This is a genomic window from Blastococcus sp. VKM Ac-2987 (genome assembly GCF_026967805.1).
GTDB lineage: Bacteria > Actinomycetota > Actinomycetes > Mycobacteriales > Geodermatophilaceae > Blastococcus.
Genome location: NZ_JAPVBG010000002.1, coordinates 1284089 through 1332385, shown reverse-complemented (window position 1 = coordinate 1332385; position 48297 = coordinate 1284089). Strand labels below are relative to the sequence as shown.

The 48297-nt window shown below is 74.0% G+C and carries 48 protein-coding genes and 2 pseudogenes (1 of these 50 running past the window's edge); 9 read left to right on the top strand and 41 right to left on the bottom strand.

From position 1 onward, the window contains the following. Nucleotides 1-301: 301 nt before the first annotated feature. The 19 genes and pseudogenes from dapB to rimP all read right to left on the bottom strand — a co-directional run bounded on the left by dapB (nt 302) and on the right by rimP (nt 18227). On the bottom strand, nt 302-1099 hold the full coding sequence (gene dapB, locus O2W17_RS15370; protein WP_269193284.1) for a 4-hydroxy-tetrahydrodipicolinate reductase: 798 nt from the start codon (nt 1097-1099) through the stop codon (nt 302-304). Nucleotides 1100-1147: 48 nt separating this feature from the next. Next, nucleotides 1148-1495 (bottom strand): VanZ family protein, encoded by a 348-nt coding sequence (locus O2W17_RS15365; protein WP_269193283.1) that lies wholly within the window; start codon nt 1493-1495, stop codon nt 1148-1150. A 7-nt stretch (nt 1496-1502) separates the two neighbouring features. After that, complete coding sequence (locus O2W17_RS15360; protein WP_269193282.1) at nt 1503-2864, bottom strand: M16 family metallopeptidase; 1362 nt, start codon at nt 2862-2864, stop codon at nt 1503-1505. Next, nucleotides 2861-5125, bottom strand: coding sequence for a polyribonucleotide nucleotidyltransferase (locus O2W17_RS15355; RefSeq protein ID WP_269193281.1), 2265 nt, complete (start codon nt 5123-5125; stop codon nt 2861-2863). The genes O2W17_RS15360 and O2W17_RS15355 overlap by 4 nt, the downstream gene beginning before the upstream one ends. A gap of 264 nt (nt 5126-5389) precedes the next feature. After that, on the bottom strand, nt 5390-5659 hold the full coding sequence (gene rpsO, locus O2W17_RS15350) for a 30S ribosomal protein S15 (RefSeq protein ID WP_113812701.1): 270 nt from the start codon (nt 5657-5659) through the stop codon (nt 5390-5392). A 170-nt stretch (nt 5660-5829) separates the two neighbouring features. Then, nucleotides 5830-6795, bottom strand: a complete 966-nt coding sequence (locus tag O2W17_RS15345) for a bifunctional riboflavin kinase/FAD synthetase (RefSeq protein ID WP_269193280.1) — start codon at nt 6793-6795, stop codon at nt 5830-5832. Nucleotides 6796-6815: 20 nt separating this feature from the next. Then, the gene (locus O2W17_RS15340) at nt 6816-7955 is read right to left on the bottom strand and encodes a branched-chain amino acid aminotransferase (RefSeq protein ID WP_269193279.1); all 1140 of its coding nucleotides are present in this window, start codon (nt 7953-7955) and stop codon (nt 6816-6818) included. Between the two features lie 143 nt (nt 7956-8098). Continuing rightward, nucleotides 8099-8455 carry an antibiotic biosynthesis monooxygenase family protein gene (locus tag O2W17_RS15335; RefSeq protein ID WP_269193278.1) on the bottom strand — a complete coding sequence of 119 codons (357 nt, stop codon included), beginning with the start codon at nt 8453-8455 and terminating at the stop codon, nt 8099-8101. Nucleotides 8456-8519: 64 nt separating this feature from the next. Further along, nucleotides 8520-9437: a tRNA pseudouridine(55) synthase TruB gene (truB, locus tag O2W17_RS15330; RefSeq protein ID WP_269193277.1), complete on the bottom strand. Its 918-nt coding sequence runs from the start codon at nt 9435-9437 to the stop codon at nt 8520-8522. Next, entirely contained in the window at nt 9434-10753 is a 1320-nt protein-coding gene (locus O2W17_RS15325; protein WP_269193276.1) for an MATE family efflux transporter, read from the bottom strand. Before O2W17_RS15325 ends, truB begins: the two co-directional genes overlap by 4 nt. 11 nt (nt 10754-10764) lie before the next feature. After that, complete coding sequence (locus O2W17_RS15320) at nt 10765-11787, bottom strand: DHH family phosphoesterase (protein ID WP_269193275.1); 1023 nt, start codon at nt 11785-11787, stop codon at nt 10765-10767. Beyond that, a complete protein-coding gene (locus O2W17_RS15315) occupies nt 11784-12026 on the bottom strand; it encodes a hypothetical protein (RefSeq protein WP_269193274.1) in 243 nt (80 codons plus the stop codon). The genes O2W17_RS15320 and O2W17_RS15315 overlap by 4 nt, the downstream gene beginning before the upstream one ends. Then, nucleotides 12023-12553: a 30S ribosome-binding factor RbfA gene (rbfA, locus tag O2W17_RS15310; protein ID WP_269193273.1), complete on the bottom strand. Its 531-nt coding sequence runs from the start codon at nt 12551-12553 to the stop codon at nt 12023-12025. Before rbfA ends, O2W17_RS15315 begins: the two co-directional genes overlap by 4 nt. 87 nt (nt 12554-12640) lie before the next feature. Further along, nucleotides 12641-12934 carry a DUF503 domain-containing protein gene (locus O2W17_RS15305; RefSeq protein WP_269193272.1) on the bottom strand — a complete coding sequence of 98 codons (294 nt, stop codon included), beginning with the start codon at nt 12932-12934 and terminating at the stop codon, nt 12641-12643. Between the two features lie 94 nt (nt 12935-13028). Then, nucleotides 13029-14864: a translation initiation factor IF-2 gene (infB, locus tag O2W17_RS15300; RefSeq protein WP_269193308.1), complete on the bottom strand. Its 1836-nt coding sequence runs from the start codon at nt 14862-14864 to the stop codon at nt 13029-13031. Between the two features lie 972 nt (nt 14865-15836). After that, nucleotides 15837-15980: pseudogene (locus tag O2W17_RS15295) on the bottom strand (translation initiation factor IF-2 N-terminal domain-containing protein); the annotation flags it as partial. 179 nt (nt 15981-16159) lie between these two features. Further along, on the bottom strand, nt 16160-16426 hold the full coding sequence (locus tag O2W17_RS15290; protein ID WP_269193271.1) for a YlxR family protein: 267 nt from the start codon (nt 16424-16426) through the stop codon (nt 16160-16162). Between the two features lie 8 nt (nt 16427-16434). After that, entirely contained in the window at nt 16435-17586 is a 1152-nt protein-coding gene (gene nusA, locus O2W17_RS15285; protein ID WP_269193270.1) for a transcription termination factor NusA, read from the bottom strand. Next, nucleotides 17583-18227 (bottom strand): ribosome maturation factor RimP, encoded by a 645-nt coding sequence (rimP, locus tag O2W17_RS15280; protein WP_269193269.1) that lies wholly within the window; start codon nt 18225-18227, stop codon nt 17583-17585. The genes nusA and rimP overlap by 4 nt, the downstream gene beginning before the upstream one ends. A gap of 284 nt (nt 18228-18511) precedes the next feature. Here rimP and O2W17_RS15275 point away from each other — a divergent pair, with 284 nt between their 5' ends. Next, nucleotides 18512-19000 carry a hypothetical protein gene (locus O2W17_RS15275; RefSeq protein WP_269193268.1) on the top strand — a complete coding sequence of 163 codons (489 nt, stop codon included), beginning with the start codon at nt 18512-18514 and terminating at the stop codon, nt 18998-19000. Nucleotides 19001-19012: 12 nt separating this feature from the next. Further along, nucleotides 19013-19474 (top strand): ferritin-like domain-containing protein, encoded by a 462-nt coding sequence (locus O2W17_RS15270; protein ID WP_269193267.1) that lies wholly within the window; start codon nt 19013-19015, stop codon nt 19472-19474. Nucleotides 19475-19486: 12 nt separating this feature from the next. On the opposite strand, the gene O2W17_RS15265 is transcribed toward O2W17_RS15270, so the two are convergent. The 5 genes from O2W17_RS15265 to dxr all read right to left on the bottom strand — a co-directional run bounded on the left by O2W17_RS15265 (nt 19487) and on the right by dxr (nt 26091). Beyond that, entirely contained in the window at nt 19487-21382 is a 1896-nt protein-coding gene (locus O2W17_RS15265) for a penicillin-binding transpeptidase domain-containing protein (protein WP_269193266.1), read from the bottom strand. Between the two features lie 30 nt (nt 21383-21412). After that, complete coding sequence (locus O2W17_RS15260) at nt 21413-22264, bottom strand: GNAT family N-acetyltransferase (RefSeq protein WP_269193265.1); 852 nt, start codon at nt 22262-22264, stop codon at nt 21413-21415. 2 nt (nt 22265-22266) lie between these two features. Next, complete coding sequence (gene ispG / locus O2W17_RS15255; RefSeq protein ID WP_442864580.1) at nt 22267-23427, bottom strand: flavodoxin-dependent (E)-4-hydroxy-3-methylbut-2-enyl-diphosphate synthase; 1161 nt, start codon at nt 23425-23427, stop codon at nt 22267-22269. A gap of 95 nt (nt 23428-23522) precedes the next feature. Then, nucleotides 23523-24857, bottom strand: coding sequence for a M50 family metallopeptidase (locus O2W17_RS15250; protein WP_269193306.1), 1335 nt, complete (start codon nt 24855-24857; stop codon nt 23523-23525). A gap of 37 nt (nt 24858-24894) precedes the next feature. Further along, nucleotides 24895-26091 carry a 1-deoxy-D-xylulose-5-phosphate reductoisomerase gene (gene dxr, locus O2W17_RS15245; protein WP_269193264.1) on the bottom strand — a complete coding sequence of 399 codons (1197 nt, stop codon included), beginning with the start codon at nt 26089-26091 and terminating at the stop codon, nt 24895-24897. Nucleotides 26092-26384: 293 nt separating this feature from the next. Between dxr and O2W17_RS15240 the strand changes: the two genes are divergently transcribed. The 3 genes from O2W17_RS15240 to O2W17_RS15230 are packed head-to-tail and all read left to right on the top strand — an operon-like array spanning nt 26385 to nt 28624. After that, a complete protein-coding gene (locus O2W17_RS15240) occupies nt 26385-27296 on the top strand; it encodes a hypothetical protein (protein WP_269193263.1) in 912 nt (303 codons plus the stop codon). A gap of 2 nt (nt 27297-27298) precedes the next feature. Continuing rightward, nucleotides 27299-28282: an LCP family protein gene (locus O2W17_RS15235; protein WP_269193262.1), complete on the top strand. Its 984-nt coding sequence runs from the start codon at nt 27299-27301 to the stop codon at nt 28280-28282. 57 nt (nt 28283-28339) lie between these two features. Continuing rightward, nucleotides 28340-28624, top strand: a complete 285-nt coding sequence (locus O2W17_RS15230; RefSeq protein WP_269193261.1) for a DUF2631 domain-containing protein — start codon at nt 28340-28342, stop codon at nt 28622-28624. 72 nt (nt 28625-28696) lie between these two features. On the opposite strand, the gene O2W17_RS15225 is transcribed toward O2W17_RS15230, so the two are convergent. Beyond that, complete coding sequence (locus O2W17_RS15225; protein WP_269193260.1) at nt 28697-29416, bottom strand: VIT1/CCC1 transporter family protein; 720 nt, start codon at nt 29414-29416, stop codon at nt 28697-28699. Beyond that, complete coding sequence (rlmN, locus tag O2W17_RS15220; RefSeq protein ID WP_269193259.1) at nt 29413-30591, bottom strand: 23S rRNA (adenine(2503)-C(2))-methyltransferase RlmN; 1179 nt, start codon at nt 30589-30591, stop codon at nt 29413-29415. The genes O2W17_RS15225 and rlmN overlap by 4 nt, the downstream gene beginning before the upstream one ends. A 95-nt stretch (nt 30592-30686) precedes the next feature. Here rlmN and O2W17_RS15215 point away from each other — a divergent pair, with 95 nt between their 5' ends. Beyond that, complete coding sequence (locus O2W17_RS15215; protein ID WP_269193258.1) at nt 30687-31457, top strand: polyphosphate kinase 2 family protein; 771 nt, start codon at nt 30687-30689, stop codon at nt 31455-31457. On the opposite strand, the gene O2W17_RS15210 is transcribed toward O2W17_RS15215, so the two are convergent. After that, the gene (locus O2W17_RS15210) at nt 31454-32104 is read right to left on the bottom strand and encodes a TrmH family RNA methyltransferase (protein WP_269193257.1); all 651 of its coding nucleotides are present in this window, start codon (nt 32102-32104) and stop codon (nt 31454-31456) included. The two genes, O2W17_RS15215 and O2W17_RS15210, sit on opposite strands and share 4 nt — an antisense overlap. Then, complete coding sequence (locus tag O2W17_RS15205) at nt 32101-32607, bottom strand: DUF2332 family protein (protein ID WP_269193256.1); 507 nt, start codon at nt 32605-32607, stop codon at nt 32101-32103. The genes O2W17_RS15210 and O2W17_RS15205 overlap by 4 nt, the downstream gene beginning before the upstream one ends. An 18-nt stretch (nt 32608-32625) precedes the next feature. On the opposite strand from O2W17_RS15205, the gene O2W17_RS15200 reads away from it, so the two are divergent. Beyond that, nucleotides 32626-33729 (top strand): GNAT family N-acetyltransferase, encoded by a 1104-nt coding sequence (locus O2W17_RS15200; RefSeq protein ID WP_269193255.1) that lies wholly within the window; start codon nt 32626-32628, stop codon nt 33727-33729. A gap of 1 nt (nt 33730) precedes the next feature. Here the strand turns inward: O2W17_RS15200 and O2W17_RS15195 are convergent, their stop codons facing one another. The 5 genes from O2W17_RS15195 to rpsB form a co-directional block, all read right to left on the bottom strand. Further along, nucleotides 33731-34645 carry a phosphatidate cytidylyltransferase gene (locus O2W17_RS15195; RefSeq protein WP_269193254.1) on the bottom strand — a complete coding sequence of 305 codons (915 nt, stop codon included), beginning with the start codon at nt 34643-34645 and terminating at the stop codon, nt 33731-33733. Between the two features lie 195 nt (nt 34646-34840). Continuing rightward, on the bottom strand, nt 34841-35398 hold the full coding sequence (gene frr / locus O2W17_RS15190) for a ribosome recycling factor (protein ID WP_269193253.1): 558 nt from the start codon (nt 35396-35398) through the stop codon (nt 34841-34843). 83 nt (nt 35399-35481) lie between these two features. Continuing rightward, on the bottom strand, nt 35482-36252 hold the full coding sequence (gene pyrH / locus O2W17_RS15185) for a UMP kinase (RefSeq protein ID WP_269193252.1): 771 nt from the start codon (nt 36250-36252) through the stop codon (nt 35482-35484). A gap of 166 nt (nt 36253-36418) precedes the next feature. Then, a complete protein-coding gene (gene tsf / locus O2W17_RS15180) occupies nt 36419-37234 on the bottom strand; it encodes a translation elongation factor Ts (protein ID WP_269193251.1) in 816 nt (271 codons plus the stop codon). A gap of 93 nt (nt 37235-37327) precedes the next feature. Next, a complete protein-coding gene (rpsB, locus tag O2W17_RS15175; protein ID WP_269193250.1) occupies nt 37328-38284 on the bottom strand; it encodes a 30S ribosomal protein S2 in 957 nt (318 codons plus the stop codon). On the opposite strand from rpsB, the pseudogene O2W17_RS22215 reads away from it, so the two are divergent. After that, nucleotides 38172-39035, top strand: a pseudogene (locus O2W17_RS22215) (M23 family metallopeptidase); the annotation flags it as partial. The gene rpsB and the pseudogene O2W17_RS22215 overlap by 113 nt on opposite strands. Before the next feature lie 151 nt (nt 39036-39186). Here the strand turns inward: O2W17_RS22215 and O2W17_RS15165 are convergent. The 5 genes from O2W17_RS15165 to O2W17_RS15145 are packed head-to-tail and all read right to left on the bottom strand — an operon-like array spanning nt 39187 to nt 44432. Beyond that, nucleotides 39187-40341, bottom strand: coding sequence for a thiolase family protein (locus O2W17_RS15165; protein WP_269193249.1), 1155 nt, complete (start codon nt 40339-40341; stop codon nt 39187-39189). Next, nucleotides 40338-40748: a Zn-ribbon domain-containing OB-fold protein gene (locus O2W17_RS15160; protein WP_269193248.1), complete on the bottom strand. Its 411-nt coding sequence runs from the start codon at nt 40746-40748 to the stop codon at nt 40338-40340. Before O2W17_RS15160 ends, O2W17_RS15165 begins: the two co-directional genes overlap by 4 nt. Continuing rightward, nucleotides 40745-41959 (bottom strand): CaiB/BaiF CoA transferase family protein, encoded by a 1215-nt coding sequence (locus O2W17_RS15155; RefSeq protein ID WP_269193247.1) that lies wholly within the window; start codon nt 41957-41959, stop codon nt 40745-40747. Before O2W17_RS15155 ends, O2W17_RS15160 begins: the two co-directional genes overlap by 4 nt. Beyond that, nucleotides 41956-43314 (bottom strand): CaiB/BaiF CoA transferase family protein, encoded by a 1359-nt coding sequence (locus O2W17_RS15150; RefSeq protein WP_269193246.1) that lies wholly within the window; start codon nt 43312-43314, stop codon nt 41956-41958. Before O2W17_RS15150 ends, O2W17_RS15155 begins: the two co-directional genes overlap by 4 nt. 35 nt (nt 43315-43349) lie before the next feature. Then, nucleotides 43350-44432, bottom strand: a complete 1083-nt coding sequence (locus tag O2W17_RS15145) for a tripartite tricarboxylate transporter substrate binding protein (protein WP_269193245.1) — start codon at nt 44430-44432, stop codon at nt 43350-43352. Between the two features lie 247 nt (nt 44433-44679). Between O2W17_RS15145 and O2W17_RS15140 the strand changes: the two genes are divergently transcribed. Next, nucleotides 44680-45606 carry a LysR family transcriptional regulator gene (locus O2W17_RS15140; RefSeq protein ID WP_269193305.1) on the top strand — a complete coding sequence of 309 codons (927 nt, stop codon included), beginning with the start codon at nt 44680-44682 and terminating at the stop codon, nt 45604-45606. Nucleotides 45607-45626: 20 nt separating this feature from the next. Here the strand turns inward: O2W17_RS15140 and O2W17_RS15135 are convergent, their stop codons facing one another. The 3 genes in view from O2W17_RS15135 to O2W17_RS15125 are tightly spaced (each overlapping or abutting the next) and all read right to left on the bottom strand, a layout consistent with a single transcriptional unit that may run on beyond the window. After that, the gene (locus tag O2W17_RS15135; RefSeq protein WP_269193244.1) at nt 45627-47708 is read right to left on the bottom strand and encodes an acetate--CoA ligase family protein; all 2082 of its coding nucleotides are present in this window, start codon (nt 47706-47708) and stop codon (nt 45627-45629) included. Next, nucleotides 47705-48067 carry a Zn-ribbon domain-containing OB-fold protein gene (locus O2W17_RS15130; RefSeq protein ID WP_269193243.1) on the bottom strand — a complete coding sequence of 121 codons (363 nt, stop codon included), beginning with the start codon at nt 48065-48067 and terminating at the stop codon, nt 47705-47707. The genes O2W17_RS15135 and O2W17_RS15130 overlap by 4 nt, the downstream gene beginning before the upstream one ends. Then, a protein-coding gene (locus tag O2W17_RS15125) for a thiolase family protein (protein WP_269193242.1) crosses the window boundary here: on the bottom strand, nt 48064-48297 show its end. It continues 909 nt past the right edge of the window; only the last 234 of its 1143 coding nucleotides appear in the window; the start codon falls outside the window, past its right edge — the gene reads right to left on this strand; its stop codon occupies nt 48064-48066. The genes O2W17_RS15130 and O2W17_RS15125 overlap by 4 nt, the downstream gene beginning before the upstream one ends.

The window sequence follows — 48297 nt, the reverse complement described above, 5'->3', positions numbered from 1 at the left end:
GCCAGAACACGGGGTATTACTTGGCACTGACTTTCGGCACGCTGTTGAGTTCTCAAGGAGCGGACGCGCAGGAAACCGACCCTTCCGGGCTTCGTCCCTGGCTGGATGTCCAACTCTACGCCGGTTTCCAGCAGCCCGTCTAGCGGGGGCTGGTCCGGCGGCCCTTCCGGGCCGCGCGGCGCAAAGAGAAAGTTACACGCCCCCCTACGGCCGGTCAAACCCACCCCCCGTGACCCCCGCCACGCCCTGGCCACACCCCCGACACGGGCCGTTCACACGGGCCGGGAGCGGGCCCGCCGGGTCAGAGCCCCAGGAAGCTCTCGATGCCCACCGTCAGCCCCGGGCGCCGGCTGATCTCGCGGACCGCCAGGAGGACACCGGGCATGAACGACGCCCGGTCGTAGGAGTCGTGGCGCAGGGTCAGCGTCTCCCCCGCCGCCCCGAGCAGCACCTCCTCGTGCGCGACCAGGCCGGTGAGCCGCACGGCGTGCACGCGGACGCCCTCGATGTCGGCACCCCGGGCGCCGGGCAGCTCGTCGGTGGTGGCGTCGGGAACCGGTGGGAGGCCTGCCGCCCGCCGGGCCGCTGCCACGAGGCGGGCGGTGCGCAGCGCCGTCCCCGACGGGGCGTCCACCTTGTCCGGGTGGTGCAGCTCCACCACCTCGACCGAGGGGAAGAAGCGGGCCGCCTCCTGGGCGAAGCGCATCAGCAGGATGGCGCCGATGCCGAAGTTCGGGGCGATGACCACGCCCAGCTCGGGCTTGGGCTCCAGCCACTCCGCCACGGTCGCCAGCCGGGCCTCGTCGAACCCCGTGGTGCCCACGACGCAGTGGATGTTGTTGTCGATGCAGAACCGGATGTTGTCCATGACGACGTCCGGGCGGGTGAAGTCCACGACCACCTGGGCGCCGGCGTCGGCCACGTTGAACAGCCACTCGCCGTCGTCGACCATCGCCACGAGCTCCAGGTCCTCGGCCTGGTTCACCGCCTTGACCACCTCGGTGCCCATCCGGCCGCGGGCGCCGAGCACCCCCACCGGGATCAGCGAGGACGCGCTGTCGGGAGAGCCGGGCTGGAGGTCGGGCGCACTCGTGGTCACCGGGTCAGGTTTCCCGGCCGACGGCCACGACGCAAGACAGCCCCGCGATCAGCGGGACCGACGGGCGCCCCAGCGCCAGACCAGCAGGCCGACCGCGACGCCGGCCAGATCGGCCGCGCCGTCGGCCACCGATGCCGAACGCGCGAGCGGGGTCAGCCCCTGGACCAGCTCGCTGCCCACCGCGTAGAGCACGAGCCCCACCGCGAGCGGGGTGCGCGGGATGCCCGCCCACCTGCCGGTCACCGCCAGGCCGGCGAACACCAGCAGGTGGACGAGCTTGTCGACCCCGGGCGGGGCCGAGGGCACGTCCGACCCCGGGGCGAAGAGCACCACCAGCGACGCCAGGACGGCGAGGGCGAACACGGCGCGGGAGAGCGCACCCCCGACGGCGGGCACCCGGTCCTCAGAGCCGGTCGAGGTCGGACTCGCGGTACGGCCCCACGACGGCCAGGCAGGTCTCCCGGCCGAACAGCTCGGCGGCCACGGCCCGGACCTGGGCCTCGTCGACGGCCTCGATGCGCGCGAGCACGTCCCGCACGGGGACGTACTCCCCGTAGGAGAGCTCGCTCTTCCCGAGGCGGCTCATCCGGGAGCCGGTGTCCTCGAGCCCCAGGACCAGACCGCCCTTCAGCTGGCCACGGGCCCGGGCGACCTCCTCGGTCGTCAGCCCGTCGCCGGCCACCCGGTCGAGCTGCTCCCGGACCAGCCGCAGCACCTCGGGCACCCGCTTCTTCGAGCAGCCGGCGTAGACGGAGAACGCACCGGCGCCGGCGTAGTGGGTGAGCGCCGAGCCCACGCTGTAGACCAGCCCGCGCTTCTCGCGGATCTCCTGGAACAGCCGGGAGCTCATGCCGCCACCGACGGCGGCGTCCAGGACGGCGGCCACGTAGCGGCGCTCGTCCTGCCGCCCCATCGCGGGCGTGCCGAGCAGCAGGTGCGTCTGCTCGGTCCGCCGCGAGATGAGCCCGGTGGACCGCGCCGGGCGCACCAGGTCGACGTCCCCGGTGCGCAGCGGCGCCGGGCGCCCGGCGCCGGAGAGCCGGTCCCCGAAGGCGGCGGCCACCAGCTCGAGGACCTGCTGGTGGTCGACCCGCCCGGCCGCGGTGACCACGATCGAGGGCATCGCGTACCGGGAGCGGTACCAGCCGTCGACGTCGTCCCGCGTGAGCCCCTCGATGGACTCGACCGTGCCGAGCACCGAGCGGCCGAGCGAGGTGTCGCCGTACAGGGTCTCCGCGAACAGGTCGTGCACGGCATCGCCGGGCTCGTCGTCGCGCATGGCGATCTCCTCGAGCACCACCGTCCGCTCCGACTCCAGGTCCGCGGCGGTGTTGGTCGCGTCGGTGACCAGGTCGGCCAGCAGCGTCACCGCGAGCGGCAGGTCGCTGGCGAGCACGTTCGCGTAGTAGCAGGTGTGCTCCTTGGCGGTGAACGCGTTCATCTCACCGCCGACCGCGTCCATGGCCGTCGCGATCTCCAGCGCGCCGCGCGACGTCGTCCCCTTGAACAGCAGGTGCTCGAGGAAGTGCGACGAGCCCGCCACGTCCGGGGTCTCGTCCCGCGAGCCCACGCCCACCCAGATGCCGAGCGTCGCCGACAGCACGCCCGGCATCGTCTCGGTGAGCACCCGCAGGCCCCCGGGGAGCTCGGTGCGTTCGACCCGCCCCCCGACCTCGTCGAGGTCGAGCAGCGCCGTCGTCCCCACCGGGAACGGGGCGGGTGCATCAGCACCCGCCCCGGCCCGGATCAGATCAGTCGTGGTCACTCACCCGCAGGGGCGGCCTCGGCCGGAGCCTCGGCGGGCGTGTCGCCACCCTCGGCGGAGACCGGCGCGAGGCTGATCTTGCCGCGGGCGTCGATGTCGGTGATCTCGACCTGCATCTTGTCGCCGACGTTGGCCACGTCCTCGACCTTGCCGATGCGCTTGCCGCCACCGAGCTTGCTGATGTGCACCAGGCCGTCCTTGCCCGGGAGCAGGGAGACGAAGGCACCGAACGGCGTGGTCTTGACGACCGTGCCGAGGAACCGCTCGCCGACCTTCGGCATCTGCGGGTTGGCGATGGCGTTGATCCGGTCCACCGCGGCCTGGGCCGAGGGGCCGTCGGACGCGCCGACGTAGATGGTGCCGTCGTCCTCGATGGTGATGTCGGCGCCGGTCTCGTCCTGGATCGCGTTGATCATCTGGCCCTTGGGGCCGATCACCGCGCCGATCTTGTCGACCGGGATGCGCACCGTGGTCACCCGCGGGGCGAACGGGCTCATCTCGTCGGGGCCGTCGATGGCCTCGCCCATGACGTCGAGGATGTGCAGCCGGGCCGCGCGGGCCTGGGTCAGCGCACCGGCGAGGACGTCGGAGGGGATGCCGTCGAGCTTCGTGTCCAGCTGGAGGGCCGTGACGAAGTCCTTGGTGCCGGCGACCTTGAAGTCCATGTCACCGAAGGCGTCCTCGGCCCCGAGGATGTCGGTCAGCGCGACGTACTCGGTCGTGCCGTCGACCTCGTCGGAGACCAGGCCCATGGCGATGCCGGCGACCGGGGCGCGCAGCGGCACACCGGCGTTGAGCAGAGCCAGCGTCGAGGCGCAGACCGAGCCCATGGACGTCGAGCCGTTGGAGCCCAGCGCCTCCGACACCTGCCGGATCGCGTAGGGGAACTCCTCGCGGTCGGGCAGCACCGGCAGGATCGCCCGCTCGGCGAGCGCGCCGTGGCCGATCTCGCGGCGCTTGGGCGAGCCCACGCGACCGGTCTCACCGGTGGAGTACGGCGGGAAGTTGTAGTTGTGCATGTAACGCTTGCGGCTGACCGGCGAGAGCGTGTCCAGCTGCTGCTCCATGCGCAGCATGTTCAGCGTGGTGACCCCGAGGATCTGGGTCTCGCCGCGCTCGAACAGCGCCGAGCCGTGCACCCGCGGGATGACCTCGACCTCGGCCGACAGCGGCCGGATGTCGGTCAGGCCACGGCCGTCGATGCGGACCTTGTCGCGCAGGATCCGCTGCCGGACGACCTTCTTGGTCAGCGCGCGGAAGGCGCCGGAGATCTCCTTCTCGCGGCCCTCGAACCGACCGGCGAGCGCGGCCTTGACCTCGTCCTTGAGCGCGTCGGTGGCGTCCTCGCGCTCGGCCTTGCCGGCGATCTGCTGGGCCTGGGCGAGCTTGTCTCCGACCTGCGCCTCGACGGCGGCGTAGACGTCGTCCTGGTAGTCCAGGAAGCGCGGGAAGTCGGCGACCGGCTTGGCGGCCTTCTCGGCCACGGCGGCCTGCGCCTCGCACAGCGCCTTGATGAACGGCTTGGCCGCCTCGAGGCCCTGGGCCACGATCTCCTCGGTCGGGGCGGGGGCACCGCCGGCGACCAGGGCGATGGTCTTCTCGGTGGCCTCGGCCTCGACCATCATGATCGCGACGTCGCCGTCGGGCAGGACCCGGCCGGCCACGACCATGTCGAAGACGGCGTCCTCGAGCTCGGTCTGCGTCGGGAAGCCGACCCACTGGCCGTTGATTAGCGCCACCCGGGTGCCGCCGACGGGGCCGGAGAACGGCAGGCCGGACAGCTGGGTGGACGCCGAGGCGCCGTTGATGGCGAGCACGTCGTAGAGGTGCTCGGGGTCCAGCGACATGACGGTGATGACGACCTGGACCTCGTTGCGCAGGCCCTTGGCGAAGGTCGGGCGCAGCGGCCGGTCGATGAGGCGGCAGGTGAGGATCGCGTCCTCGGACGGCCGGCCCTCGCGGCGGAAGAACGAGCCGGGGATGCGCCCGGCGGCGTACATCCGCTCCTCGACGTCGACCGTCAGCGGGAAGAAGTCGAACTGCTCCTTGGGCTGGCGGCCGGCCGTGGTGGCCGACAGCAGCATGGTGTCGCCCATGGTGACGACGACGGAGCCGGCGGCCTGGCGGGCGAGCCGGCCGGTCTCGAAGGTGACCGAACGGCTGCCGAAGCTGCCGTTGTCGATCACCGCGGTGGCGGTGGTGACCCCGTCCTCGGGGTCGAACTCGGCAGCGATGCTGCCCTGCGTGGTGGGTGCGGACATCTGTCCTTCTCTCTTCGTCGCATACCGCGACGTTCCTCTTGCGGCGCCTCGCGCCGACCTGCGTTCCGGGGGCGACCGGTCTTCGATCGAAGCCCTCGGGCGTGCTGTTCCCCCGCGGGGAGGAAGCGATGCGTCCCGGGGGCCACTACCGAGGACCGGCCCTTCGCGGGTGCGGTCGGCCGGGGGCCTGGAGACTCGGACGGCGGGTGCCGTACGAGAGAGGGGACCGTCCCGGAGCGATCCGGGAGCGGTCCCCTCGACGTGCTATCGGCGCAGGCCGAGCCGCTCGATCAGCGAGCGGTACCGGTTGATGTCGGTCTTCGCCAGGTAGTTCAGCAGCCGGCGACGCCGGCCGACCAGCAGGAGCAGGCCCCGACGGCTGTGGTGGTCGTGCTTGTGCATCTTCAGGTGCTCGGTGAGGTCGCTGATCCGGCGGGTCAGCATGGCGACCTGCACCTCGGGCGAACCGGTGTCCTTCTCGACCGTCGCGTAGTCGGTCATGATCTGCTGCTTCGTCGCGCTGTCGAGCGCCATGGTTCGCCTCCGGGGCGGATTGCGTGTGGCCCCCGGTCTGACTCACGAGGGCAGGCTTCACACAGCCGTGCGGACACGGCCGTCGGTCACTCTACGCCGTCCCCCCGCCGGCACCGCCGCCAGGTGCCGTCCCCCGGGGCGGGGAGACCCTCCGGGCCCGGCGCGGCAGGTCAGTCCGGCATGCCGAGGACGGTGCGGGTGTCGGCGACGTCCCGGTCCATGGCGACCACCAGCGCGGCGACGTCCGGGAAGGACGTCATGGGCCGTAGCCGCTGGGCGAACTCCACGCCCACGTGCTCGCCGTAGAGGTCGCCGTCGTAGTCGAGGACGAAGGCCTCCACGGTGCGGCGGCTGCCCTGGAAGGTCGGGTTGGTGCCGACCGAGATCGCGGCCGGGAGGCGCTCCCGGCTGGCGCCGGTGCGCGGGTCGCGGGTGATCAGGTGCCCGGCGTAGACGCCGTCGGCGGGGATGGCCGTGTAGGCGGGGGTCTCCACGTTGGCCGTCGGGTAGCCGAGGTCCCGGCCCCGGCGGTCACCGCGGACGACGACGCCGTCGACCCGGTGCGGCCGGCCGAGCGCGCGCGCCGCCGGGACCATGTCGCCGGCGGCGACGCAGGCGCGGATGTAGGTCGAGGAGATGGTCACCTCGCCGTCCTCCGACGAGTCCTGTGCCAGCGGCACGCCCTCCACGGCGAAGCCGAAGCGACGGCCCTCCGCGGTGAGCGTCGGCACCGTGCCCGAGGCGCGGTGGCCGTAGGTGAAGTTCTCCCCCACCACCACCTGCGCCGCGTGCAGCCGCTCGACGAGCACCGTGTGGGTGAACGTCTCCGGCGGCAGCTTGCTGAACTCGGCGGTGAACGGCAGCACGCACATGGCGTCCACGCCGAGCTCGGCGACCAGCTCCGCCTTGCGGTCGAGCGAGGTGAGGATGGCCGGGTGCGAGCCCGGGCGGACCACCTCCGCCGGGTGCGGGTCGAAGGTCAGCAGCAGGCACGGACGGCGCATCGCCCGGGCCCGCGCCACGGCCGCCCCGATCAGCTTCTGGTGCCCGCGGTGCACGCCGTCGTACATCCCGACGGTGACCACGGTGCGGCCGAGGTCACCCGGGGTGGCCTCGAGCCCCCGCCAGCGCAGCACGCGACCAGCTCCCGGCCCGGTCAGGAGACCCGGTGCAGCCAGCCGTGGGTGTCGGCCACCCGCCCGTGCTGGATGTCGAGCAGCGTCTCGCGCAGCCGCATGGTGAGCGGGCCCGGGCTGCCGTCGCCGATGGTGAAGTCGCCGGTGCGGGCCTTCACCTCGCCGACGGGCGTGATGACGGCGGCGGTGCCGCAGGCGAAGGTCTCGGTGACGGTCCCCTCGGCCACGCCCTGCCGCCACTCGTCCACGGAGAACCGGCGCTCGGTCACCGGGTGGCCCAGCTCCCGGGCCACCTCGATCAGCGAGTCGCGGGTGATGCCCGGCAGCAGGGTGCCGGTGAGCTCCGGGGTGACCAGCTGGGCGTCGTCGCCGGAGCCGAGGACGAAGAACAGGTTCATCCCGCCCATCTCCTCGACGTACCGCTTCTCGACGGCGTCGAGCCAGACGACCTGGTCGCAGCCGGCCTCGATGGCCTGTTCCTGCGCCAGCAGGCTGGCCGCGTAGTTGCCGGCGCACTTGACGTCGCCGGTCCCCCCGGGAGCGGCCCGGATGTAGTCCTCGGAGAGGTAGACCGAGACCGGGTGGACGCCTCGGGGGAAGTAGGCGCCGGCCGGGCTGGCGATGATCAGGAACAGGTACTCCGACGCCGGCCGCACACCCAGGAAGGGCTCGCTGGCCAGCTGGTAGGGCCGGACGTACAGGGTCTGGTCGGGGCCGGTGGGCACCCAGTCGCGGTCGGCGTCGACCAGCGCGTCGACGGCCCCGAGGAAGGCGTCCTCGGGCACCGGTGGCATCGCCAGCCGCCGCGCGCCGCGGGCGAACCGGGCCGCGTTGGCCTCGGGGCGGAAGGTCGCGACGCTGCCGTCCGGCTGGGCGTAGGCCTTGAGCCCCTCGAAGATCGACTGCGCGTAGTGCAGCGCCGCCGTCGACGGGTCCAGCTGGAGCGGCGCGTAGCGGGTGATCCGCGCGTCGTACCACCCGCGACCGGCCTCGTAGCGGGCCACGAACATCGAGTCGGTGAAGTAGCGGCCGAAGCCCGGGTCGGCCAGCAGCTCTTCCCGCTCGGCGACGGAGCGGCGCGCCACGTCCTCCACGACCACCGGCACACCCTCGACGAACGTCCGGGACGTGGTTCGGCTGTCGGAGAGCGTGTCGGTCATGGCTCCTACCTGGCGGGCGCGTGTTCGGGCGGGACCGGCGGTCGCCGGATCCGCCCGCTCACCCTAGCCCGCGCCTCCGGGCGGGAGCCGCCGGTGGAGCACCGGCGGGCCGGCCGGCCGCGGTACGGGCCGGCCGGCGACGGTCAGGCCTGGTGCTCCTCGTGCTCCTGGTGCTCCTGGTTGACCTTGGGGCCGGCGTACTCCAGCACCTCGTAGGTCCACACGTGTGCCGAGTGCGGGGCGGCGGAGGCGAGCGTGTCGCCGCCGCCGTCGTGGGCCCGGTCGAAGTCCTGGCTCGACTGCCAGGCCTCGTAGGCCTCCACGCTGCTCCACCGGGTGTAGACCAGGTACTGGTCGGTGCCCTCCACCGGGCGCAGGAGCTCGAACCACTCGAAGCCGGGGGTGTTCTCGACGGCTCCGGCGCGCCCGCGGAACCGCTCCTCGAAGCGCTCCTGCTTGTCCTTCGGCACGGTGATCGCGTTGATCTTGACGACGCTCATGGCCCTCACCTTCCCGTGCCGCGCGGCGGTCAACCGCCACCCGCCCGGCAGGGCGCCGGAGGGCTCAGCCGGGTGGGAAGCCCACCGCGACCCGCGCCGTGCGGCCGGCGTCCTCGACCAGCGCGGCGAGGCGGCCGTCGGGGTCGACGGCGGCGTGCAGCCCGGCGGCCCCGGTCGCCGGGATGCGCTGGCCGTAGCCGAGCGCCCGCGCCTCCTCGGCGGTGAGCTCCCGGGCGGGGAAGACCAGCAGGGCGGCCTCGGTGAGGCCCAGGAACCCCGGCCCGCCGGCGGCGACGAGCGAGGCCGCGGCGTCCTCCACGACGCGGGCCTCCGCCACCGTGAACGGCCCCGAGACGGTGCGGCGCAGCGCGGTGAGGTGCCCGCCCACCCCCAGCGCGGCCCCGACGTCGCGGGCGATGGCGCGGATGTAGGTGCCGGCGGTGCAGTCGACGGTGACGTCGACGTCGAGCAGGTCCGGGGCCGGCCGACTGGTGCGGTGCACCTCCAGTCGGTGCACGGTCACCGAGCGCGGCTGGAGCTCCACCGTCTCCCCCGCCCGCACCCGGTCGTAGGACCGGCGGCCGTCCACCTTCACCGCGCTGACCGCCGACGGCACCTGCTGCAGCGGCCCGGTCTGGGCGGCCAGCGCCGCGCGGACGGCGTCGTCGTCGAGGGAGGCGGCCGAGGTGGTGCTCAGCACCTCCCCCTCGCGGTCGTCGGTGACCGTGGCCTGGCCGAGGCGGATCGTGGCCTCGTAGGTCTTGTCGTGGCCGCCGACGTGGCCGAGCAGGCGGGTCGCCGCGCCGACCCCGAGGACCAGCAGGCCGGTCGCCATCGGGTCGAGGGTGCCGGCGTGCCCCACCTTGCGCACCGACAGCGCCCGGCGGGCGCGGGCGACGACGTCGTGCGAGGTCATGCCACCCGGCTTGTCGACCAGCAGCAGACCGGGCGGGACATCGGCGTCGGGGCGCTTGGGGCTCACCCGACCACCGTCCCAGGCGCCCCGAGCCAGCGGTCACCCGCCACCCGGACGAGGACGGCGACCAGGCGCAGGCCGATGAACAGCGTGAGCCCGGTCCAGACCCCGGCCAGCCCCAGGTCGAGCGGGCCCGCCAGCAGGGACATCGGCAGGAACCCGGCCAGCGCGGCGGCGATGGTGACCGTCCGCAGGTAGCCGACGTCGCCGGCGCCCATCAGCACGCCGTCCAGGGCGAAGACGAGCCCGGCCAGGGGCTGGAAGCCGGCGAGGAACCACCAGACGACGGCGGCCTGCGCCAGCACGGCCGGGTCGTCGGTGAACAGCGGTGGCAGCACGTCGCGCAGCGCGAGCAGGACGGCGGCCACGAGGCAGCCGGTGGCCAGCCCCCAGACCGCCACCCGGCGGGCGGTCGTGCGGGCGTCGTCGGGTCTTCCGGCGCCGAGGGCGTGGCCGACCAGCGTCTGGGCGGCGATCGCGTACGCGTCGAGCACCAGGGCGAGGAACAGGAACAGCTGCAGCGCGATCTGGTGCGCCCCGAGCGCGGCGGTCCCGGTCCGGGCGGCGACGCCCGCCGCGACGAGGAAGGACAGCTGCAGCACCGCCGCCCGCAGCAGCAGGTCGCGGCCGATGACCAGCTGCCGCGTGATGGCGCGGGGCCGGGCCTGCCAGGCGGCGCCCTCGCGGAGCAGCGCCCGGACGAACAACCCGGCGGTCAGCGCCTGCCCCACCACGTTGGCCACGGCGGAGCCGTCCAGCCCGAGCCCGGCCGGGTGCACGAGGAGGGGGCAGAGCACGAGGCTCAGCAGGCTGCCGGCGAGGACGTAGCGCACGGGCCGGCGGAGCTCCTGCACCCCCCGCAGCCAGCCGTTCCCCGCCAGCGAGACCAGCAGCAGGGGCGCGCCCAGCGACGCGATCCGCAGCCAGCCCTCGCCCGCCTCCGCCACCGGCCCCGCTCCCCCGGCCAGCGCGCGGGTGAGCGGACCGGCGAGCAACTGGAACAGCAGGACCACCAGCACCCCGAGGGCGAGGGCGAGCCAGGTGGCCTGCACGCCCTCCTCGACCGCCCCGGCACGGTCGCCGGCGCCGGCCCGGCGGGCCGCCCGCGCGGTGGTGCCGTAGGCGAGGAAGTTCAGCAGCGCCGCCGCCCAGGCCAGCAGCCCGCCACCGACGGCGAGCCCGCCGAGCGCGACGGTGCCGAGGTTCCCGACGACGGCGGTGTCGACCAGCAGGTACAGCGGCTCGGCCGCCAGCACGACCAGCGCCGGCAGCGCGAGCGAGAGGACCGACGGGCGGCGCCCGGACGGGGTGGAGATGGCCATGTCCGCCCCGGTCAGCGGGCGGTGAGCTGGTCCCGGAGCGCCGCGACGGTCCCCTCGCGGTCGAGCGTCGAGGTGTACCCGGCGGCCGCACGGTGCCCCCCGCCCCCGAGCGCCATGGCCACCCGGGCCACGTCGGTGGCCCCGCGCGACCGGAGCGAGACCGACCACGCCCCGTCGTCCTGGCCCTTGAGCACGCACGCCACGTCGGCCTCCTGCGCCGAGCGGACGACGTCGACGAGCGCCTCGAGCTGCTCGCCGGGCAGGCCGTGCTCGGCCGCCTCGGCGGTGCTCGACCAGGTCCAGACCAGCCCCGCGCCCACCCCGGTCTCGAGCACGGCGCGGCCCGCGACGACCGACAGCAGCCCCAGCCAGCCGAAGGGCGCGGTGTCGAAGAGGCGGCGGCTGATGGCCGCGTGGTCGATGCCGGTGCTCAGCAGCCGGGCCGCCAGCTCGTGCGTCTCCGGCCGGGTGCTGCCGAACCGGAAGGAGCCGGTGTCGGCGGCGAGGCCGGCGTAGAGGCAGGTCGCCAGCTGGGGGTCCAGGGCCACCCCGAGGCCGTCGAGGAGGTCGGCCACCAGCGTGACCGTCGCCGGCGCCGTGGGGTCGACCAACCGCACCCGGCCGAAACCGGGGTTGCTGGCGTGGTGGTCGACGACCACGGACGTCCCGGCGCGGGCCAGGAGCGGCGCGAGCTCACCGAGCCGCCCCGGGGACGCCGCGTCGAGGCTGACGAAGACGTCCGGCGACGACGGCACGGCGTCCGAGGGCACCAGGCCCTCCGCCCCGGGGATCCAGCCGAGCGAGGCCGGGAGGGTGAACGGCCCGGGGAAGGTGGCCAGCACCCGGGCTCCGCGCCGCCGCAGGCCCTCGGCGAGCGCGAGCGTGCTGCCGAGGGCGTCGGCGTCGGGCTGGACGTGGCCGGAGAGGACCACGGTGGCCCGGGCGTGCGCGGCCTCGGCCAGCACCGCGGCGGCGGCCCGGGCCGCGTGCCCGAGCTCCTCGGCCGCGCTGCCCGCCGGGTTCGCCGACGTCACGCGCCGGCGTCGGGATCGGCGACCCGACCGCCCTGCTTCTCGCGGATGTCCCCGCCGCCCACCGGGTACCCGGGGCCGCCGTCGTCGGGCTCGTCCTCGGCGATGCTCGGCACCTCGCCGATCTGGCCGCGCTTGCCGCCGTCGGTCGGGTCGCCCTCGCCGTCGACCTTGCGGTCGCCGAGCATCGACGTGCCCTCGCCCTCGAGGGGCTCGTACGGGTTCGGGTCGTCCTGGCTCACAGTGCGCTCCTGGTCTCGACGGCGGCGTCCTCGCCCTGGTCATCGGCAGCTCCGGAGCCGTCCGGAGCGTCGACGACGGCCTCGTCGAGGTCGTCGTCCTCGTCGTCCTCCGCGGGCTTCCGGTAGGGGTCGGCCTCGCCGGCGTAGCTGGCGCCCTCCCGGGCGCGGGCCAGCTCCGCATCGGCGTGCCGGGCGCGCTCCAGCGCCTCCTCGAGCTCCCGCGCGGTGTCCGGGACGATGTCGGCGACGAAGGTCAGCGTCGGGACGAACTTGATCCCGGTCTGCCGGCCGACCGTGGACCGCAGCACGCCGGTCGCGCTGGTGAGCGCCCTGGCCGAGTCGGCGATCTGGGTTTCGTCGCCGTAGACGGTGTAGAACACGGTGGCTTCGCGGAGGTCGCTGGTCACCCGGGCATCGGTGACGGTCACCATGCCCAGGCGGGGGTCCTTGATCTGGGACTCGATCGCGGCGGACACGATCTGTCGGATGCGCACGGCGAGCTTGCGTGCGCGGGCCGGGTCGGCCATCGGAGGACCTCCAAGGTTCGTGGATGGAACGGCCCCCTCGCAGGGTCCCGCGGCGATCGTGCGAGCCGTGGGGGGCGAGGGGGTCCTTCAATCGGTGTCGCTGAACAGCTGGCGGTGGGTCGACAGCAGGGTCACCTCCGGCCGCTCGGCCAGCAACCGCTCGCAGGCGTCCAGGACGTCGGTGACCTGGGCGGCCTCCCCCGCGACGGTGGCGACGCCGACCTGCACGCGGCGGTGCAGGTCCTGGTCGCCCACCTCCGCGGCGGCGACGGCGAAGCGGCGCCGCAGCTCGGCCACGATCGGCCGGACCACGGCTCGCTTGCCCTTGAGCGAGTGGACGTCCCCGAGCAGCAGGTCGGCGGTCAGGGAGCCGGTGAACACCCGGACCCCACCTCCCTCCTGCCCTGGGACGGGCACCCCGCGGCCGGGAGGTCGTCCTCCCGGCCGCGGGGTGCCCGCTCAGGTGCTGGACCGGTCAGTCGCGCGGCTTCTCACGCATCTCGAAGGTCTCGATCACGTCATCGATCTTGATGTCGTTGTACGACCCCAGGCCGATACCGCACTCGTAACCCTCGCGGACCTCGGTCGCGTCGTCCTTGAACCGGCGGAGGGACTCCACCGTCAGGTTGTCGGCGACCACGGCACCGTCACGCATCAGGCGCGCCTTGGCGTTGCGCACGATCGTGCCGCTGCGGACCAGCGAACCGGCGACGTTGCCGATCTTCGGCACCCGGAAGACCTCGCGGACCTCCGCCGTGCCGAGCTGGACCTCCTCGTACACAGGCTTGAGCATGCCCTTGAGCGCGGCCTCGATCTCGTCGATCGCCTGGTAGATGACCGTGTAGTACCGGACGTCCACCCCCTCGCGGTTGGCGAGCTCGGTGGCCTGGCCCTCGGCCCGGACGTTGAAGCCGAGGACGATGACGTCGTCGGCCAGCGCCAGGTCGATGTCGCTCTTGGTGATCCCACCGACGCCGCGGTGGATGACCCGCAGCGCGATCTCGTCGTCGATCTCGATCTTCATCAGGGCCTCTTCGAGCGCCTCGACGGTGCCCGAGTTGTCGCCCTTGATGATCAGGTTGAGCTGGCGGGTCTCCTTGAGCGCGGCGTCGAGGTCCTCCAGGCTGATCCGCTTGCGCATCGAGGCGTTCTGCGCGTTGCGGATGCGGGCCTGGCGGCGGTCGGCGATCTGCCGTGCCACCCGGTCCTCGTCGACGACCAGGAAGGTGTCGCCGGCACGGGGCACCGAGGTGAGCCCGACGACCTGCACGGGGCGGGCCGGGAGGGCTTCCTTCAGCTTGTTGCCGTGCTCGTCGAGCAGCGAGCGGACGCGACCGTAGGCGTCGCCGGCCACGATCGAGTCGCCCTGGCGCAGCGTGCCGCGCTGGACGAGCACCGTGGCGACGGGGCCGCGGCCCTTGTCCAGCTTGCCCTCGATGACGACGCCCTGCGGGTCCTGCTCGGTGTTCGCGCGCAGGTCCAGCTCGGCGTCGGCGGTCAGCAGGACCGCCGTGAGCAGCTCGTCGATGCCCTGGCGGGTGATCGCCGAGACGTCGACGAACATCGTCTCGCCGCCGTACTCCTCGGCGACCAGGCCGTACTCGGTGAGCTGCTGGCGGATCTTGGCGGGGTTGGCCCCCTCCTTGTCCACCTTGTTCACCGCGACCACGATCGGCACCTCGGCGGCCTGGGCGTGGTTGAGCGCCTCGACCGTCTGCGGCATGACGCCGTCGTCGGCCGCGACGACCAGGATGACGATGTCGGTGACCTTCGCGCCGCGGGCACGCATCGCGGTGAACGACTCGTGACCCGGGGTGTCGATGAAGGTGACCGGGCGCTCGTTGCCCTCCAGCTCGGTGACGACCTGGTAGGCGCCGATGTGCTGGGTGATGCCGCCGGCCTCGCGGGCCACCACGTTGGCGTCGCGGATCGCGTCCAGCAGCTTGGTCTTCCCGTGGTCGACGTGACCCATGACGGTCACCACCGGCGGACGGGCGGACCAGTCCTCCTCGTCACCCTCCTCGTCACCGAAGGTGAGGTCGAAGGTCTCGAGCAGCTCGCGGTCCTCGTCCTCGGGGCTGACGACCTGGATGACCCAGCCGATCTCGGCCCCGAGCAGCTGCAGCGTGTCGTCGTTGACCGACTGCGTGGCGGTGACCATCTCGCCCAGGTGGAACAGGGCGGTGACCAGCGCGGCCGGCTGGGCGTTGATGCGCTCGGCCAGGTCGGTCAGTGAGGCACCGCGGGGCAGCCGGACGGTCTGCCCGTTGCCGCGCGGCAGGCTGACGCCGCCCATGCTGGGCGCCGCCATGGAGTCGAACTCCTGACGCCGCTGCTTCTTGCTCTTGCGCCCGCGGACCGGACCCCGGCCACCGGGACGCCCGAAGGCACCGGCCGTACCGGCACCCGAGCCACCGCGACCGCGGCCACGGCCACCGCCGCCACCACGGAAGCCACCGCCGGCGGGCGCGCCGGCGCCCGGGGCACCGCCGCCACCGCCGGGACGGAAGCCACCGCCGCCGCCGGGGCCACCCGGACGGCCACGGCCCGCACCGCCGGGGCCACCACCGGGACGGCCGCCAGCGGCCGGCCGCGGCGGCATCATGCCGGGCGACGGGCGCTGCGGCATCATGCCCGGGTTGGGACGGGGACCGCCCGGACCGGCCGCGGGACGCGGACCGCCGGGACCGGCGCCGGGACGCGGGCCACCGGGTCCGGCCGGACGGGGACCGCCGGCACCGGGCGCCGGACGGGGGCCGCCGGCACCGGGCGCGGGACGCGGGCCGCCGGCCGCGGGGCCGGGGCGCGGACCGCCGGCCGCCGGGGCCGGGCGGGGTGCGCTGCTGAAGGGGTTGTTGCCCGGACGCGGGGCCGGCCGGGGGCCGGGACGCGGGCCACCGGGGGTGGCGCCGCCGGCCGCGGCCGGACGGGGCGCGGCGGGACGCGGACCCGACGGCTGCTGCGGCGGAGCCGCCGGAGCCGGGGCCTGCGCGGCCGGAGCCTGCGGTGCCGGGGCCTGGGGGGCCGGCGCCTGGGCCGGGGGCTGCGGACTGGGAGCCGCGGGACGCGGACCCGGACGCGGACCCGGAGCGGCCGGTCGCACGGGTGCGGACGCCGCCGGGGCCTGGGGAGCCGCCGGGGCCTGGGGAGCCGCCGGGGCCTGCGGTGCAGGCGCCACGGACGGCGCGGACGGCGCCGCGGGCGCGGTCGGCCGGGGAGCGGGTGCGCTCGGACGCGGGGCGGACCCGCCGTTGCCGCCACCGGTGGCGGCGCCGAGCGCCTCGCGCAGCCGCCGGGCCACGGGGGCCTCGACGGTCGAGGACGCGGACTTCACGAACTCGCCCTGCTCCTTGAGCTTGGCGAGCACGGTCTTGCTGTCGACACCGAACTCCTTGGCGAGTTCGTGTACGCGGGCTTTGCCTGGCACGGGTCTCCTCTTGGTGAGGCCGGCGGCTTGCCCGCTCGACCTCGTCGTTAGTGGCGCATGGTCATCGTGAGAACTTCACGGCTGAGTCATCCGACGGTGTCCTGTCGACGTGCGGACCGGCCTGGTGCCGGCCCGACTGGGAACTGCTGTCGCCCGTCCCGGTCCCGCTTCCCGGCTCCTCAGGACGAGGTGCCGAGCACGTGGGCCCGGAGCGGACCGACCTCCACGGGGGCGTTGGTGCGCAGCGCCCGCTGGAAGGCCCGACGTCGCTCCGCTGCGCGCAGGCACTCCGCGGTCGGGTGCAGCGAGGCACCACGACCGGGGAGGCGCCGTCGCGGATCGGGGACCAGGTCCCCGGCCACGACGACGACGCGCAGCAGATCGACGACCGACGCCCGCTTCCGGCACCCCACGCAGGTGCGGACCGGATCCGACGTTTCGGCCATCTGCAACTCTAGCGCGTGGCCGGTCCGCGTTGTTCCGCCCGGCGCGGGGCCGAGCGGGAACCGCCCGCGGGAGCCTGGGATCGGCCCCCCGGTGCACCGCCGCGCCCCCCGCCCGGGTGAGGCGGCAGCCCGGAGCGCAGGGGCGGCCGACCCACCCCCGGGGAGGGGGATGCGTCGGCGTCGTCGGTCTGGGCGTCGCTGCGGATGTCGATCCGGCACCCGGTCAGCCGGGCGGCCAGGCGGGCGTTCTGGCCCTCCTTGCCGATGGCCAGCGACAGCTGGTAATCGGGGACGACGACGCGCACCGCCTTGGCCTGGGGGTCGACGAGCCGGGCGCTGCTCACCCGGGCCGGGCTCAGCGCCGAGGCGACGAAGTCCGCCGGGTCCTCCGACCAGTCGACGATGTCGATCTTCTCGCCGTGCAGCTCGCTCATCACGTTGCGGACCCGCTGCCCCATCGGGCCGATGCAGGAGCCCTTGGCGTTGAGCCCGGGCACCGCGGTGCGGACGGCGATCTTCGAGCGGTGCCCGGCCTCGCGGGCGACGGCGACGATCTCGACGCTGCCGTCGGCGATCTCGGGGACCTCGAGCGCGAACAGCTTGCGGACCAGGTTCGGGTGGGTCCGCGACACCGTGACCTGCGGGCCGCGGAAGCTGCGGGAGACCGCCACCACGTAGGCCTTGATCCGGCTGCCGTGGGTGTAGGTCTCCCCCGGCACCTGCTCGGCGGACGGCAGCACGGCCTCGACCTTGCCGATGTCGATCATCACCAGCCCGCTCGCGTTGCGGCGCTGGTCGGCCTGGACGATGCCGCTGACGATGTCGCCTTCCTTGCCCGCGTACTCGCCGAAGGTCTGCTCGTGCTCGGCGTCGCGCAGCCGCTGCACGATGACCTGCTTGGCGGTGCTGGCCGCGATCCGGCCGAAGTCCGAGGGGGTGTCGTCCCACTCGCGGACGACCTCTCCGTCGGGGCCGACCTCCTGCGCCAGGACGGCGACCTCGCCGCTCTTGCGGTCCACGTGCACGCGCACGTGCTTGGCGGCGCCCTCGGCGTGCCGGTACGCGGTCACCAGGGCGGTCTCGAGCGCCTCGATCACCGTGTCGACCGGGATGCCCTTCTCCCGCTCGACCGCCTTCAGCGCGGTGACGTCGATGTTCACTTGTCTCCTCCGTCGTCGTCCGCGAGCTCGGCCTGGTCCAGGCCCTCGAGCTCGGCGGCGTCGTCCTCCGCGATGTCCTCCGCGGTGTCGTCGTCAGCGCTGTCGGCGACGGCGTCCGCGCGGCCGAACTCCACCTGCACGTGTCCGGCGCCGAGCTCGGCCCACGGCACCCGGCGCGGCTGCGGCGGGCGCTTCTTCGCGCCGGGCTTCCCCTTCGCCTCCACGGCCAGCAGCACACCGCTGTCGTCGACCTCGGTGATCCGCCCGGTGAGCTGCTCGGCCGCCCCGGCCGGACCGACCGCGACGGCCACGAGCCGCCCGGTGTTCCGGCGCCAGTGCCGGTGCTCGGTCAACGGCCGGTCGACCCCCGGGCTGGTCACCTCCAGCACGTAGGGGGTGCGCCCCATGCCGTCGTCGTTGCTGTCGAGCACCTCGGAGACGGCGCGGCTGACCTCGGCGATGTCGTCCAGGGTGACCCCCTGGTCGCGGTCGACGACCACGCGGACGACGCTGCGCCGGCCCGCGGGGGTGACCACCAGTTCCTCGAGGTCGTACCCGGCCGACGTGACGACCGGGTGGATCCACCCGGCCAGCCGTTCGGTGGCGGGATCGCTCCGCTGGGTTCCGCGAGAGGCGGACACGGTGCCTCCTCAGGCTCGGTCGGCCGCACGATGCGTGCGCGCACCCCTGCGGCCCGGCGCCGTGGACCTGCGTCGCTGGCCGGGCCGGTGTCGAGGGGAAGTGCCCAGGCTACCGCCCACCGGGCGGCTCCGGCCCGGCGCGGGGCCACCCGGGGCCCGCTCCCGGCCGCGTGCCGGCCGGGACGGACGGGACGGGCGGGGGTGCGGTGACCACCGGGTGACCCGGCACGCCCGGCCGGCGGTACGACCGGCTGCCGACGGCACCGGCTGAGAGGATGGGGCCGATGCCTCCCACCCTTCCCCTCGCGCCGCGGGCGTTCTCCCGCCGGACGCTGCTGGCGGTCTCCGCCGCCGGCCTCGCCGTGGCGGCGGCCGGGTGCACCTCGGCGCCCCCGGTCGACGAGCGGGACACCGTGACCAGCGCGCAGGCCGACGAGCTGGCCGCCCAGGTCGCGGTGCAGGCGACGCTGGTCGAGGCCTACGAGCGGGCGTTCGAGGCCGACCCCGCGCTGGCCGCGACCGCCGGCGACCTGGGAACGCAGGCCCGGGCGCAGCTCGACCGGCTGCGCGCCGCCGCCCCGGGCAGCAGCCCCTCGGCCACCGCACCGCCCGAGACGCCTCCGCCGGGCGAGGGGCAGGCGTGGCTGCGGGCGCAGGTCGCCGTCGCCGCCGCCTCGCACGCCGCCGCCGCGCTGGGCCAGTCCGGCGGACGGGCAGCCCTCCTGGGCTCCATCGCCGCGGGCCTGCGCGGCCACGACGCACGACTGGCATGACGGAGAGCGGCCATGGCTGACGACGAGACGACCGACACCGCGGCCGAGGACGCGGCGCTGGACGCCGCCCTCGCCGCCGAGCACGCGGCGGTCTGGGGGTACGGCGTGGTCGGGGCCGCGCTGCCCCCGGGCGAGCGCGCCGCCGCGGCCGCCGCGGAGGACGACCACCGCGCCGTCCGCGACCAGCTGGTCCTGCTGCTCGGTGAGCGGGGGGCCGAGCCGGCGATGCCGGAGGCGGGGTATGCGCTGCCCTTCCCGGTGCTGTCGCCGGTCGACGCGGCGGCGCTCGCCGTCGTCCTGGAGGAGGGCGTCGCGGCGGCGTGGGTGCGGGTCCTCGACCGCGCGGCGGAGCGGCCGGCCCGGGCGCTGGCGATGGAGGTGCTCGGCGCCACCGAGGTGCGCGCCGTCGGTTGGCGCGGGGCGGCGGGGCAGCCGACGGTCACCAGCGCGTTCCCCGGCCTCCCGGAGCGCTGAACCGGCGGCGGCTCAGCCGAGTGCGCCCAGGAACGCGTCGGTCACCGCCACCGCCGCACTGCTGGACTGCCCGCCCTCGACCAGCACGGCGAAGGCGATGTCGCCGGCCGGGCCGCCGAGCTGGTAGCCCATGAACCAGCCGTGCGAGTCCGGTGGCGTGCCCGTGCCGTACTCGGCGGTCCCCGTCTTGCCGGAGACCTCGCCGCGGTCGGCGAGCGCCTGCGCGGTCCCGGACAGCACGACCTGCCGCATCATGGGGCGCAGCGCGTCGAGCACCTCGGAGGCCGGTCCCGCGGGGACCGGGCCTGCCGCCTCGGCGCCCACGACCTCCACCGGGGCGACCGGCGTCCCGCCCGCGATGCCCGCGGCGACGAGCGCCAGCTGCGCCGGGCTGACGAGCACCTGCCCCTGCCCGATGGCGTCGGCCGCCTTCGTCGTCCCGGTGCTGTCGCGCGGGACGCTGCCGCCGAAGATGCCGACCGGCAGGTCCCAGTCGGTGCCGACGCCGTAGGCGGCGGCCGCGTCGGCCAGCGCGGCGTCGGGCAGCGCCAGGCCCTGCTGGATGAAGGTGGTGTTGCACGACTGCGCGAAGGCCTCGGTGAACGGGACGGTGCCGAGGTCGAACTGGTCCTGGTTCTCGAACTCGCGGCCCTCGACGGTCGTCGTGCCGGGGCAGGGCACGGCGGTCGAGGGCGTGAGGGCTCCGGCGGACAGCAGCGCCGTGGCCGTCACCGCCTTCATGCTCGAGCCCGGCGGGTACTGCCCGCGGAGCGCGTTGCCGGCGTCGGCTCCCTCGTTGGAGGAGACGGCGAGGAGCTCGCCGGTGCCGGGGCGCACGGCCACCAGGTGGGTGGGGCGGGACTCACCGGCCACCGCGGCGTCCGCGGCCGCCTGCACGGCGGGCACCAGGGGCGTCTGCACCGGCTGCCCGGCGACCGGGGGCACCGACGCGACCTCGCGGCCGGCGGTCCCGGGCGCCTCGTCGGTGCCGACCACGGAGACGGTGAACCCCGGGGTGCCGGTCAGCTGGTCCTGGTAGGCCCGCTGCAGTCCGGAGAGGCCGAGCTGGTCCCCTGCGGCGTAGCGGGGCTCGCCCTCGTCGGTGGTCTCCTCGATGATCTCGGCGGTCGCCGCCCCGACCCGCCCCAGGAGGGCCGAGGCGAAGCGGGCGGTCGGCGCGAGCAGCCGGGTCTCGGTGGGGAACACCGCGCCGGGCAGGTCGAAGACCTGGCCGCGGATCGCCTCGAAGTCGGGACGGCGCAGGGTGATCACCGGGACGAACTGCCCGTCGGGCGCGGCCTGCACGTCGGCGGTGATCTCCTCGGGGGCGATGCCGGTCGCGGCGCCGAGCGCCGACGCCAGCGCCGGCAGGTCGGTGACCTGGGCGGGGTCGACTCCCACGTTCACCACCTCGGTCGGGGTGAACAGCGGAGCGCCCGTGGCGTCGGTGATCGGGGCGCGCTCCGCGAGGGTGCGGTCGAGCGCGAGGCGTTCCCCCTCCTCCAGCTCGGGGTGGACCATCGCCGGCTCGGCGACGACCTCCCACGCCTCGTCGCCCTCCCGGAGCCGCAACGTGCCCTCGTAGCTCCACCCGGGAGCCGCCTCGAGATCCCAGGCGGCGGTCCAGCCGACGGTGGCGGCGCCGTCCTCGACGGTCACCTCGCCGAGCTCCGCGGTCAGGTCGGCGCCCGGCAGGTCACCGGCCGTCTGCTCGAGCAACGTGGTGGCGGCGGCGGGATCGGTGGTCCCGGCGGCCGCGGCGGCGGTGTCCCCGGCGGCCCAGTCGTCCAGGAAGGACTGCGCGGCCACGCGGACGTCGTCCTCGCTGCTGCCCGAGCACGCGCCCAGGACCGGCGCGGTCAGCACGAGCAGGGCGGTGGGGAGAGCGAGACGTCGTCGTGTCGACACGGTCACAGGTTGTCAGACGGAGCCGCCGGTTCAGAACAGGACGCTGGCGTACTCGCCGACCTCGCGGAACCCCACGCGCCGGTACGCGGCCCGGGCGCGGGTGTTGTAGTCGTTGACGTACAGGCTGACCACCGGCGCGATGACGGCGCGGGCGTACTCGACCACGGCGGCGGTGCAGGCGGTCCCGATGCCCTGCCCGCGCAGCGTCGGTGCGACCCAGACGCCCTGCACCTGGCACGCGCCCCGGCACACGGCGCCGATCTCGGCCTTGAACAGGACCGCGCCGTCCTGGATCCAGGCCAGCGACTGACCGGCCCGCACCAGCTCGTCCACCCGGGCCCGGTAGCCGGCGCCCCCGTCGGTCCGCAGCGGGCTGACCCCGACCTCCTCGGTGAACATCGCGACGGCGGCCGGCAGCAGGACGTCGAGCTGGTCGGGTCGCACCGGCCGCACCCGCGGCTCGGGGGCCACGACCGGCGGGCCGTCGATCGCCATCAGCGGCTGGCGGGGCCGGTGGTCGCGGGCCGGCCCCCACACCGGGGCGAGCAGCTCCCACATCGGCTCGACGGCGGCCGACGGGCCGACGATCGTCGAGCAGCGGCGGCCGGCCCGGCGGGCCCGGTCGGCGAAGGCGTCGGCGGCGGCGCGCTCGGCGCCCGGCCGGGCGAACGGGATGAGGTTGGCGCCGGCCAGGCAGACGGCGTCGAGCTCCCGGCCGGTGCCGATGCCCCAGAGCGGGGCGCCCAGCGCGAGCGGCGCGGTACCCGCGACCTCGACCCGGCCGGCGATGACGCAGGCGGCGACCGGGTCGGTCGCCAGCAACCGCCGCACGGCCGGCTCGTCCGCCTCGTCGAGGACGCGGGCGCCGGAGGCGCGCAGCACGGTCAGGTGACGGTGACGACCGGAGGCCCCGAGGGCTCCCCGGCGTCGACGTGCTCGCCGGCGATGCGCATGGCCTCCTCGATCAGGGTCTCGACGATCTGCGACTCGGGCACGGTCTTGATGACCTGGCCCTTGACGAAGATCTGCCCCTTGCCGTTGCCGGAGGCCACGCCCAGGTCGGCCTCGCGCGCCTCGCCCGGGCCGTTGACGACGCAGCCCATGACGGCCACGCGCAGCGGCACCTCCATGCCCTCCAGGCCGGCGGTCACCTCGTCGGCGAGCGTGTAGACGTCGACCTGGGCGCGCCCGCAGGACGGGCAGCTGACGATCTCCAGGCCCCGCTGCCGCAGGTTGAGCGACTCGAGGATCTGGTTGCCGACCTTGACCTCCTCGGCCGGCGGGGCCGAGAGGGAGACCCGGATCGTGTCCCCGATCCCCTGGCTCAGCAGCGCCCCGAAGGCGACGGCGGACTTGATCGTGCCCTGGAACGCCGGCCCGGCCTCGGTCACGCCGAGGTGCAGCGGGTAGTCGCACTGGGCGGCGAGCAGCTCGTAGGCGCGGACCATGATCACCGGGTCGTTGTGCTTGACCGAGATCTTGATGTCGCGGAAGTCGTGCTCCTCGAACAGCGAGCACTCCCACAGCGCCGACTCGACCAGCGCCTCGGGGGTGGCCTTGCCGTACTTGGCGAGCAGCCGCTTGTCCAGCGAGCCGGCGTTGACCCCGATCCGGATCGGGGTGCCGGCGTCCTTGGCCGCCTTCGCGATCTCGCCGACCTTGTCGTCGAACTTCTTGATGTTGCCGGGGTTCACCCGGACCGCGGCGCAGCCGGCGTCGATCGCGGCGAAGACGTAGCGCGGCTGGAAGTGGATGTCGGCGATGACCGGGATCTGCGACTTCCGCGCGATGATCGGCAGCGCCTCGGCGTCGTCGGTGTCGGGCACGGCCACGCGCACGATCTGGCAGCCCGACGCCGTCAGCTCGGCGATCTGCTGCAGCGTGGCGTTGATGTCGGCGGTCTTGGTGGTGCACATCGACTGCACGCTGACCGGGGAGTCGCTGCCGACGCCGACGCCGCCGACGTCCAGCTGTCGGGTTTTGCGCCGGGGGGCGAGGACGGGCGGGGGTGCAGCGGGCATGCCGAGGCCGACGGGGATCGCCATGACGCCCAGTATCCCCCGCCGCGCCGTCGACGCCGGAAGAGCGGCTGTGACGTACGCGTCCGGGTGGTCGGGCACGGGCGTTCCGGCGACGCAGATCAGCCGGCCAGCCTCACCGGGTTGACGATGTCGGCGACGAGCAGCAGCAGCGACAACCCGATGAACAGACCGGCGACGGCGTAGGCGACGGGCATCAGCCGGGCGATGTCGAAGGGGCCGGGGTCGGGCCTGCCGCGCAGCCGCGCGACGACCGACCGCGCCTTCTCGTACAGCGCCCCGGCGACGTGCCCGCCGTCCAGCGGGTAGATCGGCAGGAGGTTGAACAGGAAGAGGACGAGGTTCATCCCGGCCAGCAGCTGGATGAAGTAGCCGATCTTCTGCGTCGCGGAGAACTCCTCGAAGGCGAAGACCTCCCCGGAGATCCGGCTGACGCCGACGACGCCGATCGGTCCGAGCGGGTCGCGCTCCTCGCCCAGGAAGGCGGCGCGGAACAGCTGCGGGACCCGCTCCGGGATCTCGAGCAGCCGGTCCACCGAGCGGACGACGATGTCGCCGAAGTGGCCCGGCACCTCGGTGAGCGACTGCCGCACCTCGGTCTGCAGTGGGCTGATGCCGACGTACCCGACGACCCGGGTCTGCTCGCCGTCCTCGCTGAGGTAGACCTCGTTCTCGATGGGGGTGACGGGGAGGTCGAGCCGCTCGCCGTCCCGCTCGACGGTGAAGACGACGGGCTCGTCGGCGCTGACCCGGATCGCCTCCTGCACCTGCTCCCAGCCGACGTCGGTCTCCTGCGGGACCGGCTCGCCGTCGAGGGCGACGATGGTGTCCTCGGGCCGCAGCCCGGCCTCCGCCGCGGGGCTGCGCACCGGGAGGGCGCAGCCCGCTGCGCCGGGCTCGCACAGCGCCCCCTCGGGCGTGATGGGGATCGAGCACGGGTCCTCCGCGCCGGCGGTGGCCGCACCGGCGGGCAGCACGCACTCGGGCACCGTGCGGATCGTCGTGGTGATCTCCGGGATCCCGAAGCCCGTCAGCACGACGGTGAAGAAGACCACCGCCAGCACCAGGTTGTGGAAGGGCCCGGCGAACATGACGATGACCCGCTGCCACCAGGGCTTCTTGTAGAAGACCCGGTCCCGGTCGCTCGGCCGGACGTCGTTGAGCGCCTGCCCGCGCACCTCGGCGATGAAGCTGCGCATGCGGGTGGCGCGCTTGCTCTCGCCCTCCTCGGCCGGCGGGATCATGCCGACGATGCGGATGTAGCCGCCCAGGGGGACGGCCTTGACGCCGTACTCGGTCTCGCCGCGGCGCCGGGAGTACACGGTGGGGCCGAAGCCGACCATGAACTGCGGGACGCGCATGCCGAACTTCCGCGCCCACCAGAAGTGGCCCGCCTCGTGGAAGGCGATGGAGAACATCAGGCCGAGGGCGAACAGGACGATCCCCAGGACCGTCAGCAGGATCCCGCTCAGCTCAGCCTCCGGCGATGACGCCCCGGGCGTGCTCCCGGGCCCACTTCTCCGCCGCCAGCACGTCGTCGACGCAGGTGGGGGCGCCGAGGTCCGGCGCGGCGTCGAGCGTACGCGCGATGAGCTGGACGATTCCTGGGAACGACAGCCGACCCGCCGTGAAGGCGGCGACCGCCTCCTCGTTGGCGGCGTTGTACATGGCCGGCACCACGCCGCCCGCCTCCCCGGCGGTGCGCGCCAGGCGCACGGCGGGGAACGCCTCGGGGTCCAGGGGCAGGAACTCCCAGCTGCTCGCCGTCGACCAGTCCAGCGCCGGCTGCACCTGCGGCAGCCGGTCGGGCCAGGCCAGGCCGAGGGCGATCGGCAGCCGCATGTCCGGCGGGCTGGCCTGCGCGATCGTCGCGCCGTCCGCGAAGGTGACCATGGAGTGCACGATCGACTGCGGGTGCACCACGACGTCGATGTCGGCGTAGGGGACGCCGAAGAGCAGGTGCGCCTCGATCAGCTCGAGGCCCTTGTTGACCAGGGTCGCCGAGTTGATCGTCACCACCGGCCCCATGGCCCAGGTCGGGTGCGCCAGGGCCTCCTCGACGGTGACCTCGGCGAGCTCCGCGGCCGACCGGCCGCGGAACGGCCCGCCGCTCGCCGTGAGCACCAGCCGGGCGACCTCGTCGCGGGCCCCGCCGCGCAGGCACTGGGCCAGCGCCGAGTGCTCGGAGTCCACGGGCACCAGCTGACCCGGCGCCGCGGCGGCGAGCACCAGTTCGCCACCGGCCACCAGCGACTCCTTGTTCGCCAGCGCCACCGTCCGGCCGGCCCGCAGCGCCGAGAGGGTGGGGCCCAGCCCGATCGAGCCGGTGATGCCGTTCAGGACGACGTCGGCCGGCCGGGCGGCCAGCTCCTCGGCGGCACGCGGACCGGCGAGGATCTCGGGCAACGCGTACTCCCCCTTGGCCCAGCCGCGCTGGGACGCCGCGGCGTAGAAGGCCAGCTGCAGGTCCTGGGCGGCGGTGGCCCGGGCGACGGCGACGGTGCGGACGCCGAGCGCCAGCGACTGCTCGGCGAGCAGGGCCACGTCCCCTCCCCCGGCGGCCAGCCCGGTGATGCGCAGCCGGCCGGGGTTCTGCGCGGCGACCGCCAGCGCCTGACGGCCGATGGAGCCGGTGGAGCCGAGGACGGTGACCTCGCGGGGCTGGCTCATGGGGCCATCCTGCCAATCGGCCCGGCCCCCGGCCCGCTTGTCCGAGGGGGTTGCCTCCGGTCGGACGCATCGACGAGGACGCGCGGTGCACAGCAAACTCCATCCGATCGCGAGGCGGTTGGCACTTCCTGACATTGCTGAACGCCCTGCACTTCTGGATCCCGCGACTACCTGCCGAACGGTATGGCACATCGCGGCGTGTCGCAGGCAGAAAGACACAGCGGTGGACGCCGTGGGCTCGATACTCGTGCAGACGGCTCGGGAGTCCGAGCCCCCGACACTCGGAGCTCGCCATGACCCGCAACCGCATCGCCGCGACCACCGGCGTGACCGCTCTCGCCACCGTTTCCCTCGGCCTGGTCTTCGCCCCGGCCGCCCTCGCCGCCGTCGAGCTGACCGCACCGACGGCTCCCGCGACCGTCACGGCCGCGCAGGAGTTCGAGATCGAGGGCGCCGAGTGCTTGACGACCGACCCCGACTACCCGGCCGAGGTCGCCCTGTTCGCCGACGTCGCCCTGCCCGAGCCGACGGAGGAGGACTTCGTCTACACGGCCCCCGCGGAGGACGGCACCTGGTCGGCCACGGTCTCCTTCCCGGCGGGCACGACGGGTGAGCACGAGTTCTACGCCTTCTGCGACAACATCTACGGCGAGCTGCCGCAGGTGTACGCGCCCACCATCATCACGGTCACCGCTCCGCCCGTCGTCACCCCGCCGAGCACCCCGGCGCCCGAGACCCCGGCGCCCGAGGCCCCGAAGCCCAGCGCCATCCGCGGCGAGTCCGCCAACACCCCTGGGGTCTCCGCTCAGACCACCGCCGCCACGACCAAGACCGCGGTGCCCGGCCAGAAGGTCGTCAAGGTCTACAAGGGCTTCCAGCCCTTCGAGAAGGTCACGCTCACCATGCACTCGACCCCTCAGGTCCTCGGCACCTTCACCGCTGACGCCGATGGCGTGCTGGAGGTGGAGTTCACCCTCCCGGCGGGCACCACTGCCGGTATGCACACCCTGGTCCTCGAGGGCCCGAGCACCTACTTCCAGGAGGGCTTCCAGGTCTCCGGCACGCTGACCACCGCCTCCTCCGACAGCCTCGCCTACACCGGCGCCAGCGTCGGCCTGCCGCTCGCCCTGGGCGCCGGCCTGCTCGTGGCCGGTGGTGGCGCGCTCGTCGCCACCCGTCGCCGCGCGGGGGCCTCGCAGGCCTGAGCATGATCTCGTCGCACGCACCGGACGCCGGCCAGGACACCCCTGGCCGGCGTCCGGCGCGTTCGGGGGCCCGACGCCGGTTCCGGACGGCGCTGGTCCTGCTGGCCGCGCTGTCGGTGGCCGTGGGCATCGACGCCGCGGTCGTCGCGGCGCGGGTCGACCAGGTGGACGTCGACCTCACGAGGGGCCCAGGGGACGCCGACGGCCGGACCTGGGTCCTGGTCGGCCTCGACTCGCGCGCCTCGCTGCCCGACGGGGCGGACGTCCGCGACTTCGGGACCCCGGAAGCCGTACCCGGCGCCCGCGCCGACGTCATCGTGGTCGTGCACCAGACCGATGCCGGCACCACGGCCTTCTCGGTCCCCCGCGACCTCCGGGCGTTCAACGGTCGCAGCGTGGGCCGGCTCGCGGTCAGTTGGCTCGACGGCCCGGCGTCCACTGTCTCCGCACTCTGCCGGCTGGGCATCCCCACCGATCACCTCGTCACGGTGGACCTGGCCGGCTTCACCGCGATGGTGGACGCCGTCGGGGGGGTCACCGTCGACGTCCCGCGTCCCGTACGCGACCCGGCCGCGGGACTGCTCCTCCGCTCGACCGGGGCGGTCCACGTCGACGGCGCGACGGCGCTGGGCCTGATCCGCTCCCGCCACCCCGAGCACCTGACGGGCGGCGTCTGGACGCCCGCGGCCGTAGATCCGGACGGCCGGGCAGCCGCCGCCGGCGCCGTTCTCTCCGCGCTGCTCGACGGCGTGCACGGGGCGGCGCTGCGGCCGTGGCAGCTGCAGGCGGTCGCCTGGGCGGCCTCCGGCGCGGTCACCGTCGACCCCGGCACCTCCGTGACCGACCTGATCGCGCTGGCCGGAGCCGGGATCGGCCCCGTCGGGGTGCTCCCCGTCTCCGAGCCGGTGGGCTCGACGCTGACGCGGCTGCCCACCGCGGACACCGCTGCGGCCCTCGCGGCGGCCGGCCTCGCCTGCGCCGGCTGACGACCCGCCGACGGACCTCAGCCGGTGCCCGCTCCCGGCTCCTGCCAGAATGTCGGCGTGAGCGAAACGCAGCGGGTCAACCAGCCGGGTCGGGAAGAGGGCGTCGTCCGCGCCGGCGCGCACCCCGTCGAGCACGAGCAGCCCGAGGACTGGGGCTGGCACGGCGAGACCGGCAAGTGGGGTCAGATCGGTGGCTGGTTCACCGTGGCGGTCATCCTGCTGTACATGGTCGGCAACCACGAGGGCCGGGTCGAGGACCTGTGGCTGCTCGGCATTGCCGGCGTGATGGCCCTGATCCTCATCTGGGACCTCCGCCGGAAGAAGACCGCCTGGCGCCGCTGACCACCGGACACGACGAGGCCCCGCTCCCCTGCACCAGGGGCGCGGGGCCTCGTCGTACCCCGGGCCGGCAGCTCAGCTGATCGAGACGCCGATCGCCGCGCCGATCAGGTAGGTGATGCCGGCTGCCGCTGCGCCGAAGAGCAGCTGGCGCAGCCCGGCGTACCACCAGGGACGCGGGGTGAAGCGCGAGGACAGCGCCCCGGCCAGCAGCAGCCCGAGCCCACCGCAGAGCAGGGCGACCCACAGCAGCGGGACCCCGAGGAAGTAGGGCAGCAGCGGGAGCACCGCGCCGGTGGCGAAGGTCAGGAACGACGACACCGCCGCCACGCGGGGCGAGGGCCGGTCGTCGGTGCTGACGCCGAGCTCGGCGAGCACGTGCAGCCGCAGCGCCGTCTCCGGGTCGGCCGACAGCTGGACGGCGACCTGCCGGGCCAGCCGGGCGTCCACGCCGCGGTCCTGCAGCATCGCGGTGAGCTCGGCCAGCTCCCCCGCCGGGTTGCGCTCGAGCTCGCGGCGCTCCTTCTCGACCTCCAGGTCGAGCTGCTCGTTCTGGGTCTTCACCGAGGTGTACTCGCCCAGCGCCATCGACACCGCGCCGGCGACCAGGCTGGCCACCCCGGCCAGGACGATCGCGCGCGGTGCGGCGCCACCGCCACCGACGCCGGCGACCAGCGCGGTGTTGGTGACCAGGCCGTCCATGGCGCCGAAGACGGCGGCCCGCAGCCAGCCGCCGGTGACGTCGGCGTGGCTGTGCTCGTGCGCCTCGGCCGCCGGTGGGGCCGCAGGGCTCACTCCCCGTCCGCCTCGGCACCCAGCGGCACGGGCTCCTCGACGCTGGGGGTGGGCAGGGCCACGGCGGGGACGCCCTCGACCCGATCGGACGCGGCGAGCTGCCCGCAGGCGCCGTCGATGTCCTGCCCCCGGGTGTCGCGCACCGTCGTCGCCACCCCGGCGGCCCGCAGGCGGGCGACGAACTCTCGCTGCGCGGGCAGCGGGCTGGCGTCCCAGGGGCTGCCCGGGGTCGGGTTGAGCGGGATCAGGTTCACGTGCGCGAGCTTCCCGGCCAGCAGCCGGCCCAGCAGGTCGGCCCGGAACGGCTGGTCGTTGACGTCGCGGATGAGCGCGTACTCCACCGAGTACCGCCGTCCGGTGCGCTGGGCGTAGGCGTCGGCCGCGTCGACCACCTCGCCGACCTTCCAGCGGGTGTTGATCGGCACCAGGGTGTCGCGCAGCTCGTCGTCGGGGGCGTGCAGGCTGACCGCGAGGGTGACGTTGCGCCCCTCCTCGGTGAGCCGGCGGATGGCGGGCACGAGGCCGACCGTGGACACCGTCACCGACCGCTGGGAGAGGCCCAGCCCGTAGGGAGCGGTGCCGAGCAGGGCGTCGAGGGTGGTGCGCACGCGGGCGTAGTTGGCCAGCGGCTCGCCCATGCCCATGAAGACGACGTTGGACAGCCGTCCCGGCCCACCGGCGACGTCACCGTTCGCCATCGCCGCGGCGGCGGCCACCGCCTGGCCGATGATCTCGGCGGCGGAGAGGTTGCGGGTCAGCCCGGCCTGGCCGGTGGCGCAGAACGGGCACGCCATCCCGCAGCCGGCCTGGCTGGAGATGCAGACGGTGGCGCGGTCGGGGTAGCGCATGAGCACGCTCTCCACGAGGGCGCCGTCGTGCAGCCGCCACAGCGTCTTGCGGGTGCGCCCGCCGTCGGCGGTCTGGTGCCGCACGGGGGTGAGCAGGCCGGGCAGCAGCGCCTCTCGGAGCGGCTCCCGCGCGGCGGCCGGGATGTCGGTCATCGCGGCGGGCTCGGTGGTCCCGCGGTAGTAGTGCCGGGCCAGCTGGTCGGCGCGGAACGCCGGCTGGCCCAACTCGGCGACCGCCGCGCGGGCCTCCTCACGGGTGAGGTCGGCGAGGTGGCGCGGCGGCTTGCCGCGTCGGGGGGCGTCGAAGACCAGGGGGAGGGCAGTCATGGCGCCCTCCATGGTCCCACCTCCCCCGGCTCCGGGTCGCGGTCCGGAGACCGAACTCACGCGGGCGGGACGGATCCCTGGCAGGGTCTCCGGTCATGAGCCGGTTGGACGACGTCGACCTGAGCCTCCGTCTGGACAAGAAGGAGGGCAAGAAGCAGCTGGCCGCCGCACAGGAGCGGCTGGTCCACCTCCGGCTGCTGCTCGGCGGGCAGATCGGGCCGGGTGAGCTCGGCCCGCCGCTGCTGGCGGTGTTCGAGGGCTGGGACGCCTCGGGCAAGGGCGGCGCGATCCAGCGGCTGGTCGCGGAGCTGGACTCCCGGCACGTGCGGGTGGCCCAGTTCGCCGCGCCCACCAGCGACGAGAAGCGGCACCACTTCCTGTGGCGCTTCTGGCCGGTGCTGCCCGGCTGGGGCGGCATGGCCGTGCTCGACCGGTCCTGGTACGGCCGGGTGCTCGTCGAGCGGGTGGAGGGCTTCGCCACGAAGGAGGCGTGGCAGCGGGCCTACCAGGAGATCGTCGACCTCGAGACGACGCTGGCCGCCGAAGGCACGGTGCTGGTCAAGTTCTGGATGCACGTCTCCCCGGAGGAGCAGCTGCACCGCTTCGAGTCCCGTCGCGCGGACCCGTACAAGGCGTGGAAGCTCACCGAGGAGGACTGGCGCAACCGGGAGAAGCGCGGGGAGTACGAGGCGGCGGTCGAGGAGATGCTCGAGCGCACCGACACCCCCGTCGCGCCGTGGCACGTCATCCCCGCCGACGACAAGCGGTGGGCGCGGGTGGCCGTCGTCCGGACCGTGTGCGAGGCGATCGAGGCGGCGTTGCGGACGCGCGGCATCGACCCCGACCCGCCCCTGGGCGACGACTAGCGGGTCGCGGCCGGGCCGGCGTGCTGCCGGATCCAGGCGTGCATGGCGATCCCGGCGGCCACGCCGGCGTTGATCGAGCGGGTGGAGCCGAACTGGGCGATCGAGACGGTCGTCGCCGCCCCGGCCCGCGCCTCCGGTGTCAGGCCGGGGCCCTCCTGGCCGAACAGCAGCACGCACCGCTCCGGCAGGACGGCCGTCTCGATCGGCACGGCACCGGGGCCGTTGTCGACGGCGACGACCGCGAGCCCCTGCCCGGTCGCGTACGCCAGCAGCCCGCCGACGTCGGCGTGGTGGCGCAGGTGCTGGTACCGGTCGGTGACCATCGCCCCGCGCCGGTTCCACCGCCGCCGGCCGACGACGTGCACCTCGGCGGCGAGGAAGGCGTTGGCGGTGCGCACCACCGTGCCGATGTTCAGGTCGTGCCCGAAGTTCTCGATGGCGACGTGGAACGGGTGCCGGCGCCGGTCGAGATCGGCCACGATCGCCTCGACCGTCCAGTAGCGGTACCGGTCGACGACGTTGCGCCGGTCGCCCTCGGCCAGCAACTGCGGGTCGTAGCGCGGGTCCTCCGGCCACGGCCCCTCCCACGGCCCGACGCCGACCGTCGTCCCCCAGTCGGTGGGGCCGGCCAGGACGTCGTCGGTCACGCCACGGATGGTGCCAGCCCGCCGGGGGGCCACTCGGGACGGCCGCCGTGCGGTGCCGCGCGGCTCTGCGGCCCGACGCGCACGCCGTCGTACTCGTAGGCGTACCGGTCGGGGTACGGGCACAGCCCGGCGGAGGCGCCCACCTCCACGAGCGCGAGCGGCTCGTCCAGCTGGGGCAGGACCGGCAGCAGCGCCCCGCAGCGGGCCGGCTCGTCGGTCTGGGTCGCCCGGGCCAGCATGGTCCGGCGCAGCCGGTCACCGTCCTCGACGACCCGGCGGTCGAGCGCGTCGCCGTCGGCGGGTACGCCCGCCAGCAACTGCAGGGCCGCGAGCAGCCGGTTGGGCTGCCGCTTCGGCCCCGGCAGGCCGGTGAGGAGGCGCAGCACCGGCTCCGAGCCGGCGACGTGCGCGGCCAGCTCGGCGTACCGCGGCGAGGTCGGTGCGGCCTCGGTGACGAACTCGCGGTATCGGCGGGCGATCCGGTCGAGGTCCTCGTCGGTCACCCGGGCAGGATCGCAGGGATGCAGCCCGACGTCCTCCTCCACCTGATCGAGCCGGCGGCCTGGCGGGCCGCCCTGGCCGACGGCGGCGTCCGACCGGACGGACCCGGCTTCGTGCACCTGTCGACGCCGCAGCAGGTGCACCGGCCGGCCGGCCGGCTCTTCCCCGGCCGCCGCGACCTCGCGGTGCTCGTCGTCGACCCGTCGCGGCTGGCCGACCCGGTGCGGTTCGAGCCCGGGCACCCCGGCGATCCCGACGGCGAGCTGTTCCCGCACCTGTACGGCCCGCTGCCGACCAGCGCGGTCGTCGCCGTCGTCCCCTACCGCCCCCCGGCGCCGCTCCGGCTGCCGGCTGCCGGGGACGCGCTCGCCCGGGCGCTGGCGCTCTACACCTCGGTCCCGGTCCGGCGGGCCGTGGGCGTGGGTGACGTGCCCGGCGGCGTGGTCGTGCTCGACCCGGACCTCCCGCACTCCCGGGACAACAACCGGCTGGTCCTCACCGAGCCGGTGGACGCCGCGGCCGTCGAGGCGGCGGCCGAGGAGGTGGGCGGCAACGCCGGCTGGCCGCACCTGGCCGCGCTGCTCGCCTGGCCCGGCGCGGCGACGACGGCTGCCGCGCTGGCCCTCCGCGGCTGGGCCGCCGAGGAGCTGGTGCTGATGAGCCGCCGCACCGACGTGCCGGTGCCCGGCTCCGCAGCGCGCGCGGAGGTGGTCGGCCAGCACGAGGTGCACGACCTGTGGGAGCGCTCCTGGCGGCGGGACCTGGCCTCGCTCGGCAGCGGTCTGGACGCGGTGGTCGCCCAGCTGGTCGGGCGCGAGCAGCTCAACGACCGGGTGGTCGCCGTCACCGACGTCGTCGTGCGGGAGGACGGTCGCGTCGTCGCCGCCGGCCAGCTGCGGGTGGACGGCGCCACCGCGGCGGTCGAGTCGGTGCTCACCGACCCCGCGGCCCGGGGGCGCGGCCACGGCGACGCGGTGCTGGCGCGGATCCTCGAGCTCGCCGCGGACGCCGGGTGCGACCTGGTGGTGCTCGAGGCCGCGGGGGACGACTGGCCGCGGCACTGGTACGCCCGCCGCGGGTTCGAGCAGATCGGCCGCACCTGGGCGGTGGACCGCCCGGCGTGAGTCAGGCCGGCGCCAGCACCGTCAGCAGCAGGTAGGCCGCGGCCGCGGACGGGAGCAGCGAGTCCAGCCGGTCCATGATGCCGCCGTGCCCGGGCAGCAGGTCGCCCATGTCCTTGAGGCCGAGGTCGCGCTTGATCAGCGACTCGGCCAGGTCCCCCACCGTCGCGGAGACGGCGATGGCCGCGCCGAAGACGAGTCCGCCCCACCAGGGTGCGCCGAGACCGAGGACCAGGATCGGCGTGGCCATGAGCATGCAGGTCAGCACGGAGCCGGCCATGCCCTCCCAGGACTTCTTCGGGCTGATCGAGGGCGCCATCGGGTGCCTGCCGAACATGACCCCGGCGGCGTAGCCCCCGACGTCGCTGGCCACCACCGTCGCGATGAACGCCAGCACCCGCGTCGCGCCGTCCTCGGGCACGAGCAGCAGGACGGCGAAGCCGGCCAGCAGCGGGACGTAGAGGGTGACCAGGACCCCGGCGGCGGCGTCCCTGCGGTAGCCGACCGGGCCTCCGGCGAGCCGCCAGAGCAGCACGGCCGCCGCGGTGAGCAGGAACCCGGTGAGCAGCCCGGTGGGACCGCGGGTCCAGGCCAGCCCCTGCATCGCGAGGGCACCGACGAGCAGCGGTACGAGCGGGGCGGAGAACCCGCCCTTCCGCAGCGCCCGGGTCAGCTCCACGACGGCCACGAGGATCGCGGCGACGAGCACCCCGAGGAAGGCCGGCCGCCACACGAACAACGCCACCAGGATGACGCCGACCAGCCCGAGGCCGACCCCGATGGCCGCCCGCAGGTTCCGACCGGCGCGGCTCACCGGCTGCTCCGTGGTGGGCAGCTGCGCGAGCTCCTCCGGCAGCGGCATGGCCGTCGCGGTGGGGACGTCGTCGGCCGGGGGCGGGGCGGGTGGGTCGTCGGGCACCGGGACCGGTGCGCGCGGGGGCAGCGGCGGGAGCGGTCGGGACGCCGCACGCGGCACCGGACCGGTGTCGTCGTCCTCCCGCCGACCGGCACCCGGCGTCCGGGTACCGAACCGCGGGGACGGCTCGGCACCCGGGTGCAGCGAACGCGGGCGGTCGGCGGGAGGAGGCGTCATGGGCGTGTGGCCGCGACGAGGTCAGACCTCGAGCAGCTCGCCCTCCTTGGTCTTCACCGCGTCGTCGATGCCCTGGGTGTGCTTGGCGGTGAGGTCGTCGAGCTCCTTCTCCGCGCGGCGCACGTCGTCCTCGCCCGCCTCGCCGTCCTTGGCGATGCGGTCGAGCTCCTCCTTGGCGCGCCGGCGGATGTTGCGGATCGCGACCTTGGCGTCCTCACCCTTGGAGCGCGCCATCTTCACCAGGTCGCGACGGCGCTCCTCGGTCAGCTGCGGGAACACCACGCGCAGCAGCTGGCCGTCGTTGGTCGGGTTGACGCCGAGGTCGCTGTCCCGGACGGCCTTCTCGATGGCACCCAGCTGACCCATGTCGTAGGGCTTGATGACCGCCATGCGGGCCTCGGGCACGGTGATCGAGGCCATCTGCGGCACGGGCGTCAGGGCTCCGTAGTAGTCCACGACGATCTTGTTGAACATCGAGGGGGCGGCCCGGCCGGTGCGGACCGAGCCCAGGTCCTCGCGCGCCACCGAGAGGGCCTTGTCCATCCGGTCCTCGGCGTCGAGCAGGGTGTCGTCGATCACGGGGTGTCCCTCCTGCGGCCCGCTCCCCGGGCCGGGGAGCTCGTCGGGCCGTCGTCCTCGTCGTTGCGCCGGCGGCCGGCCGGTCAGGCCGGCTGACTGATCAGCGTGCCGATCCTCTCACCTGCGGTAGCGCGGGCGATGTTGCCGTCGCGCAGCAGGTCGAACACGACGATCGGCATCTTGTTGTCCATGCAGAGGCTGATCGCCGTCGCGTCGGCCACCTTGAGCTGCTTGGCCAGCACGGTGGCGTAGTCCAGGTCGTCGTACATGACCGCGTCGGGGTTGGTGCGCGGGTCGTCGTCGTAGACGCCGTCGACGCCGTTCTTGCCCATGAGCAGCACCTGGCACTCGATCTCCAGGGCGCGCTGGGCGGCGACGGTGTCGGTGGAGAAGTAGGGCATCCCGGCGCCGGCGCCGAAGATGACCAGGCGGCCCTTCTCCAGGTGCCGGATGGCCTTGCGCGGGATGTAGGGCTCGGCGACCTGGCCCATGGTGATGGCCGACTGGACCCGGGTCTCCAGCCCCGCCTTCTCGCAGAAGTCCTGCAGCGCGAGGCAGTTCATGACCGTGCCGAGCATCCCCATGTAGTCGGCCTTGGTGCGGTCCATGCCGGCCTGGGAGAGCTCTGCGCCGCGGAAGAAGTTGCCGCCGCCCATGACGACGGCGACCTGCGTGCCGCGCGCGACGACCTCGGCGAGCTGCTCGGCGATGGCCCGGACGACGTCGGCGTCGACACCGACCTTGCCGCCGCCGAAGGACTCACCGGAGAGCTTGAGCAGCACGCGCTGGTAGCCGCTGCCGTCGGCCGGCTGGAAGGCGGTGGGGGCGGAGAGCGGCGCGGTGGTGTCGGTCAACGAATCATCCCTGGCTCGGTGTCGGTGGGGGCTTTCGGTGGAGTGTGATCCTGCCGCATCCCGGTGCCCGGCTCCTGCCGGGCGGCGGACCGCGGTCGGGCACCGGACAGACGACCGGCCCCGTCCCACGAGGGGAACGGGGCCGGTCATCGGTACCGGGTGCGGCTCAGGCCTGGCCGACCTCGAAGCGCGCGAAGCGCTCGACGGTCAGACCCGCCTCGTCGACGATCTGCTTGACCGTGCGCTTGGGCTCGGTGATCGACGGCTGCTCGAGCAGGACGAAGTCCTTGTAGTAGGCGTTCACCCGACCCTCGACGATCTTGGTGATCGCCTGCTCGGGCTTGCCCTCCTCCTTCGCGGTCTGCTCGGCCACGCGGCGCTCGGTCTCGACCGCCTCGGCCGGGACCTCGTCGCGGGTGAGGTAGCGCGGGCGCGCGGCGGCGATGTGCATCGCCAGGCTGCGCGCCGCCTCCTCGGAGCCGCCGGAGTACTGCACCGCGACGCCGATGGCCGGGGGCAGGTCGGTGGCCCGCTTGTGCAGGTAGACGGCGGTGGCGCCGTCGAAGGCGACGAAACGCGACAGGACGAGCTTCTCGCCGATGCGGGCGGACTCGCCCTCGACCAGCTTCTCGACGGTCTGGCCGTCGACCTCGGTGGCCAGCAGCGCCGCGGCGTCGGCCGGCTTGTTCTCCAGGCCGATCGCGAGCAGCCGCTCGGCGAGGGCGACGAAGTCGGCGTTCTTGGCGACGAAGTCGGTCTCGCAGTCGAGCTCGAGCAGTGCGCCGTCCCTGCTGACGACGATGCCGTTGGTCGTCGAGCGCTCCAGGCGCTTGCCGACGTCCTTGGCGCCCTTGACCCGGAGCAGCTCGATGGCCTTGTCGTACTCGCCGTCGGCCTCGGTCAGGGCCTTCTTGGCGTCCATCATGCCGGCGCCGGTGGCGTCGCGGAGACGCTTGACGTCGGCTGCGGTGAAGGCAGGCATGTCTCTTCCCTCTGGTCGGGTGGTGCGTGCTGTGGAACGGCCGCGCGGCGGCGCCGTCCCCCCGCGGGTCAGCGGGAGGACGGCGCCGGACCGTCAGACGACGTTGGTCTCCTTGCCACCGGTGGTGGCGGGGACGTCCTCGACCGGCGCGACCTCGCCGACGGTGACCTCGGCGGGCTGGGCCGGGGTCTCGGGCAGCGGGGTGGCCTCGGCGGCCGGGGCGGGGGCCTCGGCCGGGGTGGCGGCGGCCTGCTCGTCGGCGGTGCCGCCGGTCAGGAGCTCGCGCTCCCAGTCGGCCAGGGGCTCGCCGGCGGCCACGGCCGGCTCGCCGCCGTCCTCGCGGCCGGCGTTGGCCTGCGCGGCCGACCGGGCCATGAGCCCCTCGGCGACGGCGTCGGCGATGACCCGGGTCAGCACGGCGATGCTGCGGATCGCGTCGTCGTTGCCCGGGATCTTGTAGTCGACCTCGTCGGGGTCGCAGTTGGTGTCCAGGATCGCGACCACGGGGATCTTGAGCTTCCGCGCCTCGCCGACGGCGATGTGCTCCTTCTTGGTGTCCACGATCCAGATGGCGCTGGGCACCTTCTTCATGTCGCGGATACCGCCGAGGCTGCGCTCGAGCTTGGCCTTCTCGCGGCTGAGGACCAGCTGCTCCTTCTTGGAGAGGCTGACCAGCACGCCGGTCTGCTCCTGGTCCTCGAGCTCCTTGAGCCGCTCCAGCCGCTTGAAGACGGTCTGGAAGTTGGTGAGCATGCCGCCGAGCCAGCGCTGGTTGACGTAGGGCATGCCCACGCGCGTGGCCTGCTCGGCGACGACCTCCTGCGCCTGGCGCTTGGTGCCGACGAACAGGATCGAACCGCCGTGCGCGACCGTCTGCTTGACGAACTCGTAGGCGTTGTCGATGTACCCGAGCGTCTGCTGCAGGTCGATGATGTAGATGCCGTTGCGCTCGGTGAAGATGAAGCGCTTCATCTTCGGGTTCCAGCGACGGGTCTGGTGCCCGAAGTGCACGCCGCTGTCGAGCAGCTGCTTCATGCTGACGACTGCCATATCGCAGCCTCTCTGCGTCTGCGCGCGGCCGTGGGCCGCGCTGATTCCGGTTGTCGCGGGCCCCGGTTGGCGCCCGCCCTGGCGTCCTGCGGCACCACTCCCCCGGCTGGGCCGGGACCGAGGTGGCGACTGCCCCGCCGATCGGCGGGAGAAGGACGCGCGAAGTCGACCCGTCGGACGGGCCGCACCGGACAGCATACGCGACGCCCGACGGGGCTTTTCCCCAGTTCCCGGGCCCGTCCACAGCTCCGGTCGCGGCCTCGTCCCGGGCGGTCCGCTCGCGCAGGGTCGGCGCATGAGGTCCGGGGTCGCGGTCGTGCTCGCGCTGGTCGCCGTCGCCGTGCTGGCCCCGGTCGGCGCGGCCGCCGGGCCGGCGCCGCCGGCCGCCTCGGGGAGCAGCTCCGCCTGGGTCGCGCCGCTGCCCGGCGAGCCCGCCGTGGGCCGGCCGTTCGAGCCGCCGCCGCACCGGTACGGGCCCGGCCACCGGGGCGTCGACCTCGTCGGCGCTCCCGGCTCCCCGGTGCTGGCGGCGGGCGACGGCGTCGTCGTGTTCGCCGGGATGGTGGCCGGGCGGCCGGTGGTCAGCATCGACCACGCCGACGGCCTGCGGACGACGTACGAGCCGGTCGAGCGCTCGGTCGGCGCGGGTGCGCGGGTGACCCGCGGCTCGCCGATCGGGGTGCTGGCGGCCGGGCACCCCGGCTGCCCGGCCGCCGCCTGCCTGCACTGGGGGCTGCGCCGGGGCGGGGACTACCTGGACCCGCTGGCGCTGCTGGCGCCCCCTCGGATCCGCCTGCTGCCGTTCGGCCGGGCCGGGCGCGTGGCCCCGGTGCAGGTCCCGCCAGCACCGCGGCGCTCCGACGCAGCGGTGCCGGCCGTATCCCGGCTCGCGGGCGGTACGGCTAGCCGGCAAGCACGGCGGTGCAGTTCGCGGACAGGATTCCGCCCTCTGCGTGCAGCAGCGCGATCCTGGCCCCTGCCACCTGGTTGGCCGCCTCGCCGGTCAGTTGACGGACGGCTTCGGTGATGTGGTGGATGCCCGCGGCATAGCCGCAGTGAGCGTGGGACAGCAGTCCTCCGTGCGTGTTCGTGGGCATGGGTCCCTGGAGCGAGATCCCGCCGGAGGCGACGAAGTCCGGGGCCTGGCCGGGCGGACAGATGCCGATCTCCTCGAGTTCGAGAGCGAGGGTGATGGAGTAGCTGTCGTACAGGAGTGCGACGTCGACGTCGTCGACACCGACGGCCGCCTCCTCCATCGCACGTCGGGACGACAGGCGGCAGCCGGTCCTCGACAGGTCCCCGGCGTAGGCCACGTGGTCGTAGACGTAGCCCTGGGCGCCACTCAGCAACCCGACGTTCCTCCCCGCCGCGGAACCGGAGCCGGCACGCCCGATGATCAACGCCGCGGCGCCGTCCGAGATGGGGCTGCACTCCAGGAGGTGCAGCGGGCTGGACACCAACCGGGAGGCGGTGACGTCCGACGTGGACAGCGGATCCCGGTAGGACGCCCGCGGGTTGCCGACGGCGTGCTCACGCATCGAGACGGGAATGGCTGCGAGCGCGTCGGGGTCGAGCCCGAATCGGTGCAGGTACGCCTGCGCGAGCAATGCGTACGCCGAGGCGTTCAGCATGCCGAAGGGCTGCTCCCACGCCGCGTGCCTCATCGCGGAGAAGGCGGAGACCGAGGCAGACCGGTCCTGGCCGGAACGTGGGGTGTCAGCGGCCAGGACCATGACCGCACGGCAGGCTCCGGTGCGGACCAGCCGGAACGCATCGACCAGCCCGGCGAGCGCCGACGCACCACCCAGGGACACGCTCTGGCAGTGGCGCATCTGCTCCGCTATCCCGAGGTACTCGGCGACGGCGACCGCATGCCGGGGGAACCCGCCGACGATCGGGACCGTGGTGATGAGGCCGTCGAGGTCGCCCAGATCCAGCCCGGCGTCGGCCACCGCCGCGGACGCCACCTGAGCGGTCAGGTCGAGCGTCGTGACCCCTGGTAGTCGACCGACCTCGCTCTCCGCGATCCCGATGACCGCCGCCTCGCGGGTGCTCACCGGGCCGGCTCCTGCTCGGCCAGGGCGAAGACGGGCACCGTGGTCCCGCCACGCTCCCGGTAGGCGAGCTCGACCGCGTCTCCGATGCGGGGAGCGCGGTTCCCGGCCTCGCCGTCGGCCCGGACGAGGTTCGACACCATGACCGCCCCCGGCGCCAGCTCGATCATGACGATCCAGTAGGGCAGCTCCGACTGGAACTCGGGATACGTGGTGCGGAAGACCTCGGTGAAGGAGACGATGCGGCCCGTTCCCGGGTGCGGTGTCCACTCCAGCGTCGTCGCGCTCCGGCATCGGCGACACCAGGGTCCGGGCGGGTGCTGGACGAGGCTGCAACTCGTGCACCGCTGGACCAGGAGCCGCTTCTCCCTGATCGCCTCCCACCAGTACGCGGCAGCGGCATCCATCATCTCTCCCCTGCTCGGCCGGCGGACCCGGGCAGGACCTGCCCGGTGTGCTCCCCCAGGTGCGGTGCCCGTGTCGGGGGCTGCCACGGGGTCGCGCTCAACTTGTACGGCGCGCCGGGGTAGGTGAGGGACTCACCCAGGTCCTCGTGGCGCACCACGCTGTAGGCGTCCCTGTTTCGGAGGTGTGGATCGTCGAGCAGGTCCCGTGGCGCGTTGACCGGTGCCCACGGGAGCCTGCGCTTCTGCGCCTCGGCGAACAGGTAGGCGGAGTCGTGGGCCGCGCAGAACCGGGAGATCACCGCCACGACGTGGTCCATCCGGGCGGCCCGTTCCTCGTCGGATGCGTAGCCGGGGTCGGCCAGGTCCTCCGCCATGCCCTCTTCCGCGAACCACGCCACCATCGCCGCGAACCGCTGGTCGGTGAGGTACAGCGGCAGGGTGCAGAAGTACTTCCCATCGCGGCACCGGTGGTTCCAGGGGGGTGAGTCGTACGGCCGGGCGTGCCTGCCGGTCTGCCGTCTGGGGTTGACGTGCTGGTACTCCCAGTAGGCGAAGGACATCTCGGTGGACACCGACACCACGTCGTGGGCGGCGATGTCGACGACCTGGCCCCGACCCGTCCGCTGCCGGTGGACGAGAGCCGCGATGACCCCCGTGGCGACGGCCATGCCCGTGAGGTGCGCGCTCTGCCCACCCGCCGGGGCGATCGGCGGCGAGCCGGGCACGTCGTCGTAACCGCAGACCGCCATGATCCCACCGAGCGCCAGCTGGACGAGGTCGCTGGAGCGGTAGCCGGCCGAGGGCCCGGTGTCCCCGAACGGCGACACCCGGCAGTACACGAGCCCGGGGAACTCCGTCCCGGGATCGGGGGAAGTGACTCCCAGCCGGTGCAGCACCGGCGCGCTCGACCCGTCCAGGACCACGTCCGCCTGCTCCACCAGCTCCCGCAGCTGCCCGGGCGTCGCGGCCGCGGCCGGGTCCAGCACCACGGACCGCTTGGACCCGTTGTAGAACCAGAAGTGCAAGGAGCGGTCGGGATCCGCTGCCCCGCCCCGGAAGGGCGGGATCGAGCGCGACACCACGCCGCCGGGGGGCTCGACCTTGACGACATCGGCCCCCAGATCGGCGAGGAGCTTGCCGCCGAATCCGACCAGATCGCCGTCGTCCTCGATCTCCACCACCCGCACGCCCGCCAGCGGGCCCGGAGCGCTCACCACAGGGACCTCGAGACGGTGACGTCCCGGGGCAGATCCGCAGGCCAGGTCAGGCCGTCGCGATCGAGCTCGCGGACCTCCTCCTCGCTCATGCCGAGGAGATCCCGCAGCACGTACTCGTTGTCCCGCCCGAGCAGCGGCCACGAGGGCGGGGTGACCCGGTCCGTCTCCGACATCCGGATGGGCGTCGCTTCGAACCGGTGTTCCCCGAGCGACGGGTGGTCGAGGACGGGGAACACGCCGCGGTGAGCCAGTTGGGGATCGTGCTCGGTGCGGTCCTCAGCTGACTGGACGGCGCCGCACCGGATCCCCGCTCCCTGCAGCGTGCGCATCAACTCGTACTTGTCGTGCGAACCGGTCCATGCCGCGATCCGTTCGTCGAGGGCGTCCTGCTGCTCGACCCGACCGTCCGCGGTGTCCAGCGACGGATCGAGGGCCCAGGCCGGCCGGCCCATCTCCTCCCGCAGTGCCACCCACTCGGCGTCGGTGAGGACGCAGATGACGCAGTAGTCGTTGTGCCCACCGCCGAGAGTCGGATAGGCGCCGTAGGGAGCCCCCCACTCGCCCCGGTAGCCGTACACGGGTGTCGACCCGCCGGTGGCCGCACGGTTGCCCGGGGGCGACGTCTCCCCGCCACGTCGCTCCCTGCCGGCGTTCTCGTCGAGGACGCTCGGACCGGTCAGCGAGAGACCGGCCTCGACCTGTGACACGTCGACGTACTGCCCTTCCCCGGTCGCCACCTGGTGGTGGATCGCCGCGAGCGTCGCCACCGTGGCCATCGCTCCTCCTGCCACGTCCATGTAGGACCATCCCCACCCCGCCGGCGGGTGGCCGGGGAGACCTGAGACGGAGGTGAGGCCGTTGAAGGCCTGCGCGGTCGGACCCCACGTGTCATAGGTCTCGTAGGGGCCGGAGTGCCCGAAGCCGGATGCGCTGACGTACACGATCCGCGGATTGATCCGGCGGAGCTCGTCGTAGTCCAGACCCCAGCTCCGGAAGACCTGCGACGAGAACGACTCGATGACGACGTCCGAGACCCCGATGAGGCGCCGGATGATCTCCATGCCCCGAGACGACCGGACGTCGAGGGTGAGGCTCCGCTTCCCGGTGTTGAGGTTGTGGAAGAACGGACCGTTGTCCAGCCCCTTCCGCTCCTCCCCGGCGCGGTACATCGTCGTCCGCATCGGATCAGCCCGCTTGGGCCACTCCACCTTGATGACCTCGGCACCGAAGGAAGTGAGGGCACGCGTCACGGTGGGCCCGAGCACGCTCCACGTGAAGTCCAGGACCCGGACTCCGGTGAGCGCACCGGGCGGTCCACCCGCCGGCGGCTCGTCCCCCGGGACGGCGGGCAACGGGCTCCGCGACTCCTGACTGCCGTCCGCGGGGCTCAATCCGTCGCTCCCGACAGCACCGGCTCGTACGCCGCACGCTGCTCCGCGAAGAGCTCACCCAGCTCCTCGCCGGTGATGAACTCCTCCGGGACGTACTTCTCACCGACCCGGTCGACGACCTCCGGGTCTTCCAACGCCGCTCGGAGCGTGTCCTCCAGTTGGGCGACGATCTCGTCCGGCGTGCCGGCGGGGGCTGCCAGCCCGTAGTACGACGTGCCCATGGTCAGGTCCTCGTACCCGAGTTCCTGCAGCGTGGGGGTCTCCGGCAGGTAGCTGGCGCGTTCAGCGGACCCGACGGCGATGGGACGGAACTCTCCCGCCTCGATCTGGCCGAGGATGTCGTCGGATGCGACCACGAAAGTCGCATCGACGTTGCCACCGAGCAGTGCCCCGATGCTGCCCGCGTTGCCTTCGAAGGGTACGGGTGTGGTGACCACGTCGTAGTTCTCCGCCAGACGCTGCAGCTCGACGGCGCCCTGCGACGACGCCCCTGGGACCGCCACGGACAGCGTCCCCGGGCTCTCTTCCGCCGCCGCGAAGAACTCCTCCGCGGAGGAGTACTCGGAGTCCTCCCGCACCGCCAGCACGTAGGGGTACTGGGAGATCGCACCGATCGTCACGTAGTCGGACTCGTCGTAGTCGACGTCCTCCACCAGCGGTGTCACCGCAGCGGCGCTGGAGGCGAGGATCTGCAGGGTGTGACCGTCCGGCCCAGCCTGGATCATGGTGCTCATCCCCAGGGCACCGCTGCCACCCGGCCGGTTCTCGGGGATGACCGATTCCCCGAGTTCCTGCTCGAAGAAGGGTGCCAGCGAGCGGGCCACGAGATCCGTGGGACCACCGGCGGCATACGGGATGACCAGCGTGATCGGCTCGGACGGATACGTCTCGGCGTTGCCTTCGGCACCGCTGTCGGCTTCACCACCACCGCACGCGCTCAGCGGTAGGAGCGTCGACAGGACTGCGACCGCCGGGAGCAGGCGTCGGTTTCTCATGCGGATCTCCTGACAGATTCGGCTGTGCGGGTCCGTGGGCACTTCGGGTGATGCCGGGAAGGAGGTGTGCAGCGGGCGGAGCACGGTCGTCGGCCACGGGGCGACTGCACCTGCGGCCGTGGCGGCCCGGACCGTCCGCTGTGCGAGCCACGGGGTGACGCCGGCTCTCCGAGCCGGCCCGGCGCACGGGTCAGCGGGAGCGGAACGACGACTGCTGCGCGGTGCCGAGGGGGTGAAGCCACCGGGCACCTCCTTCCGTGTGTGTCTCACACTGACCGGAAGGATGTGACCTGTCTAACATCAACTTCGCATACCTTGATGCGCTGTGAGCATGAATCTCGGCCTGACGCACCTGCGTGCGGTGGTCGCGGTTGCCGACGCGGGCAGCTTCACCGTGGCCGCGGCGCGGCAGCACGTGGCTCAGTCCTCGTTGAGCCGCACGGTCGCGGACGCCGAGCGCCGGCTGGGGACCAGGCTCTTCCTGCGCACCACGCGCAGTGTCGAGCTGACGGTGGAGGGTCGCGAGGTCGTCGGTGTCGCCCGGCACATGCTGGAGGAGTTCGACTCCGGGCTGCGTCATGTGTCCGGCTTCCTGGACGGCACCCGCGGCACGCTCACGATCGCCGCGCTGCCGGCGCTGGCTGCGACCCTGCTGCCGGGCCTGCTCTCGTCCTACCGGAGCACGCGCCCCGACGTGGACGTCCGCGTGCTCGACATGCTGAGCGCCGAGGTCCTGCACCAGGTGTTCGCAGGATCGGTGGACATCGCCGTCACCGGTTCGCCGTCGCCCCATCCCGACCTCGTCGTCCAGCCCGTGGCGACGGACAGCTTCTTCTGCGCCGCGCCCATGAGTCATCGCTTCGCGGACTCGGAGCGGGTGACGTGGTCGGACCTCGCCGGTGAGGCGTTCATCGCCTTCAACCGGGCCACCACCAGCGTGCGGCAGGTCGTCGACCGCGCGCTCCTCGATGCCGGGGTGAGCGTCGGGCCCGTCCTCGAGGCGCGCACGGTCGGCGCGGTGGCCGGGCTGACGGCTGCTGGACTCGGTGTGACGGTCGTCCCGGGCTTCGTGCTCCCGATGATCGAGTTCGCCGGCTTGCGGCACATCCTGCTCGAACCCGTCGTCCGACGACGCATCTGCATGGTCCGACATCGCCGCCGCCCGCTCAGCCCGGCGGTCCACGGCTTCCTCGACACGGTGCGCACGGCCGCCGCGAGCGAGGGGCGACTGCCTCCCGGGGCCTCGTGGCAGACGTAGTCACCCCCGACCGGCGCCTCTCAGCGCGTCAGGACGACCGCGTCCACCGCGCAGACGCCCTGCCCGGCCGGGCGCAGCATCACCGGATTGGCATCGAACCCACGGACCCGGCCACCGGGATCGGCCATCGCCTCGGAGGCCGCGACGACCGCGGCCACCCACGCCTCCACGTCGGCCGCTGGTTCACCACGCACTCCGTCGAGGAGCGGCGCCATGCGCAACCGACCGATCGCCTCCCGCACTTCCTCGACCGTGCAGGGCGCCAGGAGGACCTGGGTGTCGGGCACCACCTCGACGTACGCGCCGCCGGCGCCGACGACCATCACCGGGCCGAAGACCGGGTCGACGTGCGCGCCGATCAGCACTTCCCGCACCCCGTGGACCATCGGCGCCACGACGAAGCCGTCGAGGGGAACCCCGTTGCGCGCTGCCGCATCGGCGATCGCGCGGGCGGACGACGTCGCTTCCTCCGGGGAGGCGCACCCCAACCGCACCAGTCCGAGCTCGGACTTGTGGCTCACCTCGTGGCTGCAGCCCTTCACCACGACCCGGTCCGCGCCCAGTCGGCCGAAGGCGGCCGCCACCTGCCCCGCATCCGGCAGGAACTCGTGCGCCACCACGGGAACTCCCATCTCGGCGAGCGCGACCAGGCTCTCGGACTCGTTGAGCTGCCCCCCGCCGGCATCCGTCCCACCTCTGACGGCCGGGCGGCGCAGTGTCCCGGCACGCTCCATCCGCCGGCGGTGTGCCAGGAACTGCGCCAGTGCGCCGATCGCCGACGACTCCTCCTCGAACACGACCAGCCCCGCCTCGATGAACGGGGCGGCGACCGAGGCCTGCGGGATCGCCAGCACGAGAGGCGTTCCCGAGGCGGCGAACGCGGCGGCGTCCCGGGCGAAGCGCTCGACGTCGTAGCCGCGACCGGCCACCGGGATACCCAGCAGGCACGCGTCCACGGCGGGGTCGGCGCCCAGTACGGGCAGGACCCGGCCGAAGATGCTGCTGTCGGTCAGCAGCGCCGCGGTGACGTCGATGGGGTTGGCCGTAGCGGCGAAGGCGGGCAATGCGTCGGCCAGCGCGGTGCGGGTGGCGGGCGCCAGCTCGGCCAACGGAACACCGGCGTCCTCGGCGGCGTCGGCGGCCAGGACGCACATCGCACCCGAGTTGCTGACCACCGCGAGGCGGCATCCGCGCGGCTGCCAGTCCTGCAGGTAGAGCTCGGTGGAGGCGACCAGCTCGTGCGCCGTCCGCACCGACCAGATGCCGGCTCGCTCCAGCAGCGCTTCGAGCACTCGCCGCTCGGTGGCGAGCGCCCCGGTGTGCGACGCGGCTGCCCGGCTGCCGTGCTGGCTGCGGCCACCCACCAGCGCCACGACGGGAACCCCGTTGCGCCGGGACCGCTCCCCCAGCTCCACCAGCCACTCGGGGTGGTCGATCTTCTCGAGGTAGAGCAGGAGCAGCTTGAGGTCGGGGTCCTCGACCACCGTGGCAGCGAGCTCTGCTGCGCTCACGTCCATGTCGTTGCCCGTGCCGTGGGCGTACCGCACGCCGATGCCCCGACGTCGCAGGGCCCCGTAGGGCACCGAGGCCATCGCCCCGCTCTGGCTGACGATCCCCACCGGCCCATCGGCCGGCGGATCCTCGGTGAACAACGTGGAGAACCCCAGGACCGCGCCGGACGAGAAACTGGCCAACCCCTGGGAGTTGGGGCCGATCACCCGCATGCCGGTCCGCTGCGCGGCTGCGAGCATCTCCGCCTGCATGCGCAGGCCCTCCGCGGCCCCCGTCTCACCGAATCCGGAGGACATCACCACACAGCCCTTGGCCCCGAGGTCGGCCGCCGTCACGACCGCCTCGACGGCCGCAGCTCCGGGTACCGCCACGAGAACCACGTCGGGGGTCTCCGGCACGTCGGCCAGGGACGGCACCGTCGCCGTTCCCTGCACTTCCCGACGTCGAGGGTTGACCGGCATCACCTGCCCCCGGTAACCGAACTCCCGCATGTAGCGGAGCGGGCGCCCGCCGATCTTCTCGGGGTCGTCCGAGGCACCGACGACGGCGACCGATGCCGGATGGTGGAAGAAGTGCAGGCCGGCTGTCACGTCACTGCCTTCCTCGAGAAGCTGGGGAGCAGGGTCGTCCCGGTGCCGGACGGCAGGAGGTGCACGCGGGCGGGATCGCCCGGCGCCAGATCGCCGTCCACCCGGCCCATCACCACCGGGCCCTCGTCGAGCCGGACCAGGGCCAGCGAGAGAGGCGCCCCGCCCGGCTCCCCCGTCACGTGCAGCAGCGTCACCGCCACGCACCGGCCCTCGCCGGACGGCTGGACGGAGGACTGCCTCGCCGATCCGCACCGCGGGCAGCGATCCTTCGGCAGGTACCAGTTGTTCCCGCAGTCGGCGCAGACCGCGATCAGCAGCCGGGCGCACCCCTGCGTCCAGTCACCCTGGGTCCGGCTCACGACCGGCTCGCCTTTCGGAGGACGACGCCGACGTGAGCCGAGAGCACGCCGCCGTCGGCGTGCACGTAGCCGGCCTCGCAGTTCCGCACCTGGGCGACGCCACGCTCCCCGCGCAGCTGCCCGGCCACCTCGGCGAGGTGGGCCATCCCGCCGGCCACACCGGAGTGCCCGTAGGAGAGCAGGCCTCCGTGCGTGTTCAAGGGGTACCGGCCGTCGGCCTGGAAGGCCCC

Bases quoted from the DNA above. Each gene is read 5' to 3' on its own strand.
- O2W17_RS15355 (WP_269193281.1), bottom strand. From the start codon at position 5,125: ATGTCCGCACCCACCACGCAGGGCAGCATCGCTGCCGAGTTCGACCCC.
- rpsO (WP_113812701.1), bottom strand. From the start codon at position 5,659: ATGGCGCTCGACAGCGCGACGAAGCAGCAGATCATGACCGACTACGCG.
- O2W17_RS15340 (WP_269193279.1), bottom strand. From the start codon at position 7,955: ATGACCGACACGCTCTCCGACAGCCGAACCACGTCCCGGACGTTCGTC.
- O2W17_RS15335 (WP_269193278.1), bottom strand. From the start codon at position 8,455: ATGAGCGTCGTCAAGATCAACGCGATCACCGTGCCGAAGGACAAGCAG.
- O2W17_RS15325 (WP_269193276.1), bottom strand. From the start codon at position 10,753: ATGGCCATCTCCACCCCGTCCGGGCGCCGCCCGTCGGTCCTCTCGCTC.
- rbfA (WP_269193273.1), bottom strand. From the start codon at position 12,553: ATGGCCGACCCGGCCCGCGCACGCAAGCTCGCCGTGCGCATCCGACAG.
- infB (WP_269193308.1), bottom strand. From the start codon at position 14,864: ATGGCGGCGCCCAGCATGGGCGGCGTCAGCCTGCCGCGCGGCAACGGG.
- O2W17_RS15290 (WP_269193271.1), bottom strand. From the start codon at position 16,426: ATGGCCGAAACGTCGGATCCGGTCCGCACCTGCGTGGGGTGCCGGAAG.
- O2W17_RS15275 (WP_269193268.1), top strand. From the start codon at position 18,512: ATGCCTCCCACCCTTCCCCTCGCGCCGCGGGCGTTCTCCCGCCGGACG.
- O2W17_RS15270 (WP_269193267.1), top strand. From the start codon at position 19,013: ATGGCTGACGACGAGACGACCGACACCGCGGCCGAGGACGCGGCGCTG.
- ispG (WP_442864580.1), bottom strand. From the start codon at position 23,427: ATGGCGATCCCCGTCGGCCTCGGCATGCCCGCTGCACCCCCGCCCGTC.
- dxr (WP_269193264.1), bottom strand. From the start codon at position 26,091: ATGAGCCAGCCCCGCGAGGTCACCGTCCTCGGCTCCACCGGCTCCATC.
- O2W17_RS15240 (WP_269193263.1), top strand. From the start codon at position 26,385: ATGACCCGCAACCGCATCGCCGCGACCACCGGCGTGACCGCTCTCGCC.
- O2W17_RS15235 (WP_269193262.1), top strand. From the start codon at position 27,299: ATGATCTCGTCGCACGCACCGGACGCCGGCCAGGACACCCCTGGCCGG.
- rlmN (WP_269193259.1), bottom strand. From the start codon at position 30,591: ATGACTGCCCTCCCCCTGGTCTTCGACGCCCCCCGACGCGGCAAGCCG.
- O2W17_RS15215 (WP_269193258.1), top strand. From the start codon at position 30,687: ATGAGCCGGTTGGACGACGTCGACCTGAGCCTCCGTCTGGACAAGAAG.
- O2W17_RS15200 (WP_269193255.1), top strand. From the start codon at position 32,626: ATGCAGCCCGACGTCCTCCTCCACCTGATCGAGCCGGCGGCCTGGCGG.
- tsf (WP_269193251.1), bottom strand. From the start codon at position 37,234: ATGCCTGCCTTCACCGCAGCCGACGTCAAGCGTCTCCGCGACGCCACC.
- rpsB (WP_269193250.1), bottom strand. From the start codon at position 38,284: ATGGCAGTCGTCAGCATGAAGCAGCTGCTCGACAGCGGCGTGCACTTC.
- O2W17_RS15160 (WP_269193248.1), bottom strand. From the start codon at position 40,748: ATGATGGATGCCGCTGCCGCGTACTGGTGGGAGGCGATCAGGGAGAAG.
- O2W17_RS15140 (WP_269193305.1), top strand. From the start codon at position 44,680: ATGAATCTCGGCCTGACGCACCTGCGTGCGGTGGTCGCGGTTGCCGAC.